The 43248-nt window shown below is 22.8% G+C and carries 40 protein-coding genes and 1 pseudogene; 38 read left to right on the top strand and 3 right to left on the bottom strand.

Annotated elements, in window-relative coordinates; genetic code table 11:
• From EPJ72_RS13120 to EPJ72_RS12620, 14 genes and pseudogenes are all read left to right on the top strand, one after another.
• A pseudogene (locus EPJ72_RS13120) lies at positions 1-185 on the top strand (transposase); the annotation flags it as partial.
• Positions 186-269: 84 nt separating this feature from the next.
• On the top strand, positions 270-671 hold the full coding sequence (locus EPJ72_RS13820) for an integrase core domain-containing protein (protein WP_199749297.1): 402 nt from the start codon (positions 270-272) through the stop codon (positions 669-671).
• 426 nt (positions 672-1097) lie between these two features.
• Entirely contained in the window at positions 1098-1838 is a 741-nt protein-coding gene (locus EPJ72_RS12675) for a ParA family protein (RefSeq protein ID WP_147732473.1), read from the top strand.
• 4 nt (positions 1839-1842) lie between these two features.
• Positions 1843-2076 carry a hypothetical protein gene (locus tag EPJ72_RS12670; RefSeq protein WP_147732472.1) on the top strand — a complete coding sequence of 78 codons (234 nt, stop codon included), beginning with the start codon at positions 1843-1845 and terminating at the stop codon, positions 2074-2076.
• Complete coding sequence (locus EPJ72_RS12665; RefSeq protein WP_147732471.1) at positions 2073-3284, top strand: glycosyltransferase family 2 protein; 1212 nt, start codon at positions 2073-2075, stop codon at positions 3282-3284. Before EPJ72_RS12670 ends, EPJ72_RS12665 begins: the two co-directional genes overlap by 4 nt.
• 16 nt (positions 3285-3300) lie before the next feature.
• The gene (locus tag EPJ72_RS12660) at positions 3301-4326 is read left to right on the top strand and encodes a glycosyltransferase family 2 protein (RefSeq protein ID WP_147732470.1); all 1026 of its coding nucleotides are present in this window, start codon (positions 3301-3303) and stop codon (positions 4324-4326) included.
• Positions 4327-4339: 13 nt separating this feature from the next.
• A complete protein-coding gene (locus EPJ72_RS12655; protein WP_147732469.1) occupies positions 4340-5551 on the top strand; it encodes a CDP-glycerol glycerophosphotransferase family protein in 1212 nt (403 codons plus the stop codon).
• A 43-nt stretch (positions 5552-5594) separates the two neighbouring features.
• Positions 5595-6956 (top strand): 2-C-methyl-D-erythritol 4-phosphate cytidylyltransferase, encoded by a 1362-nt coding sequence (gene ispD, locus EPJ72_RS12650; protein WP_147732468.1) that lies wholly within the window; start codon positions 5595-5597, stop codon positions 6954-6956.
• A complete protein-coding gene (locus EPJ72_RS12645; protein WP_242005020.1) occupies positions 6946-9219 on the top strand; it encodes a glycosyltransferase family 2 protein in 2274 nt (757 codons plus the stop codon). Before ispD ends, EPJ72_RS12645 begins: the two co-directional genes overlap by 11 nt.
• Positions 9220-9275: 56 nt before the next feature.
• Positions 9276-10457 carry a polysaccharide pyruvyl transferase family protein gene (locus tag EPJ72_RS12640; RefSeq protein WP_147732466.1) on the top strand — a complete coding sequence of 394 codons (1182 nt, stop codon included), beginning with the start codon at positions 9276-9278 and terminating at the stop codon, positions 10455-10457.
• A 1-nt stretch (position 10458) separates the two neighbouring features.
• Positions 10459-12366 (top strand): radical SAM protein, encoded by a 1908-nt coding sequence (locus EPJ72_RS12635; RefSeq protein ID WP_147732465.1) that lies wholly within the window; start codon positions 10459-10461, stop codon positions 12364-12366.
• A gap of 100 nt (positions 12367-12466) precedes the next feature.
• A complete protein-coding gene (locus EPJ72_RS12630; protein ID WP_147732464.1) occupies positions 12467-14254 on the top strand; it encodes a radical SAM protein in 1788 nt (595 codons plus the stop codon).
• 52 nt (positions 14255-14306) lie between these two features.
• Positions 14307-15476, top strand: coding sequence for a glycosyltransferase family 2 protein (locus EPJ72_RS12625; RefSeq protein ID WP_147732463.1), 1170 nt, complete (start codon positions 14307-14309; stop codon positions 15474-15476).
• Positions 15477-15495: 19 nt separating this feature from the next.
• The gene (locus tag EPJ72_RS12620) at positions 15496-16755 is read left to right on the top strand and encodes a radical SAM protein (protein WP_147732462.1); all 1260 of its coding nucleotides are present in this window, start codon (positions 15496-15498) and stop codon (positions 16753-16755) included.
• A 28-nt stretch (positions 16756-16783) separates the two neighbouring features.
• Here EPJ72_RS12620 and EPJ72_RS12615 read toward each other — a convergent pair whose 3' ends face one another.
• Together EPJ72_RS12615 and EPJ72_RS12610 are read right to left on the bottom strand one after the other, a co-directional pair.
• Positions 16784-18271, bottom strand: coding sequence for a glycosyltransferase 61 family protein (locus EPJ72_RS12615; protein ID WP_147732461.1), 1488 nt, complete (start codon positions 18269-18271; stop codon positions 16784-16786).
• Between the two features lie 35 nt (positions 18272-18306).
• Positions 18307-19320 carry a class I SAM-dependent methyltransferase gene (locus EPJ72_RS12610; protein WP_242005019.1) on the bottom strand — a complete coding sequence of 338 codons (1014 nt, stop codon included), beginning with the start codon at positions 19318-19320 and terminating at the stop codon, positions 18307-18309.
• A gap of 259 nt (positions 19321-19579) precedes the next feature.
• On the opposite strand from EPJ72_RS12610, the gene EPJ72_RS12605 reads away from it, so the two are divergent.
• The 17 genes from EPJ72_RS12605 (at position 19580) to EPJ72_RS12525 (ending at position 36123) form a co-directional block, all read left to right on the top strand.
• Positions 19580-20494 carry a radical SAM protein gene (locus EPJ72_RS12605; RefSeq protein ID WP_147732460.1) on the top strand — a complete coding sequence of 305 codons (915 nt, stop codon included), beginning with the start codon at positions 19580-19582 and terminating at the stop codon, positions 20492-20494.
• Between the two features lie 60 nt (positions 20495-20554).
• Positions 20555-21352 (top strand): glucose-1-phosphate cytidylyltransferase, encoded by a 798-nt coding sequence (gene rfbF, locus EPJ72_RS12600; protein WP_147732459.1) that lies wholly within the window; start codon positions 20555-20557, stop codon positions 21350-21352.
• A gap of 24 nt (positions 21353-21376) precedes the next feature.
• Positions 21377-22480, top strand: a complete 1104-nt coding sequence (locus EPJ72_RS12595; protein WP_147732458.1) for a radical SAM protein — start codon at positions 21377-21379, stop codon at positions 22478-22480.
• A gap of 17 nt (positions 22481-22497) precedes the next feature.
• Complete coding sequence (locus tag EPJ72_RS12590; protein ID WP_439897277.1) at positions 22498-23037, top strand: dTDP-4-dehydrorhamnose 3,5-epimerase family protein; 540 nt, start codon at positions 22498-22500, stop codon at positions 23035-23037.
• Positions 23038-23057: 20 nt separating this feature from the next.
• Positions 23058-24437 (top strand): class I SAM-dependent methyltransferase, encoded by a 1380-nt coding sequence (locus EPJ72_RS12585; RefSeq protein ID WP_147732457.1) that lies wholly within the window; start codon positions 23058-23060, stop codon positions 24435-24437.
• The gene (gene rfbC / locus EPJ72_RS12580) at positions 24418-24951 is read left to right on the top strand and encodes a dTDP-4-dehydrorhamnose 3,5-epimerase (RefSeq protein WP_147732456.1); all 534 of its coding nucleotides are present in this window, start codon (positions 24418-24420) and stop codon (positions 24949-24951) included. Before EPJ72_RS12585 ends, rfbC (EPJ72_RS12580) begins: the two co-directional genes overlap by 20 nt.
• A gap of 26 nt (positions 24952-24977) precedes the next feature.
• Entirely contained in the window at positions 24978-25508 is a 531-nt protein-coding gene (gene rfbC / locus EPJ72_RS12575) for a dTDP-4-dehydrorhamnose 3,5-epimerase (RefSeq protein ID WP_147732455.1), read from the top strand.
• Positions 25509-25582: 74 nt separating this feature from the next.
• On the top strand, positions 25583-26707 hold the full coding sequence (locus EPJ72_RS12570; RefSeq protein WP_147732454.1) for a DegT/DnrJ/EryC1/StrS family aminotransferase: 1125 nt from the start codon (positions 25583-25585) through the stop codon (positions 26705-26707).
• Positions 26708-26720: 13 nt separating this feature from the next.
• Complete coding sequence (locus EPJ72_RS12565; RefSeq protein ID WP_147732453.1) at positions 26721-27488, top strand: formyltransferase family protein; 768 nt, start codon at positions 26721-26723, stop codon at positions 27486-27488.
• A 53-nt stretch (positions 27489-27541) separates the two neighbouring features.
• The gene (locus EPJ72_RS12560; RefSeq protein ID WP_158636904.1) at positions 27542-28309 is read left to right on the top strand and encodes a class I SAM-dependent methyltransferase; all 768 of its coding nucleotides are present in this window, start codon (positions 27542-27544) and stop codon (positions 28307-28309) included.
• A gap of 11 nt (positions 28310-28320) precedes the next feature.
• A complete protein-coding gene (locus tag EPJ72_RS12555; RefSeq protein WP_158636903.1) occupies positions 28321-29007 on the top strand; it encodes a formyltransferase family protein in 687 nt (228 codons plus the stop codon).
• 9 nt (positions 29008-29016) lie between these two features.
• Complete coding sequence (locus EPJ72_RS12550; protein WP_147732450.1) at positions 29017-30195, top strand: ATP-grasp domain-containing protein; 1179 nt, start codon at positions 29017-29019, stop codon at positions 30193-30195.
• A 162-nt stretch (positions 30196-30357) separates the two neighbouring features.
• Positions 30358-31443 (top strand): radical SAM/SPASM domain-containing protein, encoded by a 1086-nt coding sequence (locus tag EPJ72_RS12545; protein ID WP_147732475.1) that lies wholly within the window; start codon positions 30358-30360, stop codon positions 31441-31443.
• Between the two features lie 99 nt (positions 31444-31542).
• Positions 31543-32886, top strand: a complete 1344-nt coding sequence (locus EPJ72_RS12540; protein WP_147732449.1) for an ATP-grasp domain-containing protein — start codon at positions 31543-31545, stop codon at positions 32884-32886.
• A gap of 47 nt (positions 32887-32933) precedes the next feature.
• Positions 32934-34193, top strand: a complete 1260-nt coding sequence (locus EPJ72_RS12535; RefSeq protein ID WP_147732448.1) for an ATP-grasp domain-containing protein — start codon at positions 32934-32936, stop codon at positions 34191-34193.
• 103 nt (positions 34194-34296) lie between these two features.
• A complete protein-coding gene (locus EPJ72_RS12530) occupies positions 34297-34908 on the top strand; it encodes a NeuD/PglB/VioB family sugar acetyltransferase (RefSeq protein WP_147732447.1) in 612 nt (203 codons plus the stop codon).
• 18 nt (positions 34909-34926) lie between these two features.
• Positions 34927-36123, top strand: coding sequence for an ATP-grasp domain-containing protein (locus EPJ72_RS12525; protein WP_147732446.1), 1197 nt, complete (start codon positions 34927-34929; stop codon positions 36121-36123).
• A gap of 241 nt (positions 36124-36364) precedes the next feature.
• Here the strand turns inward: EPJ72_RS12525 and EPJ72_RS12520 are convergent, their stop codons facing one another.
• Positions 36365-37021, bottom strand: coding sequence for an IS1595 family transposase (locus tag EPJ72_RS12520; protein WP_147732445.1), 657 nt, complete (start codon positions 37019-37021; stop codon positions 36365-36367).
• A 541-nt stretch (positions 37022-37562) separates the two neighbouring features.
• Between EPJ72_RS12520 and EPJ72_RS12515 the strand changes: the two genes are divergently transcribed.
• The 7 genes from EPJ72_RS12515 to EPJ72_RS12490 all read left to right on the top strand — a co-directional run.
• Complete coding sequence (locus EPJ72_RS12515; protein WP_147732444.1) at positions 37563-38498, top strand: integrase core domain-containing protein; 936 nt, start codon at positions 37563-37565, stop codon at positions 38496-38498.
• 326 nt (positions 38499-38824) lie between these two features.
• Complete coding sequence (locus tag EPJ72_RS12510) at positions 38825-39730, top strand: methyltransferase domain-containing protein (protein WP_147732443.1); 906 nt, start codon at positions 38825-38827, stop codon at positions 39728-39730.
• A 22-nt stretch (positions 39731-39752) separates the two neighbouring features.
• Complete coding sequence (locus EPJ72_RS12505; protein WP_147732442.1) at positions 39753-40658, top strand: methyltransferase domain-containing protein; 906 nt, start codon at positions 39753-39755, stop codon at positions 40656-40658.
• 100 nt (positions 40659-40758) lie between these two features.
• Complete coding sequence (locus EPJ72_RS12500; RefSeq protein ID WP_147732441.1) at positions 40759-41583, top strand: tyrosine-type recombinase/integrase; 825 nt, start codon at positions 40759-40761, stop codon at positions 41581-41583.
• Between the two features lie 44 nt (positions 41584-41627).
• Entirely contained in the window at positions 41628-41969 is a 342-nt protein-coding gene (locus tag EPJ72_RS13560) for a CHC2 zinc finger domain-containing protein (RefSeq protein WP_242005018.1), read from the top strand.
• A 44-nt stretch (positions 41970-42013) separates the two neighbouring features.
• Positions 42014-42781 (top strand): toprim domain-containing protein, encoded by a 768-nt coding sequence (locus tag EPJ72_RS12495; protein ID WP_242005017.1) that lies wholly within the window; start codon positions 42014-42016, stop codon positions 42779-42781.
• Between the two features lie 64 nt (positions 42782-42845).
• Positions 42846-43248, top strand: a 403-nt coding sequence (locus EPJ72_RS12490) for a transposase (RefSeq protein ID WP_147732440.1), incomplete at its 3' end; no start/stop codon positions are given.

The following is a 43248-nucleotide window of genomic DNA, read 5'->3' as shown; positions in this document are numbered from 1 at the left end:
CTAAAATAAATATTTTTGATGAATACTGCTTAAAAAATAAATTAGAGAGGAGATATATTCCTATAGCAACACCAAGATACAATGGCGTAGTAGAAAGAGTACACGGCATAGACGAAAGAGAATTTTATTCACGATTAAATAAAAATATCACAGTAGAATTATTGAGAGAAAAATTAAAAGATTGATTTCTTCGTTATTGTATATTACAATCAAAGAAAGAATCAAAAATATTATAGCAAGTAAAAGTACAATATCTATGGCTCCATGACATCTTAAAAACTTCACCTTTTAAGATACAAGCTATACAAACTGCGACCGAAGGAAGTGCCTGTGGCAACAATGGTATAGAATATACTTATCGCTGTATTAATACTCCTAAAATAAATATTTTTGATGAATATTGTCTTAAAAATAAATTAGAGAGAAGATATATTCCAGTAGCAACACCAAGATACAATGACGTAGTAGAAAGAGTACACGGCATAGACGAAAGAGAATTTTATTCACGATTAAATAAAAATATCACAGTAGAATTATTGAGAGAAAAATTAAAAGAATATACACATTTTTATAACAATCAAAGATTGATTTCTTCGCTAGGTTATATTACAATCAAAGAAAGAATCAAAAATATTATAGCAAGTAAAAGTACAATATCTATGGCTCCATGACAAAATAATATATTATTATATATAATATTATATCAATATAGTATAATATTATAATAATATAGTATTATAGTATTATAGTATTATAGTATTATAGTATTATAGTATTATAGTATTATAGTATTATAGTATTATAGTATTATAGTATTATAGTATTATAGTATTATAGTATTATAGTATTATAGTATTATATTATTATATATAAATAGTATAACTAAAATTTAATTTTTATCTTAATATAGAATTATTATAATTAGTAGTTTATTTTGAAACGTAAAAATGAATTAGTAGTCTATTTTGAAACATTCTCTTATTTATTTTAAATAAATTTAATTAATAAAATTTAAAAAAATTCTTGATAAAATTGCTATAATATAATATATTACAACAATAAAGTATTACTATATATTACAATTTTAAAAGGCAAATATGTTAAAATCCATAGCTTTTCACATACTAAAAGGCGGAGTCGGAAAAACAACTCTCTCAGGAAACATAGCTTATAAAATAAGTGAAACTAAAAAAACAATACTAATAGATTGTGATATTCAAGCAAATTCAAGTAATTGGTTTTTAAAAGAAAAAACAGATTATGAACTTGCAGATTCTTTACAAGGAGAACCTTTAACAAACACAATAAAAAAAATCAAGGATAACTTTTATATAATACCAACCAAATCCAAAGACAGCAAATTAAAAAATTATGCTGAAACAAAACTATTCCAAGAACCATTTATTTTTGAAGATTTAAATGCAGAATTACAAAAACTAGGATTTGAATATGCTATATACGATTTAAGTCCATCGATAAGTCAATTAGAAAGATGCATATTATTATCTGTAAACGAAGTTATAACACCGATAACACCTGAATATTTTAGTTTTGATGGAATAGAATTATTTTATAATGAATTACAAAAAATAAATAAATCTTACAGAAAAAATATAAAACATAATAAAATAATATTAAATCTAATAAATAAATCATTTGAAACTCATAAACAATATTTAACAATATTAGAAAAATTAAAAAAATATAATATTTACAAAATAGGTCAAGACAGAAAAATAGCAGATAGTCAAAAATATAATCAAACCATATTTGAATATTATAATAAAAGTAATACAATAGAAGAATTAGAAAAAATAGCAAAAGATTTAATAGGATAATATAATGCCAATAAATAAAAATAATAGTTTATTAGAACAAATAAATAATTCAAATATCTTTAAAGATAGTAATAAAGAAATAAAAGACAAAAAATTAGAAAGTACAATCGTTATAAAAATAAATGAAGAACACAAAAATATATTAGATAATTATTTCAAAAATGAAAAAGGTTTAGCTTTATCAAGCGGTATAAGACAGATAATATTTGAATATATGAAAGAAAATAATTTAATATGAAGAAATATTCAGTAAAGGAACCATTTATATCTATTATAATACCTGTTTATAATACAGAAAAATATTTAAGAAAATGTTTGGACAGTGCAGTCAATCAAACATTTAAAGATATAGAAATAATAGTAGTAGATGACTTTTCACTGGGTAATTGCAGAGAAATAGCTGAGAGTTATAAGGATAGCAGAATAATTTATATAAGACATGAATTAAATAGAGGAGCTTTATTAAGCAGAAAAACGGGCAGCATAGAAGCAAGAGGAAAATATATAACATATTTAGATTCAGATGATGAATTAGATATAAATATGTGTCAGGAAATATTTAATAGATATAATAATAAATATATTGATATCATACATTTTAATACCAAATCTATAATAGATAAAAGAGAAAATTTAACTAAAGAAGATAAAAAAAACATTAAAAAAGTAGAATGGTATATGTCTTCAAATAGAAATTTAGTTAATGATAAATATTTGTTTGAAGACACAATAGAAGAAAAAATTCCCCATAATATGTGCGGAAAATTATATAGTAATGAATTAATAAAAAAAACATTAAAATATATTCCTGAAATAAAACTTAATATGGCAGAAGATATGCTGCAATTTTTAATAACATCATATTTTGCTGATAATTATTCTAGTATAAAAAACAAATTTTATTTATATAAAATAAATACAGGTAATAGTAATAATAACAGTATTTTATTAACATGTGAAAAATATAAAAAAATGTGTATAGATACTATAAATGCTTTGAATGAATTTCGTATCTTTTTAGAAAATATGAATATAATTAATTTATACTCATTTTATTATTGCAAATTATATAATAATCAATATAATTTTTTAAGAAATAAGATAATAGATAATGAAAATAAGAATGATTATTTATCAATTTTAAATAAATATTTTGACATTAATATAATAAATAATTTTTTAAAATTAAAAAAATATAAAGAATTATCTCTAGAAAAAGAAAAAAAAATAATATCTAAATTATTACCTTATTTTTTTTCAATAATAATTTATGAATATTATATAAATGTCAGAATATTTGGTATAAAAATTAATATAAAGAATACAAAATGCATCAAAGAACCTATAGTTATTAGTTTAAATAATTTCCTTAGAAATATATTTTCTATAAATACAGATAATGAAAGATATATAAAAATTTTATTTATAAAAATTAAATTAAAATAATTATTTAGGAATAATTATGATTTTATTGTCAATAATAATACCAGTATATAATACAGAAACATATCTTGAATTTTGTATAGATAGTATCATTAATCAAAATATAAATAATTATGAAATTATTGTAGTTAATGATGCTTCAAATGGAAATTGCGATGAAATTGTAGAAAAATATATAAAAAAGTATAATCATATAAAATTAATAAAACATAAATATAATAGAGGATTATATCAAGCTAGATTAACAGGTATATTAAATTCCAATGGTAAATATATTATGCATGTAGATAGTGATGATTATCTCTGTAACAATATTATTAAATATATTTTAAATAAAATACCACTTGATTATGATTTATTATTTTTTGATTGTATTATTACAGATGGAAAAAAAATATTAGATTTTGATAATTGGTATTCTATTCCTTTATATGAAATGAATAATAATAGTTATATTATGAATTATTTTTTTGATGGTTATAATCATACAATGTGGGGGAAAGTATATAAAAAAGAGGTGTTAGACAAATGTATTTCTGATTTTCCTAATATTGAAAACATTACACAATATGAAGATTTGATGCAAAACCTTATTATTTCTAGATTTATTAATAATACTTATTCCATACATAAAATAGGTTATTGTTATAGAATGAATGAAAATGGGAGTAGTAAAAAACAACTGGTGGAAGAAGAAGAAAAAGAAAAATTTTTAAGAAATACAGATAATATTATAAAAATAATAGTAGAATTTGTATTAAAGTATTCATTAGATTTATATTATATTCATACATTATGCTTATTAAAAAATATTATTAATAATAGCTATAGAATTTGTAAAATACATAATATAGATTTATATGATTATATAAATTTAAATATTCCTATACAATTTAAAGATGCTTTGATTATAAATTTGATAAAGAAAAAAAATATTTTGAAAATAAAAAAGAAAGTAAAAAAAAATAAATTATTTTCTTTAGTTATAGGTACTAGAATTATACAAATAATTTTATTTGGTATTGTTATAACTATAAAAAGATAATGGTAATTTTAATATGATGAAGAGATTTTTTAACATATACAAAGATAATAATTATATAAAAATAAATTTATTATTTTTTAAATTGACTATTAAAAATAATAAATACATAATAAAAAAGTTAGAAAATGAAATTAATAATTATAAAGAAAGAAACTATTCTATTTTAAAAGAGATAAAAGAGTTTGTATCTAAATATAATTTACATACAAATAAAATTATATTTTTTGATACAGATATTGAAATTTCAAAATATATTATAAATTATTTTCCAAATAGTAAAATTATAAAAGGCGACTTTCATTTTAATATTCTTAATAATAATATTAATGATATTATAGATATATTAACTGCTAAAATTATAGTAACTTCATCAGAAAGCAGCATTTTTAATTATTTATTTGAAGACCAAATATTAATAAATATATGGCATGCTTCAGGAGCTTTTAAAAGGTTTGGTAAACATAGTAAGAGTTATAATAATACAAAAGTAAATAAAAATCATTATGTAATAACTTCTTCTGAAAAAATAATTCCTTTTTATGCTGAAGCATTTGAATTACCTAAAGATAATATTATTCCTTTGGGTCAAATTAGAACAGACATATTTTTTAATAAGATATATTTAGAAGAATTAAAGAAGAATTTTTTTAATAAATATCCAAATTTAAGAAACAAGAAAATATATTTATATGTACCTACATTTAGAGAAAAAAATAATAATATAATTTCTTTTTTCAATTTTGATTTATTTAAATTGTCAAGGTTAATGAATAAAGATGAAGTTTTTTTATATAAATTACATCCAGCTGTAATCAATATTATTGATAGTAATAATACCAATACTATTACTAATTTAAAAGAAATTAATAATAATATACTAGATATGTCTAACGAAGATATAATGAGTTTATTGGTTGTAAGTGATGTAATATTAACAGATTATTCTTCAGCATTTATGGAAGGCTTATTATTGAATAAGCCTTGTGTATTTACTTCCAATGATATAGATGAATATGAAAGGGGATTTTATATAAATTATAGGAAGGATTTGCCAGGCGAAATAGTAGAAAGCAATAAAGCTAAAACTTTATTAACTTCTTTAAGAAAAGCGAGTATTAATCATAAAAATTATGAAAAATTTAAAGAGTATCATTTGGGCTCTTGTGATGGACATAGTATAGAAAGAGTAGTAAATTTCATAAAGACTTTTATTGACAATAACTGATTTTATTTTTATAATACATTTTTATAAAGGAATTATAGTAAATATGATAAGAAATATAGCTATTATATTAGCAGGCGGAATCGGATCCAGAACAGGTTTAAAAAAACCAAAACAATTTTTGAAAATATCAGGTAAAACTATATTAGAACATACAATAGATATTTTTGAAAAGCATAATAAAATAGATGAAATAGCTATTGTAGCACAAGAAGAAAACCATTATTATATTAATGAATTATTAAAAAAATCATTATATAAGAAATTAAAAAAAATACTATGTGCTGGTAATGAGAGGTATCAATCAACTTTATCAGCTTTAGAATCATATAGTGATGAAAAAGATAGTTATGTAATAATTCATGATGCTGTAAGACCTTTATTGTCAGAATCTATAATAGATGAATGTATAGAAGCTTTAAAGAAATATGATGCTGTTGATGTTGCAATTCCTTCATCAGATACAATTATAGAAGTTAATGATAATATAATAGATAATATACCATTGAGATCTAGAATGTATATGGGACAAACTCCTCAATGTTTTAAGATTAATGTTTTAAAAAAGGCTTATGATCTAGCGTTAAAAGATAAAAACTTTCAGGTAACAGATGATTGCAAGGTTATAGTTAATTATTTACCAAGTACAAAAGTTTATGTGGTTAAAGGTGATACATCTAATATAAAACTTACGCATATAGAAGATTTATATTTATTAGAGAAGCTTTTTCAAATAAAAAAAATAGATATAAAAAATGAAAATTTAGACTTTCTGAAAAATAAAAATATTATAGTTTTTGGCGGAAATTCTGGCATAGGAAAATCTATAGTAGAAATAGCATCTAAATATAATGTTAATATAGAGTCATATAGCAGATCAAATAATTGCGATATAAGGAATATTGATGATGTTAAAAATGCTTTATATTCTTTTTGTAATAAATATAAATCTATAGATGCTGTAATAGTATGTTCCTCTATTTTAAAGAAAGAAAGTTTATACTCTTCAACTTATGATGATTTATTTGAACAAATAGATATTAATTATAAAGGCAGTATTATATGTGCTAAAGAATCTTTCAATTATTTAAAAGAAAGCAGAGGACATTTAATATTCTTTACTTCCAGCTCTTATACATTAGGAAGAATGGATTATAGTGCATATTCTTCAAGTAAAGCAGCTATTGTTAATTTTACTCAGGCATTATCAGAAGAGTGGTTTGATTTTGATATAAAAGTAAATTGTGTATGTCCTCATAGAACTAGTACGCCTATGAGATTAAAAAATTTTGGTATTGAAGACAAAAATACTTTACTCTCCCCTGATATAGTAGCATTAAAAACTTTGTCAATAATTAAACATAATATTTACGGAAATGTTGTAGAGGTAAAAATTGATGATAATTAAAAAGATAATGTCTTTTATTTATAAAAGAGAAGATGTTGATATATATTCGAAAACAACTATTTTTGGTTTAAAAATTGTTACTAAGCCTTATAGACTTAAAGCTAATTTATTGCAAAAGAGATTAGATAATTTATGTAATAAAAACAAAGAAATAGAAAAAGAAACTAAAGATGGATTTTATAATTTATATTTAAAAAATAAAGATAAAGTTGATTATAATAAATTAATAGGAAATATACCTTATGTTTCTATAATAGTTCCTGTATATAATACCGGAAAAGAACTTTTAATTAGATGTTTAGATAGTTTAATAAATCAAACATTGAAAAATATAGAAATAATTATAGTTAATGATTGTTCTCCATTAGAGGAAGATGATATAGTATGTAAAGATTATGCAAATAAAGATAAGAGAATAAAGTATATATATAATAAAGAAAATATGGGTTCTGGAGGAGCTAGATTAGAGGGATTAAAATATGTTACAGGATATTCTACAGCATTTGTTGATAGTGATGATTATCTAAAATTAGAAGCTTATGATATAGCACTATTTTCTATGTTTTTTTATGATGTTGATATAGTTTCATTTGGATTTTATAAGATTCAATCTAAGATAAATGAAGTTTATTTAGGCAATTTTAGTGTATATAATAATGTTTTAAAATATTTTATTAATGATTATGTTCATGTTTTTTTATGGAATAAGTTGTATAAAAGTTCTTTAATATTAAATTCAGATAAAAAGCTAATGCCTGATAATTTAATAGGAGAAGATAGAGTATTTAATTTTTATGTATTTAGTAAAGCAGAAAGTTTAAGCCTTATTCCAATTTCATTGTATTATTATGATAGAAATACAAAAAACTCTCAAACGTTAATTACTGAAAAAAAATATATTACTGAAACTTTATATGCTTATGATATTATTATAAAAGAAAATTATCATATAGTTTCAGATATTTATGTACATTATTCTAAAGCTATTTATGTTGCTTTTTATAGAATATTTTATGAATATAAAAATATTGATAATAATAAATATTATAAACTTAAAGATTATTTAAAAAGCATTATTATATCACAGTTGTATTTATATCCTGAGATATTAGATATAACATTAATGTATGATTATTTGATATATAATTATTTTTCAAACGATTTCCATATGTTTTTTAATGATGTATATAATACAGTTAATAAAGTAAAAATTAATAATTTTGTTAACTCAAAAAAGGATAAAAATTATGTTTTAGTTACAGAATTGAATGATGTTCATGGTGAGGTTATTCCTGGTATAGTAAAATATTTTTTAGATTTATCATATAAAGTAGATATTCTAGTTACTTTTAAACAATTAGCTTCTGGTGTTCTTAATGCATTTAAGAATAATGAAAATGTAAAAATATTTTGTTATGATAGGGAAAATTTGATAAATATTATAAAGAATGAAAATCTAAGTGAATATAAATGTATATTTATAACTTCTTATTATTTATATTATGTATCTTCTAATTGGCCTTCTGTTAAAGATTATATAAAAAATATAGATAAAAAAAATAAAAATATGATTATTATGGAACATCATTTAGATTTAGTTAATGAAAAGTACATAAGAAATAATCAAATAGCTGTTATGCATAATTTACAGCCTAATAAATTTCCAATATATATAAATCCGCATTATTTTGGAGATGTAAAAATAACATCTAAGAGCGATAATATTATAAAATTCATAATAGTTGGCTGGATTGAATCTCACAGGAAGAATTTTGATTTACTATTTAATGGATTTAATAAATTATTGCAAAATGGATTTACTAATTTTAAATTAATAATTGTAGGTAAAGGTAATATTACTTCTGATATTGGATTATTATATAAATATATTGATGTAAAAGGAAGGTTAAACTATCCTGATATGTATAAAGAAATAGAGGAAGCTGATTTTTTTCTTCCGTTATTAGATAATGAAAACCCAGATCATGATAGATATTTAAAATATGGTGTATCAGGTTCATTTCAATTGATTTATGGTTTTAGAAAGCCTTGTATATTAAATAGGAAATTTGCTGAAACTTACGGTATTAATAATGATAATAGCATCTTATATGATAATAATGAAGATTTTATAGAATCATTAAAAAAAGCAATTAATATGAATAATGATGAATATTTTAAATTACAAAATAATTTAAAAATTTATGCAGATAACTTGTATAATAAGTCATTAGAAAATTTAAAATACATATTAAAAAAATAAGTAAATATGTTTATGAAAAATAAATTAAATATAGATTAGTATTTAATAGGATTTTTATGAATAAAGAAGTAATAGATAATATATGTTGGTGGATTCCTTTTAAAAAACTTAGAATAAGTATAAGAGATGTATTAGAAAAAATATTCATTATAGATAAAAAAACTGATGATATACTTGAAAAATTATATTATCAGGAATTAAGAATTGATAGATCTAATAATATAATTTCTGATATGATTTTATTTAAAGATAAAAAAAAGGTATTTTATTTACAAACACCAGAACATGGAAATATAGGAGATCATGCAATTGTATATGCTTCTCAAAAAATTATTAATAGAATTTATACTGATGCGGTTCTATTAGAATATACATACAATGATTTCTATTATATATTTGACTATATAAAAAAATTTATTACAGATAAAGATATAATATTTTTGCCAGGAGGCGGAAATATGGGAAATCTTTATATTAATGAAGAAGATATGAGAAGAAATATTGTTAAATCATTTTTAAAAAATAAAATATTTGTATTTCCTGTTTCTATTTATTATTCTAATGATGATGAAGGTAATAAACAGTTATCTTTATCCAAAGAAATTTATAATAAAAATGATAATTTATATATAATGACCCGTGATGAAAATAGTTATAATTTTGCTAAAGAACATTTTACAAATAATAAAATTTATTTAATTCCTGATGCTGCTTTATATTTATACGATTACTTTAATGATTTTATTGAATCTTTAGATTATTCAATAAGAAACGGATGCATTTTTATATTAAGAAATGATAAAGAGAAAATATTAGACAATAATATTATAAATAAATTAAAAAATTATTTGGATTCAAATGATGTAAATATATGTAATTTTGATACTTTTAGAGATATAAATATTACAAAAAATGAAAGGGAAAAATATATATTGGAATATTTAAATATAATATCATTATATAATTTATGTATCACTGACAGATTTCATGGAATGATATTTTCTTATATTACAAAAACTCCTTGTATTGTTTTTGATTCTTTTGATACTAAAATAAAATATGGATATAAAATTATAGAACAAGTAGAATATATACATTACATAGATAAAACAAATATGAATGAAACATATATTTATAGTATAGTTGATAAATATATAAAAAAATATTATAATAATAAAAACGTAATTAATTTGGATTTGATGAACAAATTTTCTGATATTATATTAAAAAAGGAATAGAATGACTGAAAAGATAATACATTTTTCTATAGATGACTGTATAGAAATGTTTAGAGATATAACAATTAACGATTATAGCTCTTTATTCGAGAGTAAATATTTTTCTTTTTTCAAGCAGCTTAATGAAAAATATAAAGCTTGTATAAGTTTATATATTTTTATTGAATACAATAATTTTAATATATGTAAAACCACAGATAAATTTAAAAATGAGTTTATAGAAAATTCCCATTGGTTAAAAATAGGCTTTCATGGTTATAATGAAAACAGCAACCATGTTCATAATCCAAAGAAAGCAATAAAAGATTATAGCATTTTTTTGAAAGAAGTTTATAGGTTTGCAGGTACTTATGATATTATAGATCATATTCCAAGACTTCATTATTATTCAGGTGATTTAGAAAACCTTTTAAATCTTAAAAAAATAAAGCATGGTATAATTGGAGCATTATCTGCAGATGATGATAGATTAAATTATTATTTAAATAAAAATGAAAATATATTTTTAAATAATCAATTTATATATAAAGATATAGTAAATGATTTACTATTTGTTAAAACTACAATTAGAGTAGAAAATATTAAAGATTTAAGTTCTGTAATTAGCAGTATTAATTTAAATGAAAATATTATTTTATTTACACATGAAAGATTTTTAGATGATAAAAATATCAGAAGCAATATTATCAAAATATACGAATATGCTTTAGAAAATAATTATTCAGCTAATTTTATAGAGAGAAATAATATACTAAATGATTTTAAGATAGAAAAAATAAAAAAATTTATAGACTGCTATATACCTGTAACAGCCTGTAATTTAAGATGTGAATATTGTTATATAACACAAACAAATAGATGGTCAGATACTTTACCTGATTTTAAATACTCTCCTCAATATGTTAGAAAGGCACTTTCAAAAGAGCGTTTAGGAGGTACATGTTTATTAAATATGTGCGCTGGAGGAGAGACATTACTTCACCCATATATTATAGAACTATTAAGGGAACTACTTGAAGAGGGACATTATATATGGATTATTACAAATGGTACTTTGAATAAAAGGTTTAATGAAATATTAAAATTTCCTAAAGAACTATTATATCGTTTAGCTTTTAAATTTTCATTTCATTATTTGCAATTGAAACAATTAAATAATTTGGATCTATTTGTAGATAATGTTATAAATGTTAAAAAAGCAGGATGTTCTTTTAGTGTTGAAATTACGCCGCATGATGAACTAATAAAATATATAGATGAAATAAAAGAATTTTCCATAAAAAAATTCGGAGCTTTACCGCATATTACAGTAGCTAGAAAAGATAATGATAAAGATAAAGAAATATTAACTAATTTTTCAAAAAAACAATACAATGAAATATGGTCTATTTTCAATTCTAAAATGTTTAGTTTTAAATTAAGTACATTTCAAGTAAAAAGAAAAGAATTTTGTTATGCAGGAAAATGGACTTATTCATTAAATATGGGAAATGGATTATTAAAACAATGTTATTCTTCTTTTTTTAATGTTAATATATTTGACGATATAAATACACCAATTAAAGAAGAATCTATAGGAAAAAAATGTTTAGAACCTCATTGTTATAATTCACATGCTTTTTTAACATTTGGAACTATCCCTAAACTGAGAACACCATTTTATTATGAAATGAGAAATAGAGTTGCTGAAGATGGTAGTGAGTGGCTTAATCCATATATGAAAGAATTTTGTTCTCATAAATTAAAAGAAAATAATACAAAAAATATATTTATCCTAAGGGAAGAGAAGGGAAGAGAAGAGAAGAGAAGAGAAGAGAAGAGAAGAGAAGAGAAGAGAAGAGAAGAGAAGAGAAGAGAAGAGAAGAGAAGAGAAGAGAAGAGAAGAGAAGAGAAGAGAAGTAATATATAATATATACTATTATATAATAATAAATAATATTTTCAAGAAGTATTTACTACTAAAAAATTAGTAATAAATACTTCTTTTTATTTTAAATTAAAGGTTTTATATGTATAATAAAATAATACATTTTTCTATAGATGACTGTATAGAAATGTTTAGAGATATAACAATTAACGATTATAATTCTTTATTCGAAAGTAAATATTTTTCCTTTTTCAAAAAACTTAATGAAAAATATCAAGCTTGTATAAGTTTATATATTTTTATTGAATATAATAATTTTAATATATGTAAAACAACAGATAAATTTAAAAATGAGTTTATAGAAAATTCTCATTGGTTAAAAATAGGCTTTCATGGTTATAATGAAAATAGTAGACATATTAATAATCCCAAAAAAGCAATAAAAGATTATAATATTTTTTTGAAAGAAGTTTATAGGTTTGCAGGTACTTATGATATTATAGATCATATTCCAAGGCTTCATTATTATTCAGGTGATTTAGAAAATCTTTTGAATCTTAAAAAAATAAAGAATGGTATAATTGGAGCATTATCTGCAGATGATGATAGATTAAATTATTATTTAAATAAAAATGAAAATATATTTTTGAATAATCAATTTATATATAAAGATATAGTAAATGATTTACTATTTGTTAAAACTACAATCAGAGCAGAGAATATTAAAGATTTAAGCTTTTTAATTAGTAGTATTAATTTAGATGAAAATATTATTTTATTTACACATGAAAGATTTTTAGATGATGAGAATATAAGAAGCAATATTATTAAAATATATGAATATGCTTTAGAAAATAATTATTCATCTAATTTCATAGAAAAAACTAATATTTTATCAGATATAAAATTTGAAAAAATTAATAAATATATAGAATGCTATATTCCTGTAACAACCTGTAATTTAAGATGTGAATATTGTTATATAACCCAAACCAATAGATGGTCGGATGCTTTACCTGATTTTAAATACTCCCCTCAATATGTTAGAAAGGCACTTTCAAAAGAACGTTTGGGAGGTACATGTTTATTAAATATGTGTGCAGGCGGAGAGACATTACTTCATCCCTATATTATAGAACTATTAAAGGAACTACTTGAAGAAGGTCATTATATTTTTATAGTTACTAATGGTACTATTAATAAAAGATTTGATGAAATATTAAATAATATTGATAAAAAATTATTATACAGACTAATATTTAAATTTTCTTTTCATTATAAAGAACTTATTAGAATCAATAAAATAAATGATTATTTTATAAATGTAAAAAAAATGAGAGATGCAGGTTGTTCTTTTACTGTAGAACTCACTCCTTATGATGATATTATAAATGATATTAAAGAAATAAAAAAAATTGTAAAAGATAATGTAGGTAGTATATGCCATGTTACTATAGCAAGATCAGATGATAAATCTGAAATACCAATATTAACTAACTTATCTAAAGAAGAATATAAAAAAATATGGGAAGTTTTTGATTCGAATCTATTTAATTTTAAAATAAAAATATTTGGAAAAAAAATAAAAGAATACTGTTATGCCGGAAAATGGTCATTATATGTTAATATAGGTGATGGTGAGGCTAAACAATGTTACGAATCTAATTTTTATCAGAATATATTTCAAGATATTAGTAAGCCTATTATTTGGAATCCTGTAGGAAAAAAATGTTTATTACCACATTGTTTTAATGCTCATGCTTTTATTACATTGGGAGATGTACCAAAAATAAATGCTCCATATTATGCAGATGTTAGAAATAGAATATGTAATGATGGAAGCGAATGGCTTAATCCTTATATAAAAGAAATATTTAGTCATAAATTAGAAGAAACTAATATAAAAAATATATTTTCTTTTCTTAATTAAAAGTATGTTTTTTAGCACTTGTTTTTTATAAACACTTTGTTATACTTAGTATATGAATAAAAAAATTACTGTTATAATACCAGTATACAATGTAGAACAATATTTATCTACATGCTTAGAAAGTGTGATTAATCAAACACTTAAAGATATAGAAATTATTTGTGTTAATGATTGCTCTCCTGATAATAGCTCCTTGATTTTAAATGAATATAAATCAAAAGATGACAGAATTACAATCATTAATCATGAAAATAATTTAGGATTAGGTGAATCGCGTAATTCTGGTATAAAATTAGCTAATGGTGAATATATTGCATTTATAGATTCTGATGATTATATAGAATCTGACTTTCTTGAACAATTATATAATACAGCTAAAAAATATGATGCTGATATTGTTTCAACATTAAATATATTAGCTGTTTATGACAATAGAATAGAAAGATATAATTATAATAAAATAGATGAATGGAAAAAAGATAATAATTTAATTGAAGGGAAGTCTTCAGTTTCAATAGAAAATATAAGATATGAAACAAATGAATTTACTAATGTTATGTCTTGGAATAAGATTTGGAAAAGAGATTTTATTACTAGGAATAATTTATATTTTCAGCTTAAAGACAGGGGAGAAGATATCGATGTATTTTATAGAACATTACTTCATGATCCTGTAATAGCTTTTAATCATAATGCAATTTACTATTATAGACAGCATAATTCTTCTATAATAAGTTCTAGAGGTAAAGATTTTAAATTTATTATTCAAACTATAAAATGTATTAATAATAATATTTTATATTATCAGAAATATGATATATCAAAATTACCTTATTTGCTAAAAGAAATAATATATAATATAATTTATGAAATTGAAAATTATGATAATAAACAGGAAGCTTTTAGATATGTTCATGATTATTTTTTGACTTTAGATTTAAAAAGAGAAAATTTTGTTTATTTAAATGAATATATTTTATTTTATACAATAAGAAATTTTGATGATTATAATTTTTTTTATTTATTAAAGATACAAAATGATAATTATGATAGAGAGTTAAATTTATTAAGATTACAAAATAGTTATATTAATGTTGAAATAGAAAATTTGAAAGATGAAATAACTAGATTAAATAATTTACATAATGAATTAATTAACAAATTATGCAGTCTTATACCAATAAAAAAATTACAGGAAAAAATTAAAACAAAGTTATTGTAAATATATAAATGGAGAATATATGATAGAATTTGATGAAAAAGATATAATATATCATGGGGATTATAGAGATGATTTATTATCTATAAACTTAGCTATTACTTCTTATTGTAATTATCAATGTTCATATTGCTGTGCAGAAATGCCACCTGTTAATAATAATGCAGCTTTCATAGATTATGAAACAATAATAAATGTTATAGATCGATTTTTTTTATTTAATAAAAATGAATATTTCATAATATTAACCGGAGGAGAACCAACTATACATCCGCAATTTTTAGATATATTAAATTATCTTAATAATACATATATAGATAAAGAAATATATTTATCTATCATTACAAATGGAGCCAGGAGTGTAGAATATTATAAAAATGTTTTTGAAAATACCAATAACTTAAAATTTTTATTAAGGATGTCAATACATTTGGAATATGCCAAAATAGAACATATAAAAGACATAATAATATTAGCTAATCAATTAAATAAAAATATTTTGATAAACCTTATGCTTCATCCGATCTTAAAGGAAGAAAGAGAAAATGTATATAACGAATTATTAAAATTGAGAAAAAATTATAAATTTGACATTTCTTTTGATGAATTACAAGAAGGAGATAATTTTGATAAATTAGATAGAAGGTACACAATAGATGATTTTAATTGGATAGATAAAATAAATAAAGAATTTAACTCGTTATATCCTAATAATAGCAGCATGTATATTTCTACACCATCATATATAGTAAATATAAATAATGAAAATGTATCTATACCTAAAATAGAATTTAATAAAGCAATGAGGGAAAACAAAAGAAGCTTTAAAGATATGTACTGTTGTTATGGTATAAATACTTTTGATATATGGGGATTTGGGGATACTACAGGCGGAGCATGCCCTATGTTCAAAAGATATAATATATATGATGATTTTTTTAATTGGTATAATATAATAGGCTATACAAAATGTGAATTAGAACAATGCCGATGCCCATTTAATGATACTTTACCCAAATTTAGAAATGAAAATGAAGCTAAAAAATTTGTAGAAGAATATAAAAATAAAATGAATTCTTTATTTATATCTGATATGTATCAACAATTAAATAATTATCAATATAAACTTGAAAATAGAATTGCAACATTAGAAAATAAAATAAATGATAATCAAATGGAAATACTAAGTTCTAAATTTAATAAACTTATAGATATTTTAGCTTGGTTTATACCAATAAAAAAATGGCGTAATAATTTTAGAAATAAAATTCATAATATGTAAGTTTATATTATAAATAAAAATATATTTGTTAAGATATATTGTTAGATTTATTATTTATATATTCATTATACATATTAATGAAATAATTATCTGAATCATCATTTGCAGCATAAGAATTTAAGTCAAATTTTCTAATAAATTTATTTTTTAAATAATTGGTTGGTATTATATTTAATATTGCTTTTAAAATATGGTATTTATTTAAATTAATTTTTACAATTTTTTTTCCAAATATTATTACTTCAAAGTATGGTTTAATATTCATAGAACCTATTTCAGTAGTTATACCAATATAAAAAAATGTTTTAGTAGGTAATGTTGATTGCTTTTTTATTCTATTTAAATATATCTCAATAATATCATCTGCTATATCTTCATTATTTAATTCTTGAATACTAATATTTTTTATAATACCTATTTTATATGTTTTAGCCCATACAAATAAATAATCTAATACTTGATAAAGTTCATAATAAAAATCTTCTTCTTTATATTTAAAATTAAAATCTTTAAAAAATTGAAAAGTAGCTTCATTACCTCCTATTAAAAATGGTCCGCTTCCTCCAGCTGTTGGCAAAAAAGTATTACTTCCTGATAATATTATGAGATTAGCTTTTATAAAATAACTAAGAACATATACGCCATATTGATAATCGCTTCGTGTTATAGTTATTATATTTGTATGATCTTCAGCAAATATTTGATGTACACCATTACTTGCAGATAATCCTGCAAAATATTTACATCCTTTTACTATAGATATTTTTTCATAAACAGACAATTCTTCAGGATAAAATATTTTATAACCATTATTTTTAAATGTACTTTCCAAAGTATTTTCATACATTGTTCTTTTATAAAATAATTTATTTCTAGAAAAGTATACTTTATCAAAATTTGATGGCTTAACATTTTCTTTAATTCTATTGATAACTTCTTTATATTTGATATTAAAAATCAAATCAAGCTCTATAGAATTTTCAGGAATAATAACTTTTCTAAATTTAGTAGGTTCTTTTATCGTTATAATATTTTCTTGTTTTAACCCAAATAATAATAATAAATCCATACAATCTTTTGATGGAGCATGTATCCAAGCTACTTTTAATTGATCTAAGTCTTTATCTAATAAGTACCATAGCCTAGATAAAGATTCATAAATAGTATGTCCATAATCTCTTTGATCAAAACCAATACCTAAAAATACTATTTCTTCATCAATATATTTAACTTTATTTAAATCTGTATTTGGATTTGCACCACAATAATTACTAGGAGAATGTTTACCATCCATATATATATAATTTCTTAAAGAATATTTGTGAATTTCACCTTTTTCATTAACTACACCTCCAAAAGGATTAGTATTCCATAATCCTTCAATTGGTATTATTATACCGTTTTCTAAACAATCAGCTTCAAGTTTTTTAGTTTTTACATATTGTTCAGTTTTTTTAATCTTATCTTCAATTTTTTGTAAATGTTTATCTGGTGCATAAATTTTATAATTCATCATATTAGATATACCTTTTAATATATTAAAATACTATTTCATAGAAAATAATTATCTCCTATGGCAGCATCATTTGCTATAGTATTAATTAGGTTATTTCTTAATTTTTTCTCAATAACTACTACATTTTCATGAAAATATATCCCATAAGCTGTATTAGTGAAATCAGATACTTCAAGAGTATCGTCTGCAGAAGCATTATATGCATTTATATAATCTATTAAATTTTTACAATATTCTATATAAGAATTTGGATTTTTATAACCTGCTGCATAATATCCTTTACTGTATGAAGTTCCAACATCTTCACACCAATATATACCATCATCTTTTATAGACTCATACATCTCTTCAAAAGTAATTATTTGATCTTGCATATGGTGTCCTCCATCATCTATTAAAATATCTATTTTTGGAATTTCTGACTTTAATTTTCTTAAAAAAATCCTGTCGGATTGCGAGCCTATAAATATTTTTATGTTCTCATTTTCTATATCTAACTGCTTACATTTAGGATCTATATCAACCCCAAATATCTTTATTTTATAATCAGGGTTAATTTTTTTAAAATAATATTCCCACATTCTTGTGGAACCGCCATTTTGTACGCCAATTTCAAGTAAATTTATATCTCTTCCTTTAAATCTTGAAAAATATTTTTGATATAAATCAAAATATGAAAAAGGCTTATGTATTGCATTTGATTTATTATTTATAAAATAATTATGTAATATATATTGTCCTCTATCTTCTTCATTTATTAATATTTTTTCCACTAATTCGAGTTTTTTATTATCTTCTATATTATCACCTTTTATAAACATAGTATGAAATTTATATTTTTTAGTTGGTGCCATATATTCAATTTTTTCATCTTCTATTATTGTTTGATATTTTTTATATAATTTTGTCTGACAATATTTTTTTAATTTGTTTGTAGGTATAAAATTTACTATATTATCAATTTTCTTTTGAGTTTTAGTTTTTTCTTTTGACCAATATTTAAAAAAATTAAGTATATTTGCTCTTCTAGTTAATTCTTTTTTATCCATAGTTTATGTTTCCTATAAAATAATATTTTTTTAATAATATAATAATAATATATTATTTGCAATAAAGTATTGTTTTTTTTTATAACTAATATATAATAAATTTATGTTAAAAATAAATTATTTATATAGTGGCTTAGTCAAGTCAAGTCAAGTCAAGTCAAGTCAAGTCAAGTAATTCTATTTATTGTAATTTATCACTACTACCTAATTCCTTTATTAGGGATATTCTATCATTTAAATTTTTTTAAGGGTATATAAAATGGATGTAAAGTATTTTGATAAAAAAATAATAGATAATATTGTATGGTGGATTCCAATAAAAAAATTAAGAAATAATGTTAGAAAACTTTTAGAAAAAATAGAAGAAATGGATTTTATTTTAGATAAATTTGTACCTAAAGGTTATATAAAGAAAGTATATATAGATCCTGCAAGACATTGCAACATAGCATGTTACAGTTGCTCCCATTTTTCTCCATTGGCAGATGAAGAATATTATGATTTTGATATTTTTAAAAATGATATAAAAAGACTTTATGAATTAACAGGTGGTTTAATACAGGAAGTTAATATATGCGGAGGAGAGCCGCTTTTAAATAAAAATACAAAGTATTTTTTTTCTGAAATAAGAAAATATTTTACAAATTCATATATTAATTTAATTACTAATGGAACACTATTATTAAAACAAGATGAAGAATTTTGGAAATCATGTCATGATAATAAAGTGACCATATGTCCTACAAGATATCCGATAAAAGTAGATTGGGATGCAATAAGAGAGATGTGTAAAAAATATGATATTTGGTTTGATTTTGTTAGTACATCTAAAGATCAAGATAAAATAAGTTTTAAAACAAATATAGATCCTGATGGAAAACAAGATTTTTATCAAAGATTTCTTGAATGTGAAGCAACAGGTACAAATTGCGTGATGTTATTTAAAGGAAAAATTTATACATGTCCTTTTGCAGCTACAATAAAAGACTTTAATAAATATTTTAATATGAATATACCTATAACAGAAAGAGATTCTATTGATATATATAATAATTCTACAGATGATATATTGTCGTTTTTAGCAAAACCAATACCATTATGCAGATATTGCGGAAAAAGTTATCCTGTAGGATTATGGAGACCTTCAAAGAAAGACATATCAGAATATATATAAAATAATTGACTTTTTTCACATTTAATAATAGACTAGTTTATATTATTTTGAAGGATATTTATGAAAGCTGTCATATTAGCAGGCGGATTAGGTACTAGATTAGTAGAAGAGACTTCTATAAGACCAAAGCCATTGGTAGAAATAGGCGGTCGTCCTATTATATGGCATATCATGAAACATTATTCATTTTATGGAATAAATGAATTTGTAATCCTTTTAGGATATAAAGGATATATGATAAAAGAATTTTTTGATAATTATAGAAGACATTTATATGATATGCGCATAGATTTCAAAAATAATACTTCAGAGATTTTAAATAAAGATTCTAGTTTGGAAAATATAGAAGTTGATAATTGGATTATAGATTTAATTTATACAGGTGAAAATACTCAAACAGGCGGAAGATTAAAAAGAGCTTATGAATATGTTAAAAATGAAGAATCTTTCTGCTTAACTTACGGAGATGGTGTTTCTAATATTAACATAAAAGAAGAAATTACTTTTCATAAAAAACATGGTAAAATAGCTACTATGTTAGCAGTATTCCCTCCAGCAAGATGGGGAGCTATAAGTATTAATGAAAATGATATTGTTACAGATTTTATAGAAAAACCTAAAGGCGATAATGCTTATATAAATGGTGGTTTTTTTATATTGAATAAAGAAATATTTAATTATCTTAAAGATGATCAAACAATATTTGAACAAGAACCATTAAGAAATTTAGCTAAAGATAATGAGCTTATAGCATTCAAACATGAGGATTTTTGGCAATGTATGGATACTCAAAGAGACAAGGCATTACTTGAGGATATGTGGAATAAAGGAAATGCCCCATGGAAAACTTGGAAATAAATCAGTAAATAAAGGAGAATAATTATGATACTTAGAGCAAAAACTAGAGAATTATTACAAACTAGAGAATTAACTAAAAAACAAATTGATAATACAAGGTTAAATAAAGAAGAGATGGATAATAAGGCTACTATATTAAAATCTTATCCTCAAAGATTAGTATTGGAACTTACTAATGCATGTAATTTAAGATGTATAATGTGCGGAAGAGATGAGGCAGAATTTGCCACTACAGTATTTAAATTAGATTATCTAAAAAAATTAGAAAATTTATTAAATATAGTAGAAGAAGTTACTCTATTTGGATGGGGAGAACCCACTATGCATCCGCAATTTATAGATATATTAAAATATTTAAATGATTTCCCTGTAAGAAAATATTTTGTTACTAATGGGATGAGATTAAATCAAATAAAAGATGCTTTATTTGATTATAATGTTGACATTATGGCTATCAGTTTGGATGGTGCAAAAGCTGAAACTAATGATAGAATTAGATTCGGAGGTAATTTTCATTTTATAGTAAATAACATAAGAGAAATAGTTAAAGAAAAAAAAGAAAGAAATTTGAATTATCCATATATGAATTTTGTTATGGCTCTAATGGATTCTAATATAGAAGAACTTCCGCAATTAATAAAATTGGCTTCAGATATAGGTCTTGAAGAAGTTAAGGGGGTTTATCTAACAGTGTTTACAAATAACTTACTTAATGAAACATTATATAATAAACAAGATAAAGTAATAAAGATTTTTAATGAAGCTGAAGAATTAGCAAAAAAATTAAATATAAAGTTAAAACTACCTTATATTCAAGGTGAAGATATAGCAGGAGATAAATATCATAAAGATTGTTTTGTAGCTTGGAGAGATTTTTTCTTAGCATCAGACGGATGGGTGCGTCCTTGTCAATCTACAGCTGTTAAATTTCTAAATTTTGAAAATTATGATAATTTTGATGATATGTGGAATGGAAAAGAGTTTCAAGAGTTTAGAAAAACTGTTAATGATCAAAATAATATGTGTAACGAGTGTAAAAGATGTTTTCAATCATCTCATGCAAATTGGAATAATGAATTATCATTTATACAAATTAATCAGCAATTTGCACCTGAATGGGAAAAATAATTTTATAAGGTTTAATAATGATGACTATAGAAAAAACTAATATAGAAGGAGCTTATCTTATAAAGAATCATTCATTTGAAGACGAAAGAGGTTATTTTTTAAGATTATTTTGTAATGATACATTGAAAAAAAGTAACCTAGATTTTGAGATTAAACAATCTAGCCTTAGTTATAATAATAAGAAATATACAATAAGAGGAATGCATTATCAAAATAAACCTTATGGAGAAATAAAACTTATAAGATGTATAAAGGGAAAAATTTTTGATGCTATAGCCGATATAAGAAAAAATTCATCTACTTTTGGAAAAAAATTTAGTATAGAACTATATGAAAATGATGGACAAATGTTATATATTCCTCCATATGTTGCTCATGGATTTCAAACTTTAGAAGATAATACTATAGTTTGTTATTTTATGGGGACTTCTTTTGTTGCTGAAGCATCTTCAGGCTTTAATTGGGAGGATCCATTTTTTGATATTGACTGGCCTTTTAAAAAAAATATAATAATAAGCGAAAAAGATAAAAATATGCCTAATTTTAATAATAAATAGTTAATTTGTGGAAATAATATATGAAATGCAGACACTGTCAAAATGAATTAAAATATGAATTTATAAATTTATATAACTCTCCGCCTTCTAACTCATATTTGTCTGAAGAAGAATTAAACGAACCTGAAATATTATATCCTTTAAAAATATATGTATGCGATAAATGTTTTTTAGTTCAAATAGATGAGTATAAAAAAAGTAATGAAATTTTTAATTCTAATTATGCATATTTTAGCTCATATTCTAAAACATGGTTAGAACATGCTAAAAAATATGTTGATAATATTATTCCAAGATTGGGATTAAATAATAAATCATTAGTTACAGAAATAGCTAGTAATGATGGATATTTATTGCAATATTTTAAAGAAAAAAATATACCTTGCATTGGAATAGAACCAACGCATTCTACAGCTTCTGTTGCAAAAAACAAAGGGATAGATGTAATAGAGGATTTTTTCTCTTTTGAATTATCTAAAAAATTAAAAAAATCTGATTTGATATTAGGAAATAATGTACTAGCCCATGTTCCTGATATTAATGATTTTATTAAAGGAGTTAAAAATTTATTAAAAGATAATGGAACTGCAACTTTCGAATTTCCGCATATACTCAATTTAATTAATGAAACACAGTTTGATACTATATATCATGAGCATTTTTCATATTTATCGTTAATAACAATAAAAACTATTTTTGAAACATTTAATTTAAAAATATATGATGTAGAAGAATTAAATACTCATGGCGGTAGTTTAAGAATATTTACTTCACATAATAATAATGATATAAAAATCACTGATAATGTCAAATATATCATTGATAAAGAAAAAAAATTTAATTTAGATAATATAGAAGGATATAATAATTTTGAATTAAAAGTAAGAAAAGTAAAATTTGAATTATTAGAATTTTTGTTGAAAGCTAAGAAAGAAAATAAAAAAGTTATAGCTTATGGAGCTGCTGCCAAAGGTAATACTTTACTAAATTATTGCGGTATTAAATCGGATTTGATAGACTTTGTAGTAGATTTATCTCCATATAAACAAGGAAAATATATGCCTTTAAGCCATATACCAATAGTATCAGAGGATAATATATTGAGATATAAGCCAGACTATATTTTAATATTACCTTGGAATATAAAGGAAGAAATTATTAGCCAATTATCATATATTAGTGAATGGGGAGGTAAATTTATAACAGCTATACCTAGTTTAACAGAACAGAACAGAACAGAACAGAACAGAACAGAACAGAACAGAACAGAACAGAACAGAACAGAACAGAACAGAACAGAACAGAGTAATATAGTTTATTACATTATAATATATTATATATTAGATGTCAATATTTTCTATAAAAAAGGGGTGTTTTATTATGATTATAGAAAATACTAATATATATGGAGCTTATATTATACAAAATAATTATATAGAAGATGATAGGGGCTATTTTTTAAGACTTTTTTGTAATGATGAGCTTAAAAAAGTTGGAATTGATTTTGAAGTCAAACAATCTAATATGAGTTATAGTGCTAAAAAAGGAACTCTAAGAGGGATGCATTATCAAATTGCTCCTTATGCTGAAATTAAAGTTGTAAGGTGTATAAAGGGAAAAGTTTTTGATGTAATAGCCGATATAAGAAAAGATTCTCCTACTTATAGAAAAGTTTTTACAGTTGAATTGAGTGAAGAAAATGGTAAAATGATATATATCCCTCCTTATGTGGCTCATGGCATTCAAACTTTAGAAGATAATACTTGTATATGTTACTTTGTTGGAGCTTCTTTTGTACCTGATGCATATGGATATTTAAGATGGAATGATCCAAGTTTTAATATTAACTGGCCGATTAAAGATAATATTATTATCAGCGAAAAGGATAAAAATATCCCTGATTTTCAGTTATAAAATAATAAAAAAGGATTATATTATATATGCTAAATAAAACTATAATAGATGGGGCCTTTATTTTATCAAATAATTATATAGAAGATGAAAGAGGATATTTTTTGAGAGTATTTGATAATAAAGAATTTCAAAAATATAATATAAATTTTAATTTGATACATTCTAATATTAATTATAATAAAAAATCAGGGACATTAAGAGGTATGCATTATCAAAAAGAGCCATATCCAGAAATAAAAGTAGTAAGATGTATAAGAGGTTGTATATTTGATGTTATTGCTGATATAAGAAAAGATTCTCCTACTTATGGAAAAGTTTTTACAGTTGAATTGAGTGAAGAAAATGGTAAAATGATATATATCCCTCCTTATGTGGCTCATGGCATTCAAACTTTAGAAGATAATACTTGTATATGTTACTTTGTTGGAGCTTCTTTTGTACCTGATGCATATGGATATTTAAGATGGAATGATCCAAGTTTTAATATTAACTGGCCGATTAAAGATAATATTATTATCAGCGAAAAGGATAAAAATATACCTGATTTTATACTATAATAATTCATATTACTTGCAATTTAATAATATAAATATATAATTAATAGAGTTGAATTTTATTGGATTTTATAATTATGAGTTTAAGTCAAATTTACTATTCTAAACCATCTATTACACAAAAAGAAGTAGATTATGCTACAGATGCAGCAAAGAACGGATGGGGAAGTAAATGCTATGAATATATTAATAAATTTGAGAATATGTTTAAAGAATATTTAGGTGTGAAATATACTATAGCTACATCTAGTTGTACAGGTGCTTTGCATATGGGGTTAGCTGCTTTAGATATTGGAGTAGGAGATGAGGTTATAGCACCTGATATTACTTGGGTAGCCTCAATAGCACCAATAACTTATTTAGGAGCTACTCCAGTTCTTGTTGATGTTAATGAAGATGATTGGTGTATAAATATAGAAAAAGTAGAAAAAGCAATAAATGAAAAAACTAAAGCTATAATTGCTGTTCATTTATATGGAAATTTATGTAATATGGATGAACTTTTAAATATATCAAAAAAGTATAATATTCCAGTTATTGAAGATTCTGCGGAAGCATTGGGCTCTATTTATAAAGGGAAGAAAGCAGGATCTATTGGTTTATTTTCTACATTTTCTTTCCATGGTACTAAGACATTAACTACTGGTGAAGGCGGAATGTTTGCAACTAATGATGAAAATCTTTATAATAAAGTAATAACTTTATCAAATCATGGCAGACGTCCTAATCAATATAAACAGTTTTGGTTTGATGTTATAGGATTTAAATATAAAATGTCAAATATTCAAGCGGCTATTGGTTGTGCTCAAATGGAAAGAATAGAAGAGCTTGTTAATAGGAAAATAGAAATATTTGATTTATATAAAGAAAAATTAAAAGATTTCCCATTAAAATTAAATTATACTCCAGATAATTGCAAAAATAGTTATTGGATGACTACTGCTGTATTTGACAACGATATTAATTTTAATAGAGATAAATTGTTAGAAGAATTTAAAAATAATAATATTGATGGAAGAGTATTTTTTTGGCCTTTATCTTTAGTATTTAAAGATAGTATTGATTCTAAAAAGATGATATTAAAAGAATATACAGAAGTTTCTTACTCTATTTATAATAGAGCTATAAATTTGCCATGTTATCATGATATATCAGAAAGTGACATTGATAGAGTAGTAAATTGTATAAAAAATGTTTTATAATTAAGGATATAATATGAAATTTGGATTTATATGTTCAGCAGGAGGAGCACCTGTTTTTAGTGCTTTAGATATTTTATCTGAATTAAATTATATCTCTAAGAATGATATAAAAATTTTAGTAGATAGAGATTGCGAAGCTTTTGAAACTGCTAAAATAAGAAATATAGACACTAAAAAAATATATTGGACTAATAAAGAAGAATTTTCAAATAAAGCATATGAATATTTTTTAGATTGTGAAGCAGTACTTTTATTGTATTCAAGATTAATAGGTGAGGAATTATATTCAAAAATTCCAACTGTGAATATACATCCATCATTATTACCTGCTTTTCAAGGTAGTAGACCATTAACTAGAGCATTTGAATCAAAAATTCATTTTTTAGGTACTTCTTTACATTTAGTAGATGAAACAATTGATGGCGGTAATATGATAGGACAAATAATTAAACCTATACCTTTTAATTCATCTTTTGAATACATTAAAAAAATTTCTTATTTAGAAAAAACTTATTTAGTTTTATTATATATAGAACTTATAAAAGAAAAAATGATTAATTTTAATTTAAAAGAAAAACAAGTTACTTTTTTATCGAAAGTTAATTTTAATGAATATTCTAATCCTGCATTGAAAGATGAAAATATATTAAATTTATATAATGATTTTTACAGAACAGAACAGAACAGAACAGAACAGAACAGAACAGAACAGAACAGAACAGCTCTTATATATAATTTGTATATTAATTTATTATTTAATAAAAGTCAAGCAGTCGCTTAAACTTTAATTAGTTTATGGGACTGTTTTTTATTTTAAATTTAAGGAGAAATAATATGCATAAAGATATAGAATACAAGTTTCCATTTACTCGAGAAAATGAAAATCAATTTGTAAATATATTAGGGTATTATCAAGCTATATCATGTATAGAAAATAAATATGGTAAAACATTATTAGATATAGGTTCCAATGATGGTTATATAACTAATATTTTATCTAAATATTTTGAAAAAACTGTAGATATAGAACCATCAAAAGAACAATATGAAATTTCTAAGAAAAAATATAAAAATATAGATTTTTATAATAACTTTATTGAAAACTTTGAAAGTAATGAATTATTTGATACAATATCTATATTGGCTGTATATAATTGTGTAGAAGAGAGAGAAAATTTTTTAAAAAGTGCTATTAAATTTTTAAAAAAAGATGGAGTTGTAATAATACAAGTATCTAATGCTGATGCTGTTAATAAAAGAATAGCTGAATATATGGGGACATTAAAAAATAGATATGAATTAAGTAAATATAATGCTGAAGTTGGAGGAGTTAAAAAGCTATATAATATATATGATTTAAAAAAAGAAATTGAAAGTTTTGGATTAAAGGTTATAAAAACAGGCGGGATTATGTACAAACCATTCACTGATGTTCAAATGAATTGGTTCATAGAAAATGGATTATGGAATAGTGGATATGGATGGGGAAGAGAGGGTGTTGAAAAAGATTGGTGTAGTGAATTTTGTAAAGCTTTATATGAATATGGTAAAACTTGCCCTGAAGAATGTGCTGTTATTTATGTTGTGGTAAAACTAAAATAAAAGGTAATTATATGAAAATAGGAATTATATTTTCTGGAGCTGGATATGGTGTATATGATGCTTTAAATATTTTACTAAATAAAAATCTTTTAACAAAAAATGAAATAAAAATCTTAGTTAGTAGAAACTGTATAGCTTACGAAAGAGCAATAAAAGAAAATTTTACTGTAAGAAAAATAGATTTTATGGATAGAGATGTATTCTGTATTGAAGCATATAATTATTTTAAAGATTGTAATTTTGTTATTTTAAATTTTGGAAAAATAGTAACTTCAGAACTATATTCTAAAATATTTACAGTTAATTTACATCCATCTATATTACCATCTTTTAAAGGAGCTAATCCACTTGAAGATCAATTAAAAAATAATGTAAAGTTTTCTGGAGTAACTATGCATATGGTTAATGGTATATTAGACAGTGGGAAAATTATATCACAATGTATAATTCCAGTACCTTATAATAGTAAAATTAATTTTTTAAAAAAAGTATATTACTTAGGAAATTGTTATAATGTACTATTAATATTTGATTTAATGTCAAGAAATTATATATCAGTAGATTTAGAAAATGATAATTTTGAATATAATACAATTTTAAAATTTAATACGTTTTCAAATCCTTGTTTAATTAACAAAGAATTAGAATATGAATATCAACTCTTATATGATAGAGAAATTAATAATTTATGGGACTAATAAGAAACTATGAAAAAACTATTATTTTTAGGTGGAACATACGGTCAAATTTACTTAATACAAACAGCAAAAAAATTAGGGTATTATGTTATAACATGTGACAATAGACCTAATAATCCAGGACATAAATTTGCTGATGAATATTATGAAGTTAGTGTTTTAGATAAAGAAGAAGTATTAAAATTAGCTAAAAAATTAAAAATAGATGGTATTGTTGGTACTGCTCCAGACCAAGCAGCCAACACAGTTGCTTATGTAGCTGAAAAAATGGGGCTTCCTGGTCAGCCTGTAAAATCTGTTGAAATACTTACAAATAAAGATTTGTTTAGGAAGTTTTTAAAAGATAATGGGTTTAATTGCCCTAAAGCTAAAGGATATATTGCTTCTAATATAGAAAAAGCTATTAAAGATTGGAAGAAATTTAATAAACCTATAATAGTAAAGCCTGTTGATTCCGAAAGCAGCAGAGGTGTATCTAAAATTGAAAATAAAGAAGAGTTAGAGGAAAAAATAAAATACGCATTATCTTTTTCAATTCAAAAAAAATTTATTATTGAAGAATATATCGATTTACCGCAAATAGAAGGGGACTTATTTTCCATAAATGGAAAATTAAAATTTAGATGTTTAGCTAATCAATATTTTTATAAAAATACTGTATTAGCAATATGTTATCCATACAATATAAATAATTATTTAAAAATAAAAATAGATAAAGAAATTCAAAGATTATTTAACTTACTTAATATGAATACAGGAGCTTACAATTTAGAGCTTAGATATAGTCAAAATGATATTTACATAATGGAAATTACTCCTAGAAATGGTGGTAATTCTATACCACAATCAATAAACTATGCTACAGGAATTAATTTAGCTGAATATACAATGAAAGCAGCTGTTGGAGATTATATAGATGATTTAACAATGGTTGAACCAAACGGATATTATGCTTATTATAATATCCACTCTAGGAAAAATGGTATTTTAAAAGATATAGTTATAGATAACGAATTAAAAAATAAAATATTAGATTTAAATATATTAAAAAATATTGGAGATAAAGTAGAAGAATTCTATAATGGTACACAAGCAATAGGAAATGTAATTATAAAATTCTTGTCTCAAAAAGAAATGCACTATACAATACAAAATATGGATAAGTACATTAAAGTTATTGTTGAATAATATTAACAATTTGAAATTTTTTAATATATTTGTTATTATTATAAATAATATAAAAACTATATTGAGTTATATTTATGAATATTATAATGCCAATGTCACTATTTTTATACCAATATGGGACTATATATTTAGTATTGCTATAATATAAAGGAACAATATTATATGAAAGCGTCTGTTAAAAATAAAAGATTTGTAGATAAAAAAAATAAATTAATAAATATGCTGCCACTTGACACGCCATTATCATTATTAATAGAATCATCAGATAAATGTAATTTCAAATGTAATTTTTGTCCAACAAGTGATTTAAATTTAATGAAAAATACGAGTGGAAGAAACTATGGAAATATTGATTTTGAATTATATAAAAAAGTAATAGATGATATAAAGTTATTTAATAATAAAATAAAAACTTTACATTTACATAAATCAGGCGAACCTCTTTTAAATAAAAAAATAGCAGATATGATAAAATATGCAAAAGATTCAAATTGTATAGAGACTATATCTATAACAACTAACGGATACTTACTTAATAATGAATTATCTCTACAAATTATAGATGCTGGTATAGATAGAATAAACATATCTATAGAAGGAATTAATGCTAAACAATACTTAGAAATAGCCAATGTAAATATTAATTTTGATGATTTTGTAAACAAAATTGCTTTTTTATTTAAAAATAAAAAAAATTGTATTATTTCAATAAAAATAGTTGATGCTAATTTAAATGAAAATGATAAAAAAGAATTTTTTAGAATATTTGGAGATATATGTGACTACATTAGTATAGAAAATATAATACCTTGGAATGAATTTGATATTGATACTTCATTAATTTCTCAAAATAAATCCATATATAAAGGAAATTTACATCATAATATATTAATATGTCCAAAAATTTTTTATCAAATAGCAGTAAATTCTGATGGAAGTGTAAGTGCATGTTGTGATGATTGGGGACATAAAGTTATAGTTGGTAATATAAATGAAAAAAGTTTGGTAGATATATGGAATTCTGAAGAACTAAAAGAACTACGTCTTCTATTTATAAGAGGTAATAGGAATAAGCATCCGTTTTGTAAAGATTGTTCATCTATTGTTTATGATACTATTAATGAAAATGTAATTGATGATTATTCTGAAACATTATTTGCTATGTATAACAGAACAGAACAGAACAGAACAGAACAGAACAGAACAGAACAGAACAGAACAGAACAGAACAGAACAGAACAGTTCTAATATATAGAATATATGATAATTTATTATCTTATAAAAGTCAAGCGGCTGCTTAGACTAAGTTTAGGCGCTTACTTTTTATTTTAAATAAAAGGATAAGTAATGAAAAAAGTATTATTATTAGGCGGAACACATTTTCAAATTAACTCAATAAAGGCATGTAAAAGATTAGGGCATTACGCTATAACCTGTGATTATAATCCTAATAATCCAGGACATAAAATTGCTGATGAATATCATGAAGTTAGTGCTTTAGATAAAGAAGCTGTATTAGAATTAGCAAAAAAATTAAAAATAGATGGTATAGTTTGCTATGCAGCTGATACTGCGGCTGTTACTGCTGCTTATGTAGCAGAAAAAATGGGACTGCCTGGACAACCTCTAAAATCAGTAGAAATACTTACAAATAAAGATTTATTTAGAAAATTTTTAATTGATAATGGATTTAATTGCCCAAAAGCTAAAGGATATACTTCAACAAATATAAATGAAGCTATAAATGATTGGGAAATATTTAAAAAACCTATTATGGTTAAGCCTGTAGACTCTGCAGGAAGTAAGGGAGTTTCTAAAGTAGAAAATATAGAAAACTTAGAAGAAAAAATTAAATATGCATTATCATTCTCACGTAATAATAGATTTATCATTGAAGAATATGTAGAAAAAAATGGATATCAAATAGCTGGTGATGGTTTCTCTGTAAATGGTAGATTAGTATTTAGATGTTTTGCTAATGAACATTTTAATCCTAATTCAATTGTTCCAATAGGTGAAAGTTTTCCTTATAAACCTATTAGTAAATACACTTGCAATAAGGTAGATAAAGAAACACAAAAACTATTTGATTTATTAAATATGAAAACTGGAGCTTATAATTTTGATGTTAGAATCAATGAAAATGATGAAGTTATATTAATGGAACTAGGACCTAGAAATGGAGGAAATTTAATAGCTGAAGTCATAAAATATGCAACAGGTATAGATACAGCAGAATATACAATAAAGGCTTCTTTAGGTGAAAATTGTAATGATTTAAAAATGAAAGAAGTTGAAGGATACTGGTCATGTTTTATGATACATAGTAAAAATAATGGTATATTAAAAGAAGTAAAAATATCTGATGAGCTTAGAGAAAATAATGTTATAGAATATGATATATTATCTAAAATAAATGATAAGATTTTATCTTTTGATAATTCTGGCGGAACTATAGGTACTATGATATTAAAATTTGCATCTATGGATGAGATGCTAGAAAAAATGGATAATATGGATAAATATATAATAGTAAGAACAGAACAGAACAGAACAGAACAGAACAGAACAGAACAGAACAGAACAGAACAGAACAGAACAGAACAGAACAGAACAGAACAGAACAGAACAGTTCTAATATATAGAATATATAATAATTTATTATCTTATAAAAGTCAAGCAGTTGCTTAAACTAAGTTTTAGGCGGCTGCTTTTTTATTTTAAAATAAGGATTAATAATGAAAAAAATACTATTATTAGGTGGTGCTTATAATCAAGTATATTCTATTAAAACGGCAAAAAGACTAGGATATTATACAATTACTTGTGATTACAATCCTAAAAATCCAGGTCACAAATTTGCTGATGAATATCATGAAATAAGTACTTTGGATAAAGAAGCTGTATTACAATTAGCAAAAAAACTAAAAATAGATGGTATAGTTTGCTATGCAGCTGATACTGCAGCTGTTACTGCTGCTTATGTAGCAGAAAAAATGGGACTTCCAGGACAGCCTCTAAAATCAGTAGAAATACTTACAAATAAAGATTTATTTAGAAAATTTTTATTAGATAATGGATTCAATTGCCCAAAAGCTAAAGGATATACTTCTATAAATATAAATGAAGCTATAAATGATTGGGATATATTTAAAAAACCTGTTATGGTAAAACCTGTAGATTCGGCAGGAAGTAAAGGGGTTTCCAAAGTAGAAAACAAAGAAAACTTAGAAGAAAAAATAAAATATGCTTTATCATTTTCTAGAAATAATAGATTTATTATAGAAGAATACATAAATTTACCGCAAATAGAAGGTGATATGTTTTCTGTAAATGGAAAATTAAGATTTAAGTGTTTAGCAAATCAATATTTTTATAAACAATCTGTATTGGCTATATGCTATCCATATAATATAAATAATATTTTTAAGGAACAAATAGATAAAGATGTACAAAAAATTTTTAATTTATTAAATATGAGAACAGGAGCATATAATTTAGAGGCTAGATATGGAAATAATAATGTATTTATCATGGAATTAGGTCCAAGAAATGGAGGTAACTTAATACCTGAAACTATTAAATATGCTACAGATATAGATATGGCAGAATATACTATAAAAGCAGCTATGAACGAATATATAGAAGATCTAGATTTTGTGGAAACAAAAGGATATTTTGCATATTATAATATTCATTCCAAAAAAAATGGAAAAATAAAAAATATTATTATGTCAGATAAATTAAGTAAGTACAAAATAGAACTTAATATACTAAAAAAAATTGGAGATTATGTAAATGATTTTGACAATTCCTCAGAATATATAGGAAATGTTATATTAAGATTTAACTCAAATAATGAAATGCATGATATTATACAAAATATGGATAAATATATAAAAGTAGAGATAACAGAACAGAACAGAACAGAACAGAACAGAACAGAACAGAACAGAACAGAACAGAACAGAACAGAACAGAACAGTCCTAATATATAGTTTATATAATAATTTATTATCTTATAAAAGTCAAGCAGTTGCTTAAACTAAGTTTTAGGCGGCTGCTTTTTATTTTTAACTACTAGATATTTGGAGTTTTACTATGAATAATATAATAATATGGGGAGCTGCTGGAAGAGCAATAATGATTGAAGAGATTATATATGATTATAATTTAAATATATCAGCCGTTTTTGATAAAAACATAAATATTTCTTCACCATTTAAAAATATACCTATTTTTTATGATGAAGAAAAATTACATACTTTAAAAAAAGGATATTTTACTGTTGCAATAGGATATAATAACAATATAGATAGGTATAATATATCTAAAAAACTATATAATTATGGTTTCAAACCAATAAAGTTAATATCAAAAAACTCAATAATATCTAATTCTTCCTATATAGATGAAGGGGTACAGATATTTACTGGTGCAATAATAATGCCTAAAGCACATATAGGTGAGTATTCATCTATAAGTCCATCTGTCACAGTATCACATGAAGCTATTATTGAAAAAGGAGTTTTTATAGGTCCAGGTACTACAATATGCGGTAATGTTAATATAGGTGAGTTTACTGTAGTTGGTGCAGGTGCTACAATACTTCCAAATATAAAAATAGGTAAAAATGTTATCATAGGAGCGGGTTCTGTTGTAACTAAAAATGTAGAAGATAATAAAAAAATTTATGGAAATCCTGCAAAATAATTTAAAAAAGGAGAAAAAATGAAAAGGATTTTATTTCTTGGAGGAACACATACACAAGTTCATGCTATAAAAAAAGCTAATGATTTAGGTTATTATACAATAGTGACGGATTATAAAAAGCATGCACCAGGAAAACAATATGCTATGGAATCATATGATATTAGTACTCTTGATAAGGATGCTGTACTTGATTTATCTAGGAAATTACAAATAGATGGTATAATATCATATTCAGTTGATACTCCAGCTATTACAGCAGCTTATGTAGCTAAAAAAATGGGACTTCCTGGACATCCACTAGAATCAGTAGAAATATTAACTAATAAAGATTTATTTAGAAAATTTTTAATAGAAAACGATTTTAACTGTCCAAGAGCTATAGGTTATAATTCTTATAACATTGATGAAATTATAGAAAATTGTAAAATTTTAAAAAAACCAATTATGGTTAAACCTGCTGATTCTACTGGAAGTAGAGGTATATCAATTATAAATGATATTAACGAAATAAGAAATAAAATAAAATATGCTCAGAAATATTCTAGAAGCGGTAATTTTGTATTAGAAGAATATGTAGATGGAATTCAGGTATCAGGAGATCTATTTTTAGTAAATGGTAATATTGAGTTTTTTTCATATGGTAAAGAATATTTTTATAATTTATCAATAAAAGCCCATAGTTTTTCTGAAAGTTTTAGAGATTCCAATATAGAAAATAAAATGTATAATATAGCGAAATTAATAATATCAAAATTAAATATTGTTACAGGGGTTTGTAATTACGAAGCTAGAATCAATGAAAATAATGATATTATATTGATCGAATTTACACCTAGAAATGCTGGAAATTTAACTCCTATTTTAATAAAATATTCTACTGGATTAGATATAACAGAGTTGTTATTAAAATCAGCATTGGGAATAAAGTTTGATTTAGATATATTTAATGATAAATCAGTAAAAGGTCATTGGGCATATTATGTGATAAGACCAGATAAAGCTGGCAAATTTAAGAAATTAGAAATAGATGACTATTTAGGAAAGAATATTGTAGAATTAAATATGCTATCAAAATTAGATAATATTTATGGCGAAAATGATATTGAATATGGTGCTATAGCTATTATGATAATGAAATTTGAATCACTATCTGAATTGGAATATAAAATAAATAATATGAATAAATATATCAAAATAATCACAGAACAAAACTAATATTTAGTTCATAAAACCCAAGCAACTCTTTTTATATATAAAAATTTTCTTGTATAGAATCCTTTAAAATATGTTATAATAATAGATTATAACAATAATACAGATAAAATAAAAGAAATTATTTTTCCTAGACATGTTACATCAGATTATATAAAAATAAGTTACACATCATCCTGAGTTTTTATAACTAGTATAATATATTTATTCATTCAATAAAAAACATTGGGGCTGTCCTAGATAACTAAAAAAGCTCCTTTTTTGCTAAATTATATATAATTTCCAACTGTTTGTCAACTTTTGGATTATTAAAACGAAATTGACATTCTTTAATAAATAAATGAAAATGTTCTTTTGGTATTCCATTAAATTTACGCAAATGTCTTTTCGCTTGATTCCAAAAGTTTTCTATACCATTAATATGATTCTTTTCTTCAGCGAACTTTTCACTATGATTAATTCTAAAGTGCTTAAATTCTGATACATCTAATACATCATAACTATGATAATAATCTGAATAAACTATGCTATCTGGCTGTACTTTTTGCCTAATAATTGGTATTAAAGTGCTTATTTTGGTATTATTTATCATTTTTACATATACTTTTCCCCCTCTTTTTAACAAACCAAACACTGGTATCTTATCTTTAGCACCTCTTCCTCTTTTTCCTTTTCGTTTACCACCAAAATAACTTTCATCTACTTCTATTTCGCCATTAAAAACTTCTTCTTCTTTTTCTTTCTCATATTCAAATATTAATTCTCGTAAATGATGATAATATAATATTGCTGTTTTACGATTAATTCCAATAAGAGCAGAGGCAGTCCTTGCTGTAGTTCCTGCTGCAAAATGTTCTATTAATTTTAATTGTTTATCTTTACTTAATTTACTGCGTTTCATACTTAAATTTTAACAAATTTAAGTTATCTAGGACAGCCCCAAAACATTTATTCTACCAATTAGTAATTAAAGCAAAACAGTTAATTATTTTTTAAGATTATTATTTTATATTTCCATTACTTAGAGAACAAAACTATTATGATATGGAAAAATAATTTAAATTTAATTGTAGGAATGCCATTAACCAAATAAATTGGTATATAACAAATAAAAAATTAAATATAAGTAAAAAATATATTTATGATATAAAATATTAATTTATTTAATAAAAATTGTACATTAAAATAATTAACTTATTTTAACAATTTCAACATAAAAAAGAAAAAATTTATAATATATACATAACTTAACTATTTACATTATTATATAAAACAATAAAATAAAATCAAGGTAATTATTATATATTTTTATGAAAGTATTCAAAGTATATTATTATAAAAATATGTTTAGGAGTATGAGATATTGGACATTTTTTAGTATAAAAAAAGCAGTATCCTTGTTATAATATTTTGAACATAAAACAAATAAAAAGGATGCTACTATGAAAAGAGATTATAGCACAGAATTTAAATTATTTATAGTGGATGAAGCATTAGAAACTAAAAATATTAAAAGATTTCTAAAGATAGAAGAAATACCCAAATCTACTTTTTATGCTTGGCTTAAAAAATATAAAGACACTGGAACTGTCGCTAATTTTAGTACTAAGCCAAAAACTTCTCCAAATATCTTTAATAATCAAAAAGCTATTAATTTAATTATTGAACTCTATACTAAAGAATATCGAGGTAAGCATTATATTAAAGCATATTTGAACCGTGAAGGCATTAAGATAGGTGTTACAGCTATAGAGAATGTACTAAAAAGAAATAATCTTTGGAGATATAAAACAAAAAAGAAAAAGAAGCGATATGATAAACGAAAATTTGTCTCTAAAATACAAAAAGAGGGCAAAATAGTTCAAATAGACACTAAATATATCAAATTAGGCAGAAAAACAGTTTATCAATTCACTGCTGTAGATTTAGCTACACGCTATAGTTGGAGGCAAATCTATGAAGATAAAACACCTTATAGTGCTTTATCTTTCTTAAAATATGTCTTAAAAACTTCACCTTTTAAGATACAGGCTATACAAACGGACAATGGTATAGAATATACTTATCGCTGTATTAATACTCCTAAAATAAATATTTTTGATGAATACTGCTTAAAAAATAAATTAGAGAGGAGATATATTCCTATAGCAACACCAAGATACAATGGCGTAGTAGAAAGAGTACACGGCATAGACGAAAGAGAATTTTATTCACGATTAAATAAAAATATCACAGTAGAATTATTGAGAGAAAAATTAAAAGAATATACACATTTTTATAACAATCAAAGATTGATTTCTTCGTTAGGTTATATTACAATCAAAGAAAGAATCAAAAATATTATAGCAAGTAAAAGTACAATATCTATGGCTCCATGACAATTATTATAAAAATATATAATACTAAAAAATTTAATTATTAAAATAAAAACATAATATCTATAATAATATATTTTTAAATACTATTAAAAATTTCAATTTTTCTATTGCATATACAGACATATATATAATTACAATCTTCAATAGTTTTTTGAATCTTTTTTCCTTATATTTATAAATTATCAAACTATAAAACCTTTTGTATATATTTATCACTTAACATAACTTCTTTTTTCATAGAAGAATTATAATTTTTTTATATATTTTTTTCAATATTTATCATAAAAAATATATATACAAAAGTTAAGTTATGTATAAAGGTAAAGATGATAAAAACAGAAGAAAAACTCAAAAAATTAATATGGTGGATTCCATCTTATAAAATAAGAAATAAAATTAGATCGCATTATGATAATAAATTCATATATGATAATTTCTCTTATCAAAAGCCTTATGTTGAAAAGATGAAAAATAGAGTATCATTTAAAAATAAAGTCGTATTGGATTGCGGAGGCGGAAATATACCTCTAGAATATATGAAATTCCTAGGAGTTAAAAAATTTATATGTTTAGATAATATATCTATATATTATAAAAATAAAACATATAAAACAGATAAAGAAATAGTTTCTTTAGAGGACTCTATAGAAGCATTCAAAAATAAGGATTCTTTTATTATTGATGCTGAAATATCTAAAATACCTGATTTTTTTAATGAACAATTTGATATTGTTATTTCTATTGATGCTTTTGAGCATATTCATAATTTATCAGAATCTTTAAATAAAATATATAATATACTAAAACCTGGTGGACAATTACTATCTCATTTTGCTCCTATTTTTTCTTGTGTTTCTGGAAACCATTTCTTTTATAATAAACAATATAATTTTGATACATTAAAAGAAGAATTAGGCTATATACATTTATTATATGATTATGATGAAGCAAAAGAAATATTAAAAAATATATTTACACAAGATAAATATGGAGAATTGGCTAATAAATTCTATGAACTATTTCTATATCAAGTATATAAATCTAATATTATAAATAGAATAATGATAGATGAACATATGAAAATATATACTAACTCTAATTTTAATAAAATCAGCATAGAATATCCTTGGATTTATGATAGAACACCTGATAATATATTATATAAATTAGAAGAAAAATATGGAAAAATGAGATATGATGCTATGGGAATATTTCTTCAAGCCATAAAATAATCTTCTATAAGGGTTATTTTTGATGATAAAAACAGAAGAAGAACTAAAAAAATTAATATGGTGGATTCCATCTTATAAAATAAGAAGTAAAATTAGATCGCATTATGATAAAAAATTCATATATGATAATTTTTCTTATCAAAAATCTTATATTGAAAAGATGAAAAATAGAGTATCATTTAAAAATAAAGTCATATTGGATTGCGGAGGCGGAAATATACCCCTAGAATATATGAAATTCCTAGGAGTTAAAAAATTCATATGTTTAGATAATATATCTGGATGGTATGGTATTGATAATTACATAACAGATAAAGAAATAGTTTCTTTAGAGGACTCTATAGAAGCATTCAAAAATAAGGATTCTTTTATTATTGATGCTGAAATATCTAAAATACCTGATTTTTTTAATGAACAATTTGATATTATTATTTCCATAGATACTTTTGAGCATGCAAATAATTTATCAGAATCTCTAAATAAAATATATAATATACTAAAACCTGGTGGACAATTACTATCTCATTTTGCTCCTATTTTCTCTTGTATTATAGGGCATCATTTCTATTATGATAAACAATATAATTTTGATACACTAAAAGAAGAATTAGGTTATATACATTTATTATATGATTATGATGAAGCAAAAGAAATATTAAAAAATATATTTACACAAGATAAATATGGAGAATTAGCAAATAAATTCTATGAACTATTTCTATATCAAGTATATAAATCTAATATTATAAATAGAATAATGATAGATGAACATATGAAAATATATACTAATTCTAATTTTAATAAAATCAGCATAGAATATCCTTGGATTTATGATAGAACACCTGATAATATATTATATAAATTAGAAGAAAAATATGGAAAAATGAGATATGATGTTATGGGAATATTTCTTCAAGCTATAAAATAATTATATATAATATTTCAATACAAAATATATATACATAACTTAAATATATATTTTTTATGATAAATATTGAAAAAATATATAAAAAAATTATAATTCTTCTATGAAAAAAGAAGTTATGTTAAGTAATAAATATATACAAGACCTAAAACTTGTACTTGGAGGAGCTTACATAAATGTTATAAAACAATACTATAAAAATAATAATAATCTTAGTTATGAAAACATTATAAAATTTCTAAAAGAAAATAAAAAAACAAAATCAAATGCAACAATAGCTATTTATAAAGCTGCATTAAAGAAATTAATAAAATATCAAATTAAAGATCTAAATAAAAGAGCAATAATAGACACAGCATTTGCAGAAATAAAAGTTACAAAACAAGATAAAACAATCACGAAAGAAAAAATAGTTTCAAAAGAAATTATTAATAAAATGATAAAATTATCTAATGAAAAAAATAGCCTTATTATACAAACTTTATATGCTACAGGCTTAAGAGTTTCTGAACTAATCAATATTAAGAAAAAAGATTGTAAAAAAACTATTGAAGATAATATTATATATATGTCTGTATCTGTAGTTGGTAAAGGTAATAAAGAAAGAAAAATCAAATTAAAAATAGAATTATATAGCAATATAATAAAAACTTTCAATAGTAAAACATATATTTTTGAAACTAGAAATCATAGAGCTTTCACAAGGCAAGCAATATATAGAATAGTCAATACAGCTGGTCTTAAAGCATTGGGCACTAGACAAGTACATCCGCATACATTAAGACATAGTTTTGCTACAGAATTATTAATTAAAGACAATAAAAGTTTGAAAGCTGTAAGTAAATATCTAGGTCATAGTAGTACAGCAATTACATCTGATTTTTATATACATGATGAACTTTCAATAAAAGATTTAATAAAATTCTAAAATAATATATATTAATACATTAAAAATATCGATAAATATATTATATGAATAAATCGGATATAGAAAATATAAAAATCAATTACTCAATTATTGGTGTAGCAAAACGTTTAGGTTTTTCAATAGACAAAAATAATAGAACAATATGTCCTTTTCATAATGATACTAATCCTAGTTTATCTTTTAATGTTAAATATAATTACTATCATTGTTTTAGTTGCGGTGCTTCTGGTGATAATATTAAATTAGTAATGAATATTTTAAATTGTGATTTTAAAAATGCAATAAAATTTATATCTGGTAATTATTATAAACCTATATATAAATCCAGTATAGAAAAAAAACAAAAAAAACTACTAGTTACAATAGTATATATAAAGAATTTATAGATTTACTCAATAATGAAGAAGCTATAGAATATTTGGGTAAAAGAATGATAAAAAAAGAACAAATTATAAATTATAGCATTAAAAATTTGCCAAAGGATAAAACAAGTCAATATTTAATTATTAAAAAATTATTAAAAAATTATGATGAGAATGACTTAATAAAAAGCGGAATATTAGTAAAAAGCAAAGAATATAATAACTTATATTTATTTCATCATAAACATCGCCTTATTATACCATATTTTGATATAGATGGAAGTACTATTTTATCAATACAAGGAAGAGCTATAGATGAAGAAATTAAGCCAAAATACCTATTTAATAAAAATTCCAAAGATTCTATTTATAATATACATACATTAGGAAATATAAGAGATATTATTATATGTGAGGGAGTTATTGATGCATTATCTTTGGAAAGATTAGGGTATAATGCTATTGCTTTATCTGGAGTTACAAAGATTAATTTATTAAAGCAATATGAAATATTAAATAAATATAATCTTTATAGTTTTTCTGATAATGATAATGCAGGAAAAAAACTAATAGAAAAAATATACAAACTTGATAACTATAAGGGAGCATTTTTAATAAGCAATTTTACTACTAATAATAATATAAAAGATATTAATGATTTATTAAATAATTCCATTATTAAAAGTTTTAAAATACAAGGCATTATATATAATTATTTTGAAATTCCTAATGACAAAATTTGTATTTTAGATTATTATATATTTAACAAAAATGAATTAAAATATATAAAAAAAGAAAAAAATGTTAAGGAGTGTGAGATATTGGACATTTTTTAGTATAAAAAAAGCAGTATCCTTGTTATAATATTTTGAACATAAAACAAATAAAAAGGATGCTACTATGAAAAGAGATTATAGCACAGAATTTAAATTATTTATAGTGGATGAAGCATTAGAAACTAAAAATATTAAAAGATTTCTAAAGATAGAAGAAATACCCAAATCTACTTTTTATGCTTGGCTTAAAAAATATAAAGACACTGGAACTGTCGCTAATTTTAGTACTAAGCCAAAAACTTCTCCAAATATCTTTAATAATCAAAAAGCTATTAATTTAATTATTGAACTCTATACTAAAGAATATCGAGGTAAGCATTATATTAAAGCATATTTGAACCGTGAAGGCATTAAGATAGGGGTTACAGCTATAGAGAATGTACTAAAAAGAAATAATCTTTGGAGATATAAAACAAAAAAGAAAAAGAAGCGATATGATAAGCGTAAATTTGTATCAAACGAAGGTA

Origin of the sequence: Brachyspira pilosicoli (assembly GCF_008016535.1) — a bacterium.
GTDB classification, from domain to species: Bacteria; Spirochaetota; Brachyspiria; order Brachyspirales; family Brachyspiraceae; genus Brachyspira; species Brachyspira pilosicoli_A.
This window is presented reverse-complemented; position numbering and strand designations above follow the sequence as displayed.

What these genes read in the sequence shown, in the direction of transcription:
- EPJ72_RS12615 (WP_147732461.1), bottom strand. Translation starts at nt 18,271, where the DNA reads ATGATGAATTATAAAATTTATGCACCAGATAAACATTTACAAAAAATT.
- EPJ72_RS12665 (WP_147732471.1), top strand. Translation starts at nt 2,073, where the DNA reads ATGAAGAAATATTCAGTAAAGGAACCATTTATATCTATTATAATACCT.
- EPJ72_RS12660 (WP_147732470.1), top strand. Translation starts at nt 3,301, where the DNA reads ATGATTTTATTGTCAATAATAATACCAGTATATAATACAGAAACATAT.
- EPJ72_RS12655 (WP_147732469.1), top strand. Translation starts at nt 4,340, where the DNA reads ATGATGAAGAGATTTTTTAACATATACAAAGATAATAATTATATAAAA.
- rfbF (WP_147732459.1), top strand. Translation starts at nt 20,555, where the DNA reads ATGAAAGCTGTCATATTAGCAGGCGGATTAGGTACTAGATTAGTAGAA.
- EPJ72_RS12505 (WP_147732442.1), top strand. Translation starts at nt 39,753, where the DNA reads ATGATAAAAACAGAAGAAGAACTAAAAAAATTAATATGGTGGATTCCA.
- rfbC (WP_147732456.1), top strand. Translation starts at nt 24,418, where the DNA reads ATGATTATAGAAAATACTAATATATATGGAGCTTATATTATACAAAAT.
- EPJ72_RS12620 (WP_147732462.1), top strand. Translation starts at nt 15,496, where the DNA reads ATGATAGAATTTGATGAAAAAGATATAATATATCATGGGGATTATAGA.
- EPJ72_RS12510 (WP_147732443.1), top strand. Translation starts at nt 38,825, where the DNA reads ATGATAAAAACAGAAGAAAAACTCAAAAAATTAATATGGTGGATTCCA.
- EPJ72_RS12565 (WP_147732453.1), top strand. Translation starts at nt 26,721, where the DNA reads ATGAAATTTGGATTTATATGTTCAGCAGGAGGAGCACCTGTTTTTAGT.
- EPJ72_RS12545 (WP_147732475.1), top strand. Translation starts at nt 30,358, where the DNA reads ATGAAAGCGTCTGTTAAAAATAAAAGATTTGTAGATAAAAAAAATAAA.
- EPJ72_RS12540 (WP_147732449.1), top strand. Translation starts at nt 31,543, where the DNA reads ATGAAAAAAGTATTATTATTAGGCGGAACACATTTTCAAATTAACTCA.
- EPJ72_RS12550 (WP_147732450.1), top strand. Translation starts at nt 29,017, where the DNA reads ATGAAAAAACTATTATTTTTAGGTGGAACATACGGTCAAATTTACTTA.
- EPJ72_RS12515 (WP_147732444.1), top strand. Translation starts at nt 37,563, where the DNA reads ATGAAAAGAGATTATAGCACAGAATTTAAATTATTTATAGTGGATGAA.
- EPJ72_RS12610 (WP_242005019.1), bottom strand. Translation starts at nt 19,320, where the DNA reads ATGGATAAAAAAGAATTAACTAGAAGAGCAAATATACTTAATTTTTTT.
- EPJ72_RS12590 (WP_439897277.1), top strand. Translation starts at nt 22,498, where the DNA reads ATGATGACTATAGAAAAAACTAATATAGAAGGAGCTTATCTTATAAAG.
- EPJ72_RS12645 (WP_242005020.1), top strand. Translation starts at nt 6,946, where the DNA reads ATGATAATTAAAAAGATAATGTCTTTTATTTATAAAAGAGAAGATGTT.
- EPJ72_RS12630 (WP_147732464.1), top strand. Translation starts at nt 12,467, where the DNA reads ATGTATAATAAAATAATACATTTTTCTATAGATGACTGTATAGAAATG.
- EPJ72_RS13560 (WP_242005018.1), top strand. Translation starts at nt 41,628, where the DNA reads ATGAATAAATCGGATATAGAAAATATAAAAATCAATTACTCAATTATT.
- EPJ72_RS12670 (WP_147732472.1), top strand. Translation starts at nt 1,843, where the DNA reads ATGCCAATAAATAAAAATAATAGTTTATTAGAACAAATAAATAATTCA.
- rfbC (WP_147732455.1), top strand. Translation starts at nt 24,978, where the DNA reads ATGCTAAATAAAACTATAATAGATGGGGCCTTTATTTTATCAAATAAT.
- EPJ72_RS12570 (WP_147732454.1), top strand. Translation starts at nt 25,583, where the DNA reads ATGAGTTTAAGTCAAATTTACTATTCTAAACCATCTATTACACAAAAA.
- EPJ72_RS12675 (WP_147732473.1), top strand. Translation starts at nt 1,098, where the DNA reads ATGTTAAAATCCATAGCTTTTCACATACTAAAAGGCGGAGTCGGAAAA.
- EPJ72_RS12640 (WP_147732466.1), top strand. Translation starts at nt 9,276, where the DNA reads ATGAATAAAGAAGTAATAGATAATATATGTTGGTGGATTCCTTTTAAA.
- EPJ72_RS12495 (WP_242005017.1), top strand. Translation starts at nt 42,014, where the DNA reads ATGATAAAAAAAGAACAAATTATAAATTATAGCATTAAAAATTTGCCA.
- EPJ72_RS12585 (WP_147732457.1), top strand. Translation starts at nt 23,058, where the DNA reads ATGAAATGCAGACACTGTCAAAATGAATTAAAATATGAATTTATAAAT.
- ispD (WP_147732468.1), top strand. Translation starts at nt 5,595, where the DNA reads ATGATAAGAAATATAGCTATTATATTAGCAGGCGGAATCGGATCCAGA.
- EPJ72_RS12530 (WP_147732447.1), top strand. Translation starts at nt 34,297, where the DNA reads ATGAATAATATAATAATATGGGGAGCTGCTGGAAGAGCAATAATGATT.
- EPJ72_RS12560 (WP_158636904.1), top strand. Translation starts at nt 27,542, where the DNA reads ATGCATAAAGATATAGAATACAAGTTTCCATTTACTCGAGAAAATGAA.
- EPJ72_RS12635 (WP_147732465.1), top strand. Translation starts at nt 10,459, where the DNA reads ATGACTGAAAAGATAATACATTTTTCTATAGATGACTGTATAGAAATG.
- EPJ72_RS12595 (WP_147732458.1), top strand. Translation starts at nt 21,377, where the DNA reads ATGATACTTAGAGCAAAAACTAGAGAATTATTACAAACTAGAGAATTA.
- EPJ72_RS12520 (WP_147732445.1), bottom strand. Translation starts at nt 37,021, where the DNA reads ATGAAACGCAGTAAATTAAGTAAAGATAAACAATTAAAATTAATAGAA.
- EPJ72_RS12625 (WP_147732463.1), top strand. Translation starts at nt 14,307, where the DNA reads ATGAATAAAAAAATTACTGTTATAATACCAGTATACAATGTAGAACAA.
- EPJ72_RS12535 (WP_147732448.1), top strand. Translation starts at nt 32,934, where the DNA reads ATGAAAAAAATACTATTATTAGGTGGTGCTTATAATCAAGTATATTCT.
- EPJ72_RS12500 (WP_147732441.1), top strand. Translation starts at nt 40,759, where the DNA reads ATGAAAAAAGAAGTTATGTTAAGTAATAAATATATACAAGACCTAAAA.
- EPJ72_RS12605 (WP_147732460.1), top strand. Translation starts at nt 19,580, where the DNA reads ATGGATGTAAAGTATTTTGATAAAAAAATAATAGATAATATTGTATGG.
- EPJ72_RS12525 (WP_147732446.1), top strand. Translation starts at nt 34,927, where the DNA reads ATGAAAAGGATTTTATTTCTTGGAGGAACACATACACAAGTTCATGCT.
- EPJ72_RS12555 (WP_158636903.1), top strand. Translation starts at nt 28,321, where the DNA reads ATGAAAATAGGAATTATATTTTCTGGAGCTGGATATGGTGTATATGAT.